Annotated in this window: 53 protein-coding genes (1 of these 53 running past the window's edge); 32 read left to right on the top strand and 21 right to left on the bottom strand. The window is 61.2% G+C overall.

All coding sequences use genetic code 11. The features are described 5' to 3' along the window. Positions 1-160, top strand: partial view of a LysR substrate-binding domain-containing protein gene (locus Q1M07_RS15070; protein WP_300454757.1) — the 3' portion only. Its footprint begins 752 nt before the window's first position; 160 of the gene's 912 nt are visible here — the last part of the coding sequence; its start codon lies off the left edge, out of view; its stop codon occupies positions 158-160. A gap of 83 nt (positions 161-243) precedes the next feature. Here Q1M07_RS15070 and Q1M07_RS15065 read toward each other — a convergent pair whose 3' ends face one another. The 4 genes from Q1M07_RS15065 to Q1M07_RS15050 form a co-directional block, all read right to left on the bottom strand. Beyond that, positions 244-2811, bottom strand: coding sequence for a DNA topoisomerase III (locus Q1M07_RS15065; RefSeq protein WP_300454755.1), 2568 nt, complete (start codon positions 2809-2811; stop codon positions 244-246). A 219-nt stretch (positions 2812-3030) separates the two neighbouring features. Next, positions 3031-3483 carry a DUF494 domain-containing protein gene (locus Q1M07_RS15060; RefSeq protein ID WP_300454753.1) on the bottom strand — a complete coding sequence of 151 codons (453 nt, stop codon included), beginning with the start codon at positions 3481-3483 and terminating at the stop codon, positions 3031-3033. 12 nt (positions 3484-3495) lie between these two features. Beyond that, positions 3496-4593, bottom strand: a complete 1098-nt coding sequence (dprA, locus tag Q1M07_RS15055) for a DNA-processing protein DprA (protein ID WP_300454751.1) — start codon at positions 4591-4593, stop codon at positions 3496-3498. Positions 4594-4596: 3 nt separating this feature from the next. Then, positions 4597-5613 carry a LysM peptidoglycan-binding domain-containing protein gene (locus tag Q1M07_RS15050; RefSeq protein WP_300454749.1) on the bottom strand — a complete coding sequence of 339 codons (1017 nt, stop codon included), beginning with the start codon at positions 5611-5613 and terminating at the stop codon, positions 4597-4599. Between the two features lie 177 nt (positions 5614-5790). Here Q1M07_RS15050 and def point away from each other — a divergent pair, with 177 nt between their 5' ends. Together def and fmt are read left to right on the top strand one after the other, a co-directional pair. Then, positions 5791-6294 carry a peptide deformylase gene (gene def, locus Q1M07_RS15045; RefSeq protein ID WP_300454747.1) on the top strand — a complete coding sequence of 168 codons (504 nt, stop codon included), beginning with the start codon at positions 5791-5793 and terminating at the stop codon, positions 6292-6294. Then, positions 6291-7220, top strand: a complete 930-nt coding sequence (gene fmt, locus Q1M07_RS15040) for a methionyl-tRNA formyltransferase (RefSeq protein WP_300454746.1) — start codon at positions 6291-6293, stop codon at positions 7218-7220. The genes def and fmt overlap by 4 nt, the downstream gene beginning before the upstream one ends. Positions 7221-7298: 78 nt before the next feature. Here the strand turns inward: fmt and Q1M07_RS15035 are convergent, their stop codons facing one another. Both Q1M07_RS15035 and Q1M07_RS15030 read right to left on the bottom strand, forming a co-directional pair. Next, a complete protein-coding gene (locus Q1M07_RS15035) occupies positions 7299-8219 on the bottom strand; it encodes a S1/P1 nuclease (protein ID WP_300454744.1) in 921 nt (306 codons plus the stop codon). A gap of 34 nt (positions 8220-8253) precedes the next feature. Further along, positions 8254-9153, bottom strand: a complete 900-nt coding sequence (locus Q1M07_RS15030) for a cation diffusion facilitator family transporter (protein ID WP_300454813.1) — start codon at positions 9151-9153, stop codon at positions 8254-8256. Between the two features lie 376 nt (positions 9154-9529). Here Q1M07_RS15030 and ribBA point away from each other — a divergent pair, with 376 nt between their 5' ends. The 15 genes from ribBA (at position 9530) to Q1M07_RS14955 (ending at position 21924) form a co-directional block, all read left to right on the top strand. Beyond that, entirely contained in the window at positions 9530-10663 is a 1134-nt protein-coding gene (gene ribBA / locus Q1M07_RS15025) for a bifunctional 3,4-dihydroxy-2-butanone-4-phosphate synthase/GTP cyclohydrolase II (protein WP_300454742.1), read from the top strand. Then, positions 10663-11178 (top strand): 6,7-dimethyl-8-ribityllumazine synthase, encoded by a 516-nt coding sequence (gene ribH / locus Q1M07_RS15020; protein WP_300454740.1) that lies wholly within the window; start codon positions 10663-10665, stop codon positions 11176-11178. The genes ribBA and ribH overlap by 1 nt, the downstream gene beginning before the upstream one ends. Continuing rightward, positions 11178-11672, top strand: a complete 495-nt coding sequence (gene nusB / locus Q1M07_RS15015) for a transcription antitermination factor NusB (protein ID WP_300454738.1) — start codon at positions 11178-11180, stop codon at positions 11670-11672. Before ribH ends, nusB begins: the two co-directional genes overlap by 1 nt. A 36-nt stretch (positions 11673-11708) precedes the next feature. Beyond that, a complete protein-coding gene (thiL, locus tag Q1M07_RS15010) occupies positions 11709-12665 on the top strand; it encodes a thiamine-phosphate kinase (protein WP_300454736.1) in 957 nt (318 codons plus the stop codon). Between the two features lie 10 nt (positions 12666-12675). Then, positions 12676-13143, top strand: a complete 468-nt coding sequence (locus Q1M07_RS15005) for a phosphatidylglycerophosphatase A (RefSeq protein ID WP_300454811.1) — start codon at positions 12676-12678, stop codon at positions 13141-13143. Continuing rightward, positions 13140-13649 (top strand): CinA family protein, encoded by a 510-nt coding sequence (locus tag Q1M07_RS15000; RefSeq protein ID WP_300454735.1) that lies wholly within the window; start codon positions 13140-13142, stop codon positions 13647-13649. The genes Q1M07_RS15005 and Q1M07_RS15000 overlap by 4 nt, the downstream gene beginning before the upstream one ends. 171 nt (positions 13650-13820) lie before the next feature. After that, complete coding sequence (locus Q1M07_RS14995; protein ID WP_300454733.1) at positions 13821-15740, top strand: hypothetical protein; 1920 nt, start codon at positions 13821-13823, stop codon at positions 15738-15740. Between the two features lie 152 nt (positions 15741-15892). Next, a complete protein-coding gene (gene recA / locus Q1M07_RS14990; RefSeq protein ID WP_300454731.1) occupies positions 15893-16909 on the top strand; it encodes a recombinase RecA in 1017 nt (338 codons plus the stop codon). Positions 16910-16919: 10 nt separating this feature from the next. Further along, positions 16920-17369 (top strand): recombination regulator RecX, encoded by a 450-nt coding sequence (gene recX, locus Q1M07_RS14985; protein ID WP_300454729.1) that lies wholly within the window; start codon positions 16920-16922, stop codon positions 17367-17369. A gap of 3 nt (positions 17370-17372) precedes the next feature. Then, positions 17373-18107 (top strand): LPS export ABC transporter ATP-binding protein, encoded by a 735-nt coding sequence (gene lptB, locus Q1M07_RS14980; RefSeq protein ID WP_300454728.1) that lies wholly within the window; start codon positions 17373-17375, stop codon positions 18105-18107. An 81-nt stretch (positions 18108-18188) separates the two neighbouring features. Continuing rightward, positions 18189-19616: an RNA polymerase factor sigma-54 gene (locus Q1M07_RS14975; RefSeq protein WP_300454727.1), complete on the top strand. Its 1428-nt coding sequence runs from the start codon at positions 18189-18191 to the stop codon at positions 19614-19616. Positions 19617-19632: 16 nt separating this feature from the next. Continuing rightward, positions 19633-19959 carry a ribosome-associated translation inhibitor RaiA gene (raiA, locus tag Q1M07_RS14970; RefSeq protein ID WP_300454725.1) on the top strand — a complete coding sequence of 109 codons (327 nt, stop codon included), beginning with the start codon at positions 19633-19635 and terminating at the stop codon, positions 19957-19959. Positions 19960-20049: 90 nt separating this feature from the next. Then, positions 20050-20496: a PTS IIA-like nitrogen regulatory protein PtsN gene (gene ptsN, locus Q1M07_RS14965; RefSeq protein WP_300454723.1), complete on the top strand. Its 447-nt coding sequence runs from the start codon at positions 20050-20052 to the stop codon at positions 20494-20496. Positions 20497-20501: 5 nt separating this feature from the next. Then, positions 20502-21446: an HPr(Ser) kinase/phosphatase gene (gene hprK, locus Q1M07_RS14960; protein WP_300454721.1), complete on the top strand. Its 945-nt coding sequence runs from the start codon at positions 20502-20504 to the stop codon at positions 21444-21446. Between the two features lie 160 nt (positions 21447-21606). Continuing rightward, entirely contained in the window at positions 21607-21924 is a 318-nt protein-coding gene (locus tag Q1M07_RS14955; protein WP_300454719.1) for a PsiF family protein, read from the top strand. A 132-nt stretch (positions 21925-22056) separates the two neighbouring features. Here Q1M07_RS14955 and Q1M07_RS14950 read toward each other — a convergent pair whose 3' ends face one another. Further along, positions 22057-22401 (bottom strand): hypothetical protein, encoded by a 345-nt coding sequence (locus Q1M07_RS14950; protein ID WP_300454717.1) that lies wholly within the window; start codon positions 22399-22401, stop codon positions 22057-22059. Between the two features lie 88 nt (positions 22402-22489). Here Q1M07_RS14950 and Q1M07_RS14945 point away from each other — a divergent pair, with 88 nt between their 5' ends. Together Q1M07_RS14945 and Q1M07_RS14940 are read left to right on the top strand one after the other, a co-directional pair. Further along, on the top strand, positions 22490-23659 hold the full coding sequence (locus Q1M07_RS14945; RefSeq protein ID WP_300454715.1) for a UbiH/UbiF family hydroxylase: 1170 nt from the start codon (positions 22490-22492) through the stop codon (positions 23657-23659). Positions 23660-23805: 146 nt separating this feature from the next. Then, positions 23806-24522: a DsbC family protein gene (locus tag Q1M07_RS14940; protein ID WP_300454713.1), complete on the top strand. Its 717-nt coding sequence runs from the start codon at positions 23806-23808 to the stop codon at positions 24520-24522. A gap of 34 nt (positions 24523-24556) precedes the next feature. Here Q1M07_RS14940 and Q1M07_RS14935 read toward each other — a convergent pair whose 3' ends face one another. Then, the gene (locus Q1M07_RS14935; RefSeq protein WP_300454711.1) at positions 24557-26446 is read right to left on the bottom strand and encodes a sulfatase-like hydrolase/transferase; all 1890 of its coding nucleotides are present in this window, start codon (positions 26444-26446) and stop codon (positions 24557-24559) included. A gap of 345 nt (positions 26447-26791) precedes the next feature. Further along, a complete protein-coding gene (locus Q1M07_RS14930; protein WP_300454709.1) occupies positions 26792-27802 on the bottom strand; it encodes a sulfate ABC transporter substrate-binding protein in 1011 nt (336 codons plus the stop codon). Positions 27803-28051: 249 nt separating this feature from the next. On the opposite strand from Q1M07_RS14930, the gene Q1M07_RS14925 reads away from it, so the two are divergent. Then, the gene (locus Q1M07_RS14925; protein ID WP_300454708.1) at positions 28052-30061 is read left to right on the top strand and encodes an alpha-amylase family glycosyl hydrolase; all 2010 of its coding nucleotides are present in this window, start codon (positions 28052-28054) and stop codon (positions 30059-30061) included. A 131-nt stretch (positions 30062-30192) separates the two neighbouring features. Here the strand turns inward: Q1M07_RS14925 and Q1M07_RS14920 are convergent, their stop codons facing one another. Together Q1M07_RS14920 and Q1M07_RS14915 are read right to left on the bottom strand one after the other, a co-directional pair. Then, the gene (locus tag Q1M07_RS14920) at positions 30193-33750 is read right to left on the bottom strand and encodes an indolepyruvate ferredoxin oxidoreductase family protein (RefSeq protein WP_300454706.1); all 3558 of its coding nucleotides are present in this window, start codon (positions 33748-33750) and stop codon (positions 30193-30195) included. 337 nt (positions 33751-34087) lie between these two features. After that, complete coding sequence (locus Q1M07_RS14915; RefSeq protein WP_300454704.1) at positions 34088-34546, bottom strand: hypothetical protein; 459 nt, start codon at positions 34544-34546, stop codon at positions 34088-34090. A 523-nt stretch (positions 34547-35069) separates the two neighbouring features. Here Q1M07_RS14915 and Q1M07_RS14910 point away from each other — a divergent pair. Then, positions 35070-37022: an acyl CoA:acetate/3-ketoacid CoA transferase gene (locus Q1M07_RS14910; RefSeq protein WP_300454703.1), complete on the top strand. Its 1953-nt coding sequence runs from the start codon at positions 35070-35072 to the stop codon at positions 37020-37022. Positions 37023-37058: 36 nt separating this feature from the next. On the opposite strand, the gene Q1M07_RS14905 is transcribed toward Q1M07_RS14910, so the two are convergent. Continuing rightward, complete coding sequence (locus tag Q1M07_RS14905; RefSeq protein ID WP_300454701.1) at positions 37059-38270, bottom strand: PLP-dependent transferase; 1212 nt, start codon at positions 38268-38270, stop codon at positions 37059-37061. 255 nt (positions 38271-38525) lie between these two features. Here Q1M07_RS14905 and Q1M07_RS14900 point away from each other — a divergent pair, with 255 nt between their 5' ends. The 5 genes from Q1M07_RS14900 to Q1M07_RS14880 all read left to right on the top strand — a co-directional run bounded on the left by Q1M07_RS14900 (position 38526) and on the right by Q1M07_RS14880 (position 43541). Then, the gene (locus tag Q1M07_RS14900) at positions 38526-39620 is read left to right on the top strand and encodes an isocitrate/isopropylmalate dehydrogenase family protein (RefSeq protein ID WP_300454700.1); all 1095 of its coding nucleotides are present in this window, start codon (positions 38526-38528) and stop codon (positions 39618-39620) included. 69 nt (positions 39621-39689) lie between these two features. Beyond that, positions 39690-40400 carry an alpha/beta hydrolase-fold protein gene (locus Q1M07_RS14895; RefSeq protein ID WP_300454698.1) on the top strand — a complete coding sequence of 237 codons (711 nt, stop codon included), beginning with the start codon at positions 39690-39692 and terminating at the stop codon, positions 40398-40400. Between the two features lie 93 nt (positions 40401-40493). Next, on the top strand, positions 40494-41258 hold the full coding sequence (locus Q1M07_RS14890) for a ParA family protein (RefSeq protein WP_300454696.1): 765 nt from the start codon (positions 40494-40496) through the stop codon (positions 41256-41258). Between the two features lie 120 nt (positions 41259-41378). After that, entirely contained in the window at positions 41379-42821 is a 1443-nt protein-coding gene (locus Q1M07_RS14885; RefSeq protein WP_300454694.1) for a caspase domain-containing protein, read from the top strand. A 129-nt stretch (positions 42822-42950) separates the two neighbouring features. Next, positions 42951-43541, top strand: coding sequence for a 1-acyl-sn-glycerol-3-phosphate acyltransferase (locus tag Q1M07_RS14880; RefSeq protein WP_300454692.1), 591 nt, complete (start codon positions 42951-42953; stop codon positions 43539-43541). Positions 43542-43606: 65 nt separating this feature from the next. On the opposite strand, the gene Q1M07_RS14875 is transcribed toward Q1M07_RS14880, so the two are convergent. Then, complete coding sequence (locus tag Q1M07_RS14875) at positions 43607-44335, bottom strand: peptidoglycan-binding protein (protein ID WP_300454690.1); 729 nt, start codon at positions 44333-44335, stop codon at positions 43607-43609. A 119-nt stretch (positions 44336-44454) separates the two neighbouring features. Next, complete coding sequence (locus Q1M07_RS14870; RefSeq protein WP_300454688.1) at positions 44455-46170, bottom strand: sensor histidine kinase; 1716 nt, start codon at positions 46168-46170, stop codon at positions 44455-44457. 179 nt (positions 46171-46349) lie between these two features. On the opposite strand from Q1M07_RS14870, the gene Q1M07_RS14865 reads away from it, so the two are divergent. Continuing rightward, positions 46350-47051, top strand: coding sequence for a prepilin-type N-terminal cleavage/methylation domain-containing protein (locus Q1M07_RS14865; RefSeq protein WP_300454686.1), 702 nt, complete (start codon positions 46350-46352; stop codon positions 47049-47051). Positions 47052-47140: 89 nt separating this feature from the next. Here the strand turns inward: Q1M07_RS14865 and mnmE are convergent, their stop codons facing one another. The 5 genes from mnmE to rpmH are packed head-to-tail and all read right to left on the bottom strand — an operon-like array spanning position 47141 to position 50941. Then, on the bottom strand, positions 47141-48520 hold the full coding sequence (mnmE, locus tag Q1M07_RS14860) for a tRNA uridine-5-carboxymethylaminomethyl(34) synthesis GTPase MnmE (protein ID WP_300454684.1): 1380 nt from the start codon (positions 48518-48520) through the stop codon (positions 47141-47143). Beyond that, complete coding sequence (gene yidC, locus Q1M07_RS14855; RefSeq protein ID WP_300454682.1) at positions 48486-50171, bottom strand: membrane protein insertase YidC; 1686 nt, start codon at positions 50169-50171, stop codon at positions 48486-48488. The genes mnmE and yidC overlap by 35 nt, the downstream gene beginning before the upstream one ends. Positions 50172-50197: 26 nt before the next feature. Then, on the bottom strand, positions 50198-50407 hold the full coding sequence (gene yidD, locus Q1M07_RS14850; protein WP_300454680.1) for a membrane protein insertion efficiency factor YidD: 210 nt from the start codon (positions 50405-50407) through the stop codon (positions 50198-50200). 4 nt (positions 50408-50411) lie between these two features. Beyond that, entirely contained in the window at positions 50412-50810 is a 399-nt protein-coding gene (rnpA, locus tag Q1M07_RS14845; RefSeq protein WP_300454679.1) for a ribonuclease P protein component, read from the bottom strand. Further along, positions 50807-50941, bottom strand: a complete 135-nt coding sequence (rpmH, locus tag Q1M07_RS14840) for a 50S ribosomal protein L34 (RefSeq protein WP_081444259.1) — start codon at positions 50939-50941, stop codon at positions 50807-50809. Before rpmH ends, rnpA begins: the two co-directional genes overlap by 4 nt. A gap of 301 nt (positions 50942-51242) precedes the next feature. On the opposite strand from rpmH, the gene dnaA reads away from it, so the two are divergent. The 4 genes from dnaA to Q1M07_RS14820 all read left to right on the top strand — a co-directional run bounded on the left by dnaA (position 51243) and on the right by Q1M07_RS14820 (position 56983). Further along, the gene (gene dnaA / locus Q1M07_RS14835; RefSeq protein WP_300454678.1) at positions 51243-52655 is read left to right on the top strand and encodes a chromosomal replication initiator protein DnaA; all 1413 of its coding nucleotides are present in this window, start codon (positions 51243-51245) and stop codon (positions 52653-52655) included. Between the two features lie 207 nt (positions 52656-52862). Further along, positions 52863-54002 (top strand): DNA polymerase III subunit beta, encoded by a 1140-nt coding sequence (gene dnaN, locus Q1M07_RS14830; RefSeq protein WP_300454677.1) that lies wholly within the window; start codon positions 52863-52865, stop codon positions 54000-54002. Positions 54003-54133: 131 nt separating this feature from the next. Further along, complete coding sequence (gene gyrB, locus Q1M07_RS14825) at positions 54134-56602, top strand: DNA topoisomerase (ATP-hydrolyzing) subunit B (RefSeq protein WP_300454676.1); 2469 nt, start codon at positions 54134-54136, stop codon at positions 56600-56602. A gap of 114 nt (positions 56603-56716) precedes the next feature. Then, the gene (locus Q1M07_RS14820) at positions 56717-56983 is read left to right on the top strand and encodes a hypothetical protein (protein ID WP_300454675.1); all 267 of its coding nucleotides are present in this window, start codon (positions 56717-56719) and stop codon (positions 56981-56983) included. Positions 56984-56986: 3 nt separating this feature from the next. Here the strand turns inward: Q1M07_RS14820 and Q1M07_RS14815 are convergent, their stop codons facing one another. Further along, positions 56987-57244, bottom strand: coding sequence for a Mov34/MPN/PAD-1 family protein (locus Q1M07_RS14815; protein WP_300454674.1), 258 nt, complete (start codon positions 57242-57244; stop codon positions 56987-56989). An 84-nt stretch (positions 57245-57328) separates the two neighbouring features. Next, positions 57329-57413 (bottom strand): transposase domain-containing protein (locus Q1M07_RS18770; RefSeq protein WP_366983987.1); only part of this gene is annotated, 85 nt, incomplete at its 5' end.

Below are 57413 nucleotides of genomic sequence, written 5' to 3'. Positions count from 1 at the left end.
AGCGGACGATCCGCTGCTTCAGTATCGCGAGTTCAGCGCGCCCGCCCCAGAGCGCAAGGTGGTCATCGCTTGGCGGGCGACTTTCCCGCGTCCGCAAGCTATCGATGTCCTGAGAGCGGCGATTCTCGACTCCCCGCCGGCCGGAGTCCACACGAACTGAGAATATGGGGGATCGGACTAGCGACGGCGAAGAAGGAAAAGCGTTTCACGTGAAACGGCAGACGATACCCCCCACCGCGGCCACTAGCCGGTAGCAGCTTTCTTGCGGCCGGCTGAGCGTGCGCCACTCGCTGTCGGCCCGGAACTCCGCTTCGCTTGCGCTCTTGGTTCGCGTTTTTCGAATTCGAAGCCGACCTTACCGTCCGAGGAGCGTACGAGATAAGCCGAAAATTTTCGCCGAGTGCGCGCAGATACGAAGTCCCGGAGCAAGTCGGTACGCCCACTACTGAGAAGCTTCTGCATCTGCTCCGCTTCGACCGCCTGCTGCAGAATGACTTTTCCTGAGCGAAAGTCGCAGCTCTTGGCGGCACCGATCGACTTTTCGCAAACGTAAGACATGCCGTGTTCGAAGACCGAAGCGCCACATTTCGGGCAGACGCCCAAAGCTTTGCTTTGCGAGAAATCGACTTCCTCGCCGGATCCTTCGGCGCCACTGCTACTCTGGCCAAAGTCGAATTCCGGAGCGTTCTCCGCGTTGAGTTGAACGATCGCATTGAACGGACGCCCCATCTTGTTGCGAAAACCGCTGAGTGGGCCGATCCGTCGAGACATCAGTAGTTGCTCGATTTCAGCGGCCTCGAACTGGCGGCCGGCAACGATTTTCCAAAGCGAAAAGTCGCAGGACTGGCACTGGAATTTTTTGTAGCTTTCCTTGATCAGACCGCCGCATCTGGGGCAAGGTGTCGACAACTCCCCGAAGTCGCCGGGGACCGTGTCGCTGTCGTAACTCTTGGCTCGATCGACGATACGCTGCGTCATCGCCGCGATCTCATTCATAAACTCGCTGCGTGCCAGTTCCCCACGCTCCATTCGCGCAAGCTTCCACTCCCATTCGCCGGTCAGCTCCGGCGCCGTCAGCTCGGGAATGCCGAGCCCATTCAACAAAGTCATGAGAGAGAAGGCTTTCGCCGTCGGTATGAGTTCCCGGCCCTCGCGGTGCAAGTACTGTTCGGCGAGCAGATTCTCGATGATTTGCGCTCGGGTGGCAGGTGTGCCAAGTCCACGGCCGGCCATCGCGGTGCGCAACTCCTCGTCGTCCATGGATTTGCCAGCTCCCTCCATGGCCGTCAGCAGGCTGGCCTCCGAGTAGCGGGCTGGCGGGCGCGTCTGGTGAGCACTGAGAACCATATCTCGGGCATGCACTCGCTCCTCCGCCTGAACGGCGACCAGATTGCCTTCTTCACCTTCCTGCGCCTCACGGCCGTACACCGCCAACCAGCCTGGACTGACCAGCACCTTGCCCTCTGTCTTGAACGGCTCTCCGGCGACCCGTGTGATACGCGTGGTGACGAGAAACTCCGCAGCCGGAAAAAAGACAGCGAGAAAACGCTTTACGACCATGTCGTATAGCTTCATCTCGGGTTCCGACAGATGCCTTGGCGCCTGCAGCGTAGGGATGATTGCGAAGTGATCCGAAACCTTGGCGTCGTTGAAGATGCGCTTGTTAGGGACGACCCATTTCATCGCCAGTATTCTTTCGGCGAAACCCGCGTAGCGAGCCAGCGTGCTTTCGTCGTGCCCCTTGCCCGCACCATCGCCGGTCAGCATCGATAGTGTGTCGACAACCGTTTGTCGATAATCCTCGGGGAGAGCGCGTGAGTCGGTACGCGGATAGGTGAGGATCTTGTGCTTCTCGTAGAGCGCCTGGGCAAGGCCCAAGGTGGCCTTGGCCGAGAAACCGAAACGGCTGTTCGCCTCGCGCTGCAAGCTCGTGAGATCAAAAAGCAACGGTGACAGTTGCGTCGATGCCTTGGACTCCTCCTGAACGTCCCCTTCGTGTCCGAGGCACTTTCGCTGCAGTGCCGCCGCTCGCTCCGCGTCCCACAGGCGTTCAGCTCGCGCGTGCTCGTCCTCCTCCTTACCTTTGAAATTCTCGTCGAACCATCGGCCACGGTATTCTCCAGCGGCGCAGGCGAATAGCCCTTCGAGTTCCCAGTAGGAGCGCGGCAAAAACTTGCGTATCCTGTCCTCACGCTCGACCATCAGCGCCAGTGTCGGCGTCTGAACGCGACCCACCGTGGTCAGGTGAAAACCGCCGGTTTTCGAGTTGAAGGCGGTCATTGCGCGCGTGCCATTGATGCCGACCAACCAGTCGGACTCCGACCGGCAGACCGCCGCATCGCCCAAACCACGCATTTCCGCCCCGGTTCGCAGATGCGAGAAACCGTCTCGGATTGCCTGGGGTGTCATCGATTGAAGCCACAAACGCTCGACGGGCTTACCGCTCCCCGCATGCTGATTGATGTAGTTGAAAATCAATTCACCCTCACGCCCGGCGTCACAAGCGTTGACCAGGCCAACGACGTCCTTGCGTTTGATCAGGCGAACCAGGAGCTTGAGCCGCGCTTCGGTCTTAGCAATCGGCTGCAGCGCGAAGTGCGGCGGAATGACCGGAAGATGCGCGAACGACCACTTTCCTCGCTTAACCTCGTACTCTTCGGGACAAGCCAACTCCAGCAAATGACCGATGGCCGAGGAGAGAACATAGGAGTCACTCTCAAAATAGTCGTCGTTCCGCACGAAGCCGCCGAGCGCGCGCGCAATGTCGGCGGCGACAGAAGGTTTCTCGGTGATGATCAGTTTCTTGCTCATGGGAGTCTTCAGCGGCCCGGAGGATTGGCAAAAAGGGAGCATCTGGGACAGACCCGACGGCGATACCCCGCGAACCATGATAAGAGCACAGCGCCGTGCTTGGCAAGCCGGCCGGCGTCGGAGGGATGCCGTGGGCCGCCCGGCGCAGGCTGTCGATGCAAGGTCGTTGCCCAGCGGCATGACTGCCACGAGCGAGTGAACGTCGAGTCGCCGGGAAATCTAGTGCAACAAGTGAGTGCCGCCGTCGTCAAGTAACTCTTCGACGATCAACGGTTCCATATCCTGCTCGCGGCTCCAAAGCACCATCAGTACGATGATCTTGAACTTGGCGAGCGGCACCGGGTCATCGTTGAGGATCATCGCACGATCGATGGCCGTCTCCCGCATGGCCGGGCTAAGCAATCTGTTTGCCTCGAGAACAGCAACGAAGCCCAGGCAGTCGATGCCTACTAGCTTGTTCTGTTCCGGCCTTGTATAGATTCGCATCCTACCATGGCTGTCGGCCAGCTCGACGACCGGCCGATCGCTCAGGCCGTCTAGCCATTGGAGGGCCTCACCAATGGCGGCGGCGCTGAATCCCACCGCGCTTAGCCTCCGCCTTGGCGCGCGCGTCTTCGGCCGGGCCTTGAAGTCGTGATAGTTCGCAAACAGGTAAACAAGGATGTCGATCATCAGCAAAAGCAATCAGGCTTGCGAAGTCCGTTGATAATAGCCGCCCGGCAAACTGGCGACCCGACCATCCAGCTCCAGATGGAGCAGCATCACCGAAACCACGTCGGCCGTCAAGCGGCTGCGTGCAGCAATCTCATCGAGGTTGCAACGCTCGAAACCCATGGCCTGCAGCAGCATCCCAGCTTCCCCATCGACCGCCGTCGTCGTGCTGGCTGACTTGCCTAGCGCAGGCGGCTGTGTCCAGCCAAGTTCGTCGAGCACATCGGCAACGGTTTCGACCAGCTTGGCCCCCTGTTTGATCAGCCTGTGACAGCCCCGTGACTGCGGCGAGTGGATCGATCCGGGAATAGCAAAGACTTCGCGCCCTTGGTCGGCGGCGAGTCGCGCGGTGATCAGGGAGCCGCTCTCGGTCGTTGCCTCGACCACCAAAACGCCACGTGATAAGCCCGATATCAGCCGGTTGCGACGTGGAAAGTTAGCGGCGACCGGAGGAGTGCCCAGCGGATACTCGGAAACAATGCTTCCCCGCCGGGCGACTTCGGTCGCCAACTTGAGATTGGCTGCCGGGTAGATTCGGTCAATTCCAGTACCCATGAAAGCGATCGTGTTACCCGACACGCTCAGGGCGCCACGATGGGCCGCGGCATCGATCCCGAGCGCCAGGCCACTGGTGATGATCAAACCGGCATCGGCCAATGCGGCAGCGAAGCGTTCGGCGTTCGCGACACCCTGTGGCGTCGGGTTGCGGCTCCCGACCATCGCCACCGACACCTGCTTGATCTGAGAAAGGCAACCGCGAACGTAGAGTAGCGTCGGCGGATCCGGAATTTGCAATAGCGATTCCGGATACTCGGGATCGGCCAGACAAACGACATGTTGGTCGTCCTTGTCCGCCCAGTTCAGCGCTCGCTCGACGGCAGCGCGATTGTCGGTTTCGAGCAGGAGCTTGGCCAGCCGATCACCGACGACATCGCTCAGCGCGCTGCGGCCAGCACCGAAGATGGCTTCGGGCAAACCGAACGCGGCAAGAAGCTTGCGTTGTGTCTCACCGCCGACACCCGGAATCAGCGTCAGTCGTAGCCAGCCGGCCAGCGACTCGCGCGAATTCATTGCTTACGGGGTGCGGACGAAGTCGTTGACTTCGATGGTCCCCTCCGACTGCACGATCAGGCCGTAAGAGATGCGCTCGAAAATGCGGAAGACGAATAGCAAACCGATACGCTGTTCGGGAATCTGGACCGACTCCTTGCGATCGTCTTCCGCGCGACCAATCGCCAGTCGATTACGTTCGATCGCCAAGACGTGTCCGACCTCCAGCCCGTTGGTCGCCCCCCGGTTGATCGCCACGATCGACCCGCGTCCGGCCACGTCAACGCCGCCGTAAACCGAAATGACACGGCCGTCCACCGAGGAATCCGGTCGATGCGGGACGTAGGCGATGAGCGGCGGCTTAATGGCCGGCAGCAGGCGGTCGCCACGGCCGATTTCCTCCTTCATGCTGACCACTTCGAAGACCGCCGGATTGCCCGCCTGAAGCTGCCGGGCGGTGCCCAGGTAATAGGCTTCGTAACCGAGGAGTTCGTTGTTCTCCGGATCATTCAATGCCCTGCCGTTGCGGTAAATCTGCCAAGTTGCCTGGGAGGGGTCCGCATTGATGACATAAGCGCGGTCGCCGTTGCCGATGAACACGCGATCCTGTTGAGTGGCGGCGATGCGCGCCGCGCTGTCGAGCGCATTGGCTTCGACGATCAGCGGGTCGGACAGGAAAGGACGAATGACGTTCGGTGGAATCGCCGGGATCGATTGATCGACCGATTCCGAATAGACCTGAGGCTTCAGCTTCGATTGCTGAAGACGCAGACGCGGATTACCTTCCGAGTCACGCTCAAGAACGATGATGTCACCCGGAAAAATACGGTGCGGGTTTCGGATCTGATCGCGATTCATCCGCCAAATCTCTGGCCAGCGCCAAGGCTCCTTGAGAAACTTGGCCGACAGATCCCAGAGAGTGTCGCCGGGGAGCACGATGTGACGGTCCGGCGCGTTGGCAGCGAGTTGAATCTCCTGGCCGGAAGCGCAGCGAAACGCGCTGGCGATGGCCAGAAGCAACGCGAACATAATGCGGGTCATCGTGTTATCCTCGTAGGAGCGGTCGTGCCGGGATGAACTCCCGGCACCGAGTTCTGTCTGCCGTGTAGGGTAGCGCCATTGCCGACGTGATTGCAGCAGGCGGACGACAAGAGGCGCCAGTATTTCAAGACACTACGCTGGATTCTGCACGTAGTTATTTCTTCGATCAAGCTTTTTATGTCTCTACTACCCATCCTCCGATTTCCCGACCCACGCCTCAAGAAGATCGCCGCGCGCGTCGGCAGCATTGACGACGGCATTCGCCGGCTGGCGCGCGACATGGCCGAGACAATGTACGAGGCGCCAGGCATTGGCCTCGCGGCGACACAGGTGGACGTGCATTTGCGCCTCATCGTGGTCGACGCCTCGGAGACACGCGATCAGTTGCTGACCCTGATCAATCCGGAGGTCGTCGAGCAAGACGGTCAGCAGGTGCACGAGGAAGGCTGCCTCTCCGTACCGGGAGTGTATGACAAGGTCGAACGCGCAGCGCGCGTCGTCGTACGCTATTTGGATCTGGACGGCGGCGAGCGGACGGTCGAGGCCGAGGGTTTGCTTGCCGTCTGCCTGCAACACGAGATAGATCACCTGCAGGGGAAAGTCTTCGTCGAGCACCTATCCCAATTGAAGCAGTTACGGATCAGGAACAAGCTTGCCAAGCAGGCCAGGATCACAGCATGAGGCTGATCTTCGCCGGCACACCGGAGTTCGCCGAAGTCGCTCTGCGGCAGATCTTGGTTGCCGGGCATCGGGTGGCGCTGGTCCTGACACAACCCGATCGGCCATCCGGGCGAGGTCTCACCGTCCGTCCCTCACCGGTCAAACGGCTGGCACAGGAGTCGGCGATCGAAGTCCTGCAAGCGCCTACGCTTAGGGAGCCCTTAGTGCAGGAACGAATCGCCAGCGCCGCCGCCGACGCAATGGTCGTCGCCGCGTATGGCCTGATCTTACCGCAGGCGGTTCTCGACCTGCCGCGTTTCGGCTGCCTCAACATTCACGCTTCGCTATTGCCACGCTGGCGGGGCGCCGCACCGATCCAAAGGGCGATACTTGCGGGAGACAGCGAAACCGGGGTATCGATCATGCGGATGGACGCCGGACTCGACACCGGCCCCGTTCTAAGATCGGCCAGACTGACGATCGCGGACGACGATACCGCATCGTCCCTACATGACAGGCTGGCCGCCCTGGGGGCGCGTTTGATCGTCGAGACTCTTGCCGACTGGCCCCAGACCCCGGTAGCACAGTCGCCGGACGGAGTGACCTACGCCGCGAAGATCGACAAGTCCGAGGCCGCTCTCGACTGGCGTTTGTCGGCGGCACGACTGGCGCGTCAGATACGCGCCTTCAATCCGTTTCCCGGTGCAAGCTGCGACCTCGCCGGTATGCCGGTCAAAGTGTGGCGTGCCGAAGTCGTGGCCGACAACGACCTGGCCGGTCGGATTCTCAGGGTGGATCGCGACGGAATCGTCGTCGCTTGCGGTGACGGCGCCTTGCGTCTTGTCGAACTTCAGAAAGCTGGCGGAAAAAGGCTTTCCAGTGCCCAGTTCGTCGCCGGAACGCGCCTCAGAGCAGGTGCTTTCTGCGCCTTGCCGGCCGACGGGTAGCATGCCCGTCCTGCCGAGCGGCACGACTCTTCTTCGCCGCCAATGCAGCGCCGAAAAGGTTCCACGTGGAACAATGCTTCAACGTCGCAGTACGGCGCCCGGCTCGCCGGAGTGTCGCAACAGCCGCCGCAGCAGATCGGCCAAGCGATAACCTGCCTCGACCACGCGACGGCGCGCGATCGCTCGCGCGGTCGCATGAAAGTCCTCGCCGATCGTAGGCACAGCACTCGCGTCCTCCGGCGGATAGGCGTGCTGGCGGGCGATTCGCCAGCTTTCGTCGATCCACTGCTCGGGCTCCCCACTATCAGGCGCTACGCCGTACTGCCCGATCAGCGCCCTAGCCTCGGTTTCCAGTCGGCTGCCACGCAACCAGGGCGGTGCCGGGAGGTCGTCCCAGTAGCGGTGCAGACTCATCGCTTGGCGATTTGTTGCCGCCAATGGGTTGATGATCATCAGGTGGCTGCCACCAGCGTCGCTCTGCCCGTCGGCTCGATAGCGACTGGCCGCATGCAGCGGTTGGTGCGCGTCGCCGACCAGATGGATCAGCCATGGCAAAGCATAGGCTCGCTCACTAAGCGGCGCCCTCGGGTCACCGACCGTCCGGCCGAGGCTAACAAGTTGTCGGTCGAGCCTCCCGGACGGTTGCGGGAGCTTCATCTCCGGGGTCAACGGCCGGTCCAGGTAATGCCAGTTCGCCCGACGCTCCATGTCCGGAAAACCAGCTTGCGTGACGGTCGGCGGTTCGGCGCCCGCCGTGTAGAAGCGCGAGTCAACCCGGATGTCGTCCGGCCAGGTCGACGCTTCGAGAAAAGCTGTCAGGCCGGGATCGCCACCCTTGGCGCGGACTTGCCAGCGTTCGTAGTCGGGGTGACGGCGTAGAAGTTCGACCACCGCCGAGCGTGTTTCCCCATCCATACTATCCCAGGCGATCTGCGCGGTGATCCGATGGCCGCCAGCGTTCCAGGCCATGGCCGGACAGACGCTAAGGGCGAGCAGCATCTGAAGAGCCTTTCCGCGCCATCTCCCGAACAGCTTATCGGTCAAGGCGAATGTCGTCCTGCGACACCGGGTCTTCCAAAGGTTCGAGATGAGTGAACACCGACGCGTGCGGCAACGCTTGGCGAACATCGCGCTCGATGTCCTCCGCCAGCTGGTGGCCGCGCGCAATGGTCCAGTCCCCGGGAACCAAGACATGAAGCGAAACAAAGCGGCGAGCGCCAGACTCACGAGTCCTCACCGCATGGAACCCGATGCCCAGCAAGCGGTAGCGTTCGAGGACGACGAGCAGTTCCGCATGCTGTTCCGGCGGCAGACTGCCGTCCATCAGTCCCCTCGCCGACCGTTGCAGCAGACGCCAACCCGTCCATACGATGTTACCGGCGACCAGCAAGGCCAAGGCCGGATCGAGCCACAACCAGCCCGTAAACCCAACCGCGAGCAGCCCGACGACGACGCCGACCGACGTCCAGACGTCCGTCAGCAAGTGGTGCGCGTCGGCTTCCAGCGTGATCGACCGAAAGCGCCGTCCGGCGCGCAGCAAGATTCCTCCGACGGCCAGATTGATCAGCGAAGCCACGATGGAAACCACCAGGCCCAGGCCAAGTTGTTCGAGTTCCCTAGGGTAGAGCAAGCGCTCTACCGAAGCGACGGCGATAGCCACGGCGGCGAAGAAAATCAGCAGTCCTTCGAAACCGCTGGAGAAATACTCGGCCTTGCCGTGGCCGAAAGTGTGCCCTTCATCCTCCGGCTGTTCAGCAATCGACAGCATCGCCAAGGCCATGACGGCGCCAGCCAGATTCACCAGGGACTCGACCGCGTCCGACAACAGGCCAACCGAACCGGTCATCCGCCACGCTGCCGCTTTCAGTGCAATGGTCGCGAATGCGGCGCCGATCGACAGCCAAGCATAAGGTTTGAGCGAGAACGAAGCCATGCTTACATTATCGCCACTTTGCCTCAAGTCGCGCCAATGGTTGTCACGCATTGCCGGCCTCCTACGTCAGCCCGCGCTCAACCCAGTCTCCGGCTCGCCGCTTCCCATAACTGTCGGCCGCCACGCGACGGAGTAGCGGAAGCACGTCAAACAAGGTTCCGGATGGCGGTTGAGCCCGGAAACTGCGAGAATCGCAGCTTCGGACGAATCCGGGCCACTCCACCGCGAATCAAACGGCACTGCCGGCGAGCTTCAGTGCCGGTAACAGGTTCTGGTGTAACGGCGAGTTACGAGCCCACTTGGCGCCACACGGCTGCTCGACGGTCGAAGATAAACCGCATGGCGCGTCATCATCATGCAGAGGATGGACAAAAGAATGGCACCGCAAAGCACATCTGCCGACATCTCGCCGATCGAAGAGGTCATTGTCGAAATGCGTGCCGGGCGCATGGTCGTTCTGGTCGACGAGGAGGATCGCGAGAACGAGGGCGATCTGATTCTGGCTGCCGAGCACGTGACGGCCGAGGCGATCAACTTCATGGCCCGCTTTGGCCGCGGCCTGATCTGCCTGACGCTGACCGAGGCGCGCTGTCGGCAGTTGGGTCTGACGCAAATGGCACGTGACAACAAGAGCCCCTACAGTACCGCGTTCACCGTTTCCATCGAGGCCGCCGAGGGCGTGACTACCGGCATCTCGGCTCAGGACCGCGCGCTGACCATCAGAGCCGCGGTAGCAAGAAACGCGAGACCCGAGGACATCGTCCAGCCAGGGCACGTGTTCCCGATCATGGCGCGACCCGGTGGCGTGCTGGTGCGGGCCGGTCACACCGAAGCCGGTTGCGACCTGGCTCTGCTGGCCGGACTGGAACCCGCCTCGGTGATCTGCGAGATTCTCAAGGAAGATGGCAGCATGGCGCGCCTCGCGGATCTGGTCGGCTTCGCGCGCGAGCATGCGCTCAAGATCGGCACGATCACCGATTTGATCCACTATCGCAGTCGGCACGAGACCCTGATCGAGCGCACGCTGTCGAAGAGCGTGCAGAGCGTCCATGGACAGTTCACGCTCCACGCCTATACCGACTGCACTTCTAACGAAGTTCATCTGGTCCTTACCAAAGGCGAGATTCGTCCCGACAAGGAAACACTGGTGCGCGTACATGAACCGCTTTCTGTGGTCGATTTTCTCGATCCGGGGGGCGGTAGGCATACCTTTTCTCTCGACCTGGCGCAGGCCGCACTGGCACGCGTTGAGGCCGGCGTCATCGTTCTCCTGCACCGTCCGGAAAGCGGCCAGGATATTCTTGCAACCTTGCGCGAACCCGTCTCGGCAAAGCGCCCTGCGGCGCGCTGGGATCCCCGCACCTACGGCATCGGTGCGCAGATATTGCGCGACCTGGGTGTCGGCAAGATGAAACTCCTCTCCAGTCCGCGCCGAATGCCGAGCATGACCGGTTTCGACCTCGAAGTAACCGGCCACATCGCCACACCTGCCGACCTTGAAAGACTCTGATGGCCATTCCCAAACCTCCAAAAAACTCCCCGTCAGCGACGCGCTCGGAGAATATCCGCGAGTACGAACGGTCGCTCGCCGGCGAGCGGCTGAGAATCGGCATCGTCATGAGCCGCTTCAATCAGGATATCGTCGAGGGCCTCCTCAGCGCCTGCACGACGGAACTCGGGCGCCTGAAAGTTGCCGAGCACGACGTCACGCTGGCCAGCGTCCCGGGCGCCCTGGAGATACCGTTGACGCTGCAGGCGATGGCGGCTAGCAAGCGATTCGACGCCTTGATCGCGCTCGGCGCCGTGATCCGCGGCGAGACGTACCATTTCGAAATCGTTGCCAATGACTCCTGCCGGGCGCTGATGGAAGTGCAGTTGAGCAGCGGCGTGCCCATCGCCAACGGCATCCTGACTTGCGAAGACGATGACCAGGCACTCGTCCGGATGCATTCGAAAGGCGCTGATTGCGCCCAAGTCGCTGTCGAGATGGCCAATCTGCTGCGCTTCATTAGGGAGGGAGCGTGATGGCCGGTCCGTTTTCGACAAGTTCGGGAGGCAAGCCAGCCGCCAGCCGCACACCCCGCCGGCGAGCTCGCGAGTTCGCTTTGCAAGGGCTCTACCAGTGGCACTTGAGTGCCAACGACGAGGCGTCCATCGAAGCGCACCTAAGCGACACGGAGGACTTCGAGAAAGCCGACCGCGAGTTCTTTGCGCACCTCCTGCACGGTGTTCTGGCGCAGCACAAAGTTCTCGAAGGACAGTTGCAGGGCTGTCTCGACCGACCCTTCGGCGAACTTTCGCCGGTCGAAGCTTGCGTATTGTTGGCCGGCGCGTTCGAACTCGCCAATTACCCTCAAACACCCTACCGCGTGATCATCAACGAATCGATCGAACTGGCCAAGGGCTTCGGTGGGACCGACGGCCACAAATACGTCAACGGGGTGCTCGACAAGCTGGCGGCGCGCCTGCGTCCGGCCGAATTCGAGGCCAAGCGAACCGTACGTCACCGCGCGCGCTGAGTAGCGCGGCGAAGATTTCCATGCGGGGAGGCATTGGTGCCTGGCGAGTTTGAGCTGATCAGACGCTACTTCACCCGGCCAACTCACCAGGCAGTGCTCGGCCCGGGAGACGACTGCGCCTTGCTGCAACCGACACCAGGAATGCAGCTGGCAATCACCACCGACATGCTGGTCGAGGGTACGCACTTCCTGCCCGGCAGCGACCCCGCCCAGCTCGGCTGGAAATCGCTGGCCGTCAATCTCTCCGACCTGGCGGCGATGGGAGCGCAGCCACGCTGGATCCTGCTGGCCGGCAGCCTGCCGGAAGCACAAGAGGCATGGATTGCCGCTTTTGCGCGAGGGCTTTTCGACTGCGCCACACGCTACCAGGTCGATCTCGTCGGTGGCGACACGACCCGCGGGCCTCTCAATCTTTGCCTAACAGCGATCGGAGAGGTGCCGCCTGGAGCCGCCTTGCGTCGCGACCGCGCCGTTTCCGGCGACGATCTCTGGATCTCCGGCCTGCCTGGTCTGGCGGCGCTGGCTCTGGCCGAGCGGCAGGGGCGAACGCGGCTGCCCAAAGCGATCGCCGAACGCTGTGCAGAAGCTCTGCATCGACCGCTACCGCGCGTCGAACTGGGACTCGAACTCCGTCGGCAGGGCCTGGCAAACGCCGCCATCGACGTCTCGGACGGACTGCTTGCCGACCTCGGTCACATCGTGGAGAGATCGGCGCTCGCCGCCGAGGTGTTTGTCGCGCAGTTGCCGCCGCTACCCGGGGGAGCCGACCCCGTGCTTGCCCGCCGCTGCCAGCTCGCGGGCGGTGACGACTATGAACTGCTTTTTTCTGCCCCGCCGGACCGGCGGGAGAAGATCATCGAACTCGCCGCGCAACTCAAGCTGCCGCTTTGGCGATGCGGTCGCCTGGTCGGTTCCGAAACCCGACTGACGCTGTTCGACGAGAACGGAGAGCCTCTAACGATCAACGAGAAAGGTTTCGATCACTTTGCCTAAGCCCCCTTCCATCCACTTTCTGCTGGCGCACCCGGCACACCTGCTCGCGTGTGGCTTTGGCAGCGGGCTATCGCCGTGGGCGCCTGGAACCGTCGGAACACTTTTTGCGTGGGCATCGTTTCCGCTTCTGCGGCACTGGATGAGCGAATTCGAGTTGCTCGGCTTTCTTTTCGTCTGCTTCTTCGGTGGCATCATCGTGGTCCATAGGACGGGCGTCGACCTCGGTGTCACCGATCACGGCAGCATCGTCTGGGATGAGATCGTTCCCTTCTGGCTGGTACTACTGTTCTGCCCGATGCACTGGATGTGGCAGAGCACCGCACTCGTCCTGTTTCGCCTTTTCGACATCACCAAGCCGCAACCGGCGCGCTATTTCGACCAGCAGGTGAAGAACGGCTTTGGCGTCATGTGTGACGATCTCGTCGCCGCGGCCTATACGCTTCTGGCGCTGGCTATCCTGCGCTTCGTCCTGGAATGAGCGACTGTGATCAGCGCTCGCTCGAAGTTCTTGCCGCTGACGTTGGCAAACTCTTGCTCGCCAGCGGCCAGTGCTTGGCGACTGCGGAATCGTGCACTGGCGGCTGGGTGGCGCATTGCCTGACGGCAATCCCCGGCAGCTCGGGCTGGTTCGAGCGAGGTTTCGTGACCTACTCGAACGAAGCCAAGATCGAACTGCTCGACGTTGACGCCGACTTGCTGGCCGCCCACGGCGCGGTCAGCGAATCGACTGCCGTCGCCATGGCGTTAGGCGCGCTGCGCCACAGTCATGCCGACTGGGCGCTGGCTATCACCGGCGTCGCCGGTCCGGCGGGCGGGTCGCCGGGGCGGCCCGTCGGTACGGTCTGCTTTGCCTGGGCTGGACCCGACGAGCGAATGAGCGCTGAGACGCGTCGCTTCCCAGGCAACCGCGAAGCCGTGCGAGCGCAGTCCGTTCGCCACGCATTGCTGGGCCTCCTGAGGCGCGGCAACTACCGCCTCGGTTAGGCACCAGTCCAGGCCGACATGAGAAGAGCATTGCCGTCGAATCTCGTCGCCGGTGATTGGGCCAAACGTCTTCGCCTTGGAATACAATGAACGACCACAACGCGTCTTGCCTGCCTGCCGATGTGCTCAAGAATCGTTAAGCCCGCGCCCTTTCGGCTGGCGGTCCTGCTCTTGCCGATCGCACTTTTTTCCCCGGCCGACACCGAAGCGCTGACCCTCGGCCGGATGACCGTGCTCTCGCCGCTCGGCAAGCGCTTCGAAGCCGAAGTGCCACTGCTCGGCGGCGATGCCGACAAAGGGCAAATCGCCGAATGTTTTCGCCTCGGCGAGGGCAGCGAACCCGACATACCGGCGCTCACCAGCGGTCGCGTGCGCGTGCTGGAGCGTGGCGGCCGCTTGTTGCTACAAGTCGTTTCCGGGCAGACCATCAATGAACCGCTACTGCAGGTCAACCTGCGAATGGGTTGCGGAGTGGAGGTGGCCCGCAACTATGTGTTGCTGATCGATCCTACCAGAACCCGGTCCACACCGCCGGCCGTACAGTTGCCGGTCGTCCGCCCAATTTCCGAGCCGCGTTCGGCGCCGCCCGAACTTGGGTCCAAGAAGCCTTCCTCGCGCCAGTGGCGGGTCGGCAGGAGCCAGTCGGCACGCGACATCGCGCGCGCCGCCTTTCCCCAAAAACCGCGCGCGCAAGCTCGCTTTATCAGGGAATTGCAGGCGATCAATCCGGAAACCGATCTCGGCGCGCGCGGCACGAAACGATTGGCGCCGGGTACTGTTCTAAACCTTCCGGCCGGCCGCCTGGGTCCGCGGACCGTGGTCAGCGCAGCTGCGGAACGGAATTCTCAGGCGCCGACGCAAAGCGAAAAACGGCCACCTCCCCGCAAAGCGACTCCCGAAGGCGGCCGAACGGACCGCCTGATCATCTCTAGCGGAACCAGCGAAACTTCGCCGGGTGAGGACGCGAGCGCCCGGGCAGACGACGGCGAGTTGCTCCTGCGACCGGCGAACAGGCTCTCGACGCCGCGGATTGGCAAGGCAACGGACGAGCAACGCGCGCGACTACGTCTCGAATACGAGCTTCTGTCTGCCTTGCGCGAGCAGGCGGAGCAGCAATTGGCGCTGGCGGAAAAAGTCCGCCGCCTGGAAGCGGCGATCAGCGAACTGGAAAAGAAGGCGGCGGAGCAAGCGCGGCCGGCAGCTTCGGCACCAGCCACTGCCGCACCAGCCGTCTCACCAGCCTCCAAACCCTCGGCCTCGTCGCCAGGCGAGGCGCGCCCGGTGACGCCGGCAAGCGAGACGAACGACTGGTGGTTCGGCATCGCCGCACTGCTCGGCCTGACTGCCGGGTTGGCCTGGTGGTTGCGGCGCCGCGCCAGCCAACGGGCGACCGACGCCGCGGGAACCGGCCCGGCTTCGCCGCTGCTCGCCGCGGGCTCGCGTCCGGCGAAATCTGACGCCGGTTGGCAACTACACAAACTCAATCGTGGCGACGCTTCGCTGCTCGCCGCTGAAAGCGTCGCCGCCCCACCCAGTCAAGCCCCCGCCAGCGCCAGCCCGGCCAGACCCCCCGCCAGCGGCGACGATGACGACGTCACCGCGGTGCTTGAACTGGCGGAGATCATGGTGTCATTTGGCCGCGTTACAGGGGCCGCGCAGGCACTCAAGGAGTTTGTCGATCACAAGCCGTTCGCCGCCGTGACTCCGTGGCTGAAACTGCTCGAGGCCTACCGGCAGAGCGGGCAGCGTGAAGCCTTCGACCTCGCCGGAATGAAGCTCAAGCTTCATTTCAACGTGGCGCCAGCAGACTGGGAGAGCGCCAGCGAAGCTGCCGGGCCGGTCTTATCGCTCGGCGCTGGCCATGCCGCGCCGGTCGACGAGATCCTGGCGCGCTTGCCTGCGATTAGGCAGCTACCGCATATCGCGCGGGAAATATCGCGCACTTGGGATTCGACCGAATGCCTCGACTACCTGAATAAACTTCTGCGTGACAACCGTGGCGGAGAACGCCGTGGCTTCACTCTGAGCGCGGTACGTGAATTGCTCTTTCTGATCGATCTCCAGGAGAATCGCCTGGCAGGCCGCTCCTGAAAAGTGGGAAGAGCGGACGGTCGATAGCGCTCGCCCGGCGCTGGCTATTTTCCGATGGCTGTATATAATTGCAGTTTATACCCTGCGGATCGCTTCACGACGAGCACCACCGAACATGGGATAATTCCCTCACCCAAGAACAAGGATTGGCAATGGACGACAACAAGGCGAAGGCTCTGGCTGTAGCGTTGGCCCAGATCGAAAAGCAGTTTGGCAAGGGATCGATCATGAAGATGGGCGAAGGCAGCGTAGTGACCGACATCCCCGTGGTGTCAACCGGCTCGCTTGGCCTCGACATCGCGCTCGGCATCGGAGGCCTCCCGCGCGGCCGAGTGGTCGAAATTTATGGTCCGGAATCTTCGGGCAAGACCACCCTCACGCTGCAGGTCATCGCCGAGATGCAGAAACTCGGCGGAACGGCCGCCTTTATTGACGCCGAACACGCTCTCGACCCGGCCTATGCGCAGAAGCTCGGCGTGGATCTTGACGAACTCCTGATCTCGCAGCCCGACACCGGCGAGCAGGCGTTGGAAATCGCGGACATGCTGGTTCGCTCGGCCAGCGTCGATGTGGTAGTGATCGATTCGGTAGCCGCCCTCGTCCCAAAGGCCGAGATCGAAGGCGAGATGGGCGATTCCCTACCTGGCCTGCAAGCCCGCCTCATGAGCCAAGCGTTGCGCAAACTGACGGCCAATATCAACCGTACTAATACACTGGTGATTTTCATCAACCAGATCCGGATGAAAATCGGCGTCATGTTCGGCAGCCCGGAAACCACCACCGGCGGCAACGCTCTCAAGTTCTATGCCTCGGTGCGCCTTGACATCCGAAGGATCGGCAGCATCAAGAAGGGCGACGAGGTGATCGGCAACGAAACGCGCGTCAAAGTCGTCAAGAACAAAGTCGCGCCACCGTTTCGCGAAGCGATTTTCGACATCCTCTACGGTGAAGGAACGTCGCGGGAGGGGGAAATCGTCGAACTCGGCGTACAACACAAGCTGATCGACAAGTCGGGTTCTTGGTACGCCTACAACGGTGAAAAGATCGGCCAGGGCAAAGACAACGCGCGCGAGTATCTGAGGAGCAAACCGCAAATCGCCCAGGAGATCGAAGCCAAGATCCGGATGGCGGTCAACGTACCGTCTTCTTCGGCGGTGACCGCCGCCTAGGATCCGCGCGGTGCGCGACAACTTGCGCGAACGGGCTTTGCGTATCCTCGCGCGCCGCGAACATTCACGCCAGGAACTGTCGCAAAAATTGGCGCCGCATGCCGAGTCGGCCCAGCAACTCGAAGCTCTGCTCGACGATCTGACAGCGGGCTCCTGGCTTTCGGACGAACGTTACGCGGCGGCCCGGGTCAGCTCGCGTGGCGCACGCCTGGGCGACGCACGTCTGACGCAGGAACTGCGGGCCAAGGGGGTTGACGGCGATGTCGTCAACGCGGCTCTGGCCGCCGGAGAAGACGAACTGCCCAGGGCACGCCGGGCGTGGCAACGCAAGTTTGCCAACCGACCGGCTGACGCCGACGACTTGACCGAGTTGGCGCGACAGACGCGCTTTCTAGCGGGTAGAGGATTCTCCGGCGAAACCATTCGGCGCGTTCTGCGCAGCAACCAGAAAGACGATTGAATAATGGCAGACACCCAGAGCACCCTGTTCGCACATCAGCTCAAGAAGCGCTACAAGTCGCGTACGGTCGTCCATGACGTGTCCTTCGAGGTAGTCAGCGGTGAGGTGGTCGGTCTGCTCGGCCCCAACGGCGCCGGCAAGACCACCTGCTTCTACATGGTCGTCGGACTGGTGGCCTGCGATGGCGGCAAAGTTCTCCTCAACGACACGCCCTTGACCCATCTTCCGATTCACCAACGCGCCCGGCTGGGGGTTTCGTATCTGCCGCAGGAAGCGTCGGTCTTTCGCAAACTGACGGTGAGCGAGAATATCAAGGCCGTACTCGAGTTGCAGGATTCGTTAGGCGACGACGTCGATGGACAAACCGAAAACCTTCTCGAAGAACTGCACATCAGTCACCTGCGCAATAGCCCGGCGACTTCGCTTTCCGGTGGCGAGCGTCGACGCGTCGAGATCGCGCGCGCGCTGGCGACATCTCCACGCTTTCTTCTGCTCGATGAACCGTTCGCTGGTGTCGATCCGATCGCCGTGCTGGACATCCAGAAAATCATTCGCTTTCTCAAGGAACGTGGCATCGGCGTCCTGATCACCGACCACAATGTTCGAGAAACGCTGGGCATCTGCGACCACGCCTACATCATCAATGAAGGCGGTGTTCTTGCCTCTGGTCGGCCAGACGAAATCATTTATAATGAAAACGTCCGGAAGGTTTATCTGGGCGAGAATTTCCGTCTCTGAAGCCAACGGCCCAGCAGTTACCGCTCGAGAACCACGCGGGCAGCTTCCCGTGGCGATGCTGTGGCCTACCCGGTTCGGTCAATGAAACCATCCCTCCAGCTCAAGCTCACCCAGCATCTTGCGTTGACGCCGCAACTGCAGCAGTCGATCCGACTGCTGCAGTTGTCGACGCTCGAACTTGAGCACGAGTTGGAAACCTTTCTCTCGGAAAATCCCCTGCTCGAACGCGACGAGGACTACTCGCCACCGGAAGCGCAGATGCGTGAACCTGGCCTGTCCGACTCGACCGACTCCGGCCAGGCCGACGAAGGCGTCGACCCGACACTGGGCGCCGAAGACAGCTGGCTGGGTGAGGAGGGGAATTACGCTGCCGCGCCGGGTTCTTCGGGATCGTTCGATGACGATGATGACGGTGATTACCAGGACATTCAAGCGGCCACCGTCACACTGCGCGAGCATCTGTTGGCACAACTTGGGCTTATGACCCTCTCCGGTCGTGATAGCGTTCTGGTGCGCTGCCTGATCGAGGCCCTCGACGACGACGGCTATCTTACCCAGTCGCTCGAAGAAGTCGCCGACAGCCTACCGGCGGAGTTCGATATCGAGCCGGAAGAACTCCAGATCGCGCTCAATCACCTGCAGCATCTGGAGCCAACCGGGGTCGGTGCCCGCAGTCCGGTGGAGTGCCTGGAACTCCAATTGGAGGCTTTGCCGGCTGACCCCATCAGCACCCTGGCGCTGGAAATCGTTCGCCATCATCTCGAACTTCTCGCCCACCACGACTTCTCCCGACTCAAGAAACAGACCGGGTGCAGCGATGACGACCTGCGCGCGGCGCACTTGCTGATCTGCAGCTTGAATCCGCGGCCGGGGGCCCAGTACGCGTCGTCCGAAACGCGCTATGTGACGCCCGACGTCGTCGTGCGCAAAGTTCGCGGCCAGTGGGCGGTCAGCGTCAACTCTGACGCATTCCCGCGTATCCGGATCAACAGTCTGTACGCCCAGATCTTGTCCCGCCAGCGAGGATCAGGACTGGCGAGCCAACTGCAGGAAGCTCGCTGGCTGATACGGAACGTGCAACAACGGTTTGACACGATCCAGCGGGTGGCGCAGGCTATCGTCGAACGTCAGCGCCAGTTCCTCGACCACGGCGAGGTGGCGATGCGGCCACTGGTGCTGCGGGAAATCGCTGAAACGTTGGGCCTGCACGAGTCAACCATATCGCGGGTAACGACGCAGAAATACATGGCGACACCACGCGGGATTTATGAACTCAAGTATTTCTTTGGCAGCCACGTCAGCACGGAAGCTGGTGGGGCATGTTCAGCAACGGCCATTCGTGCCTTGATCAAGCAGATGATCAGTGCCGAAGAGCCGAAGCGGCCGCTTTCGGATAGCCAGATATCCGAGGTTCTTGGCCAGCAGGGCATTGTCGTCGCACGGCGAACAATTGCAAAATACCGTGAAGCGCTCAACATCCCGCCGGTCAACTTACGCAAGTCCCTTTAGAAGAAGGAGCCACACCATGAACCTGCAAGTCTGTGGACACCACCTCGAGATCACGCCGGCGCTACACGACTATGTCACCGGCAAGCTCGAGCGGATCACTCGCCATTTTGACAACGTCATTGACGTGAATGTGATCCTGTCGGTAGACAAGCTCAAGCAGAAGGCCGAAGTGACGGTGCACCTGGCAGGTAAGGACGTCTACGTGGAATCGGTCGACGAGGATCTCTACGCCGCTGTGGATGGCCTGGTAGACAAGCTCGAACGCCAGGTCCAGAAGTACAAGCAGAAGATCCAGGATCACCACCGCGGCAACAAGATCACTGACCATATTGTTGCGGAGTAAAGGAACTGCGCGCCAGCGCACGCCGGCACGGTCTTCGCTTGCGTGCGCTGTTTCATTCAATCCACGTCCGCCTTTTCGGGTTATTGTCGCATGAGCCAGATCACCCAACTACTGCCCCTCGAGAACATCATTCTTGACTTGGATGCGAGCAGCAAAAAGCGCGTCTTCGAGCATGTGGGGCTACTCTTTGAAAACTACCTTGGAATTGCCCGCAGCACGGTCTTCGACAGCCTCTTCGCGCGCGAGAAGCTCGGATCGACCGGACTGGGCCAAGGAGTGGCTATTCCACATGGCCGGATCAAGGGTTTGAAGGATGCCACAGGCGCTTTCCTGCGACTGGCCTCACCGGTGCCTTTCGATTCGCCGGACGGCAAGCCGGTGACGCTGCTCTTCGTCCTGCTGGTCCCCGAAGTGGCAACCGAGCAGCATCTGCAAATTCTCTCGGAGCTGGCGCAGCACTTTTCCGACCGTAGCTGTCGCGAAGCCTTGGCCAAAGCGGCTGACGCACGCTCCGTCCGACAACTGTTCGCCGACTGAAAACCATGAGTGTTCGGCGTCAATTCAGCGTCGTACAGCTCTACGAGGACCACCGGGAGAAGCTGAAGCTCTCATGGCTGGTTTCGGTTGGTGTCGACCGACAGATCGAACTCAAGGGCCAGGGAAACTACGGCGCCGACGTCGTCGGCCACCTCAACCTGATTCACCCCGAACGGCTGCAAGTAATCGGCCGGGCGGAGCATGCCTGGGCCGATCGTGTGTCGATGGACCGCTTGCGCAACCAAGTCAGGGAACTGATGGCCGCTCGGCCGCCGGCACTGATTCTGGCCGACGGCCTCGACGCGCTGCCGGCAATTCGTGAAGCCTGCGAGTCGACGCAGACGCCGTTGTTCGCCAGTCCGAAGCCCTGCTCGGCGGTGATCGAACTGCTGCGCATCTATCTCTCGCGCCGGCTGGCCAGTTCCACATCGGTCCACGGAGTGTTGATGGACGTTTTCGGAATGGGCGTCCTTATCACCGGCGACTCAGGCGTCGGCAAGAGCGAACTGGCGCTCGAACTCATCACCCGTGGCCACGGCCTGGTCGCCGACGATGTAGTTGAACTCGCGTGCATCGCCCCGACGACTATCGAAGGGCAGTGTCCCAGCATGTTGCGCGACTACCTCGAGGTGCGGGGGCTGGGTCTGCTCAACATTCGCACCATTTTCGGTGAAACCGCTTCACGCCGGAAGATGAAGCTCAAGCTCATCGTCCACCTGCAAAGACCCTTCAGTAGCACCGACGGCCCTCGCCTTCCGCTCGACGCCCAAGCCCAGGAAATCCTTGGTGTTCCCGTGCGCAAAGTGGTGATACCGGTCGCTGCCGGACGCAACATCGCGGTCTTGCTTGAAGCGGCCGTGCGGAACAGCATCCTGCAGTTACGCGGCATCGACAGCATGGGCGATTTCATCAATCGCCAACAACAGGCATTGCTTGACGAAGAACTTTGACGATGGCCGGAACGCACACCTTTGCCAGTTTATCAACTTTCGCGATGCCGCCCGCCGATGGCGGGGAAGCGTGACCAGTTTTTTCACTCCTCAGCCCGCAGCCGGGTGAAGGGCGTACTTGGTCGCTAGCGCGACTTTCACATCTACGGACAGCCTCTCTATGAAATCGATGATCGTGCTTTTTGCCCTCGCGTTGACGACCACCGGAGCCCTCGCCGCCACGGAAAAGAAGGAACCTTCGGAGGCCCAGAAGGCCCAGCAGGAGACAATGAAGTCGTGTAACGCCGAGGCCGCAGAGAAGTCTCTGAAAGGTGATGAGCGCAAGCAGTTCATGAGTGGCTGCCTCGGCGCCAAGCCGGCGAAAGCGACGCAGCAGGAAAAAATGAAAGCCTGTAATGGTGAGGCCGCGACAAAGCAACTCAAGGGCGACGAACGCAAGAAGTTCATGAGCGAATGCCTCAAGGCCAGCCCGGCCTAGCCGCCGCGCCGCTTGCTGCGTACGGTAGCCGCCCGGCGCCAGACATGGCCGACGACCGTTTTCTGGCGCGGGGCCGGGTGGGCTTCGTGGCCACCTGTCGCGCCAAGCTCGCCGGCCGTCGGCCTGTCGTGCCTAGCCGCGCCGCGGCAGGCAGGCGACGTAACCCCGGCGCCAAGGTTTGAGCCGCTTCTTTAAACGTTGCGCCGCCCCTTCTGGAGTCGTACTGAGATCGCCGAAAAACGCATGGCACGCCGCCCAGCGACCCTCCAACGTACGCAAGACGGCCACCGTGCGACCGCCGTCCAGCGTCGCGGTCAGACAACTCGCCTCGCCTGTCCACCACGACGCGGCGACGAGGTCCAGCGCTTCCGCACGTGGCACGCACAAGGCAACGAGCGCATCGATTGGCGAATCGTGCTCGCCGCAAACGATGGCGGGAAAGTAAGCGTGACTGGTGGGCCGGGCAACGGCATTCATCGGGCTAGCCTTCTAACACCCTCGAGCAGTTTAGTAAAACCGCGTTCGCAGCCCACCACGCGAGCACGGCACATACAAAGCGAATAGCATGCCAGGCAACGGTTTCGACATCCTGATCCTCGGCGGCGGTTTGGCCGGTCTCTCCTTCGCCTGCGCGTTGCGTGACACGCGCTTGCGGATAGCTCTGGTCGAGCAGCGGATTCCATGCCGTCCGGCGGGCTGGGATGCGAGAGTTTACGCCGTATCGCCGGCCAACGCCCGTTTCCTGAACGAAATCGGCGCCTGGAAGCACATGGCAAGCGAGCGTATCGAGCCGATCCGGGCGATGCACATCCGCGGCGACGGCGGCGCGAAACTCGACTTCTCGGCGTATCAATCCGGCGTTTCCGAACTCGGCTGGATTGTCGAATCGTCGGAAATGGCCTGCGAACTTTGGGAGAACGTCAAACGCCAGGGTAACCTCACCCCGTTTTCTCCGGCGACGCCAGCTGCCGTGCGGATCGACACGGACTGCGCCGTGCTGACTCTGGCCGACGGAAAGGTGTTGACGGGCCGTCTGCTGGTCGGCGCGGACGGTCGCGACTCCTGGATCCGGAAGTCACTCGGCATGTCCGCTGTCGACCGCCCATACGGCGAAATGGGACTGGTCGCCAACTTCGAGTGTCAGCTCCCGCACCGCGGTATTGCTCGCCAATGGTTTCGCGCCGACGGCGTCCTGGCTTGGTTGCCGATGGCCGGCGACCGCATCTCGATCGTCTGGTCCACCGCCGACGAGAACGCCCGAGCCTTACTGGCAATGCCCGACCACGAGCTGTGCCTTCGCGTCGCCACGGCTGGCGAGGGCGAACTCGGAGCACTGCGGCTGCTTACCCCCGCCGCCACTTTTCCCTTGTCCTTGTTACGTGTTCCGCAGGTCGTCGCGCCCCGCCTAGCGCTCGTCGGTGACGCAGCGCATGGCATACATCCGCTGTCTGGGCACGGGATCAACCTTGGTTATCAGGACGCCAGGGTTCTTTCCAGCCTGTTGGCGGCGACCCCCGATTGGCAGGACATCGGCGACCCGCGCTTGCTGGCGCGCTACCAGCGCGAAAGGCGCGAGGAAACTTTGCTATTGCAGTGGGTTACACACGCGTTGCATCACCTGTTTCTTAACGACCTGCCGGGACTAAAGCCGCTGCGCAATTTTGGAATGAACCTGACGAACGCTTTGCCGGTCATAAAGAACCTGCTTGTGCGCTACGCCATCAACCCACACTGAACCTTGTCCAGCCAACGGTAACGCTTGTTAGACGCTATCAGTGCAGACCGCCTCGCCCTTCACTCTTCCCGACCTTCCTGCCCCGGCGCGCGAGAGGGTGCTCGCCAGTCGCAGGTGCCGCTTTGGAATTCACCCGGAGATACCTGATGTTCATGAAACTCATACCGCTCACGCTGGCTACCGTTCTCAGCCTACCCACTCTGGCAGACGAAGCGTCCGTCAAGAAAACCGTCGAAACCAAGTTGGGCAATCCGGTCACCAGTGTCGTCAAGACCCCCTATCTCGGTCTCTACGAAGTCTATGTCGACGGCCAAGTCGTCTACACCGACGAGAAGGTGTCGGCGCTGCTTTTCGGGCCGCTGGTCGACGGCAAGACGATGAAGAATGTGACGAATGAAAGAATGCAGAAGCTCACCGCGATCAAGTTTTCGGAATTGCCTTTCAATCTCGCCGTCAAGCAGGTACGCGGCGACGGAAAGCGTGTCTTTGCGAGCTTCGAGGACCCGAACTGCGGTTATTGCAAGAAGATGGCCAGGGAAATGGCCAAGCTTGACAACGTGACCATTTACACCTTCCTCTATCCCATCCTCTCGCCGGACTCCCTGGAAAAATCCAATCAGATCTGGTGTTCCGCCGACCGCGCCAAGGCCTGGACCGACTGGATGGTCGATGGCAAGGCGCCCGTCGGCAAGGGGGACTGCGACACCTCGGCGATCAGGACAACACTCGAAACCGGGCGGAAGTTGGCCATCAACGGCACGCCGACGCTCTTCTTCGCCGATGGCGAGAGAATTCCAGGAGCCGTTCCCCTGGCCAGGATCGAGCAGCGGCTCGGCCAGGCTGGCAGTCAGGGTAGCCGATAGCTTACAAGCCGCCTCAACTGAACCGCTCCCAGCGCTAGCTCTTTGGACGACTGAAGCGGACCAGGTTATTCATCATCTCGACCATCGCCGGACGAATCTCTTCCTTGGCTCGATCGGCTTCGCTCACTGGTCGATCATCGTCATCGAGCACCTCCTGGCGGACGACGCCGGTCGCATTGATCGGAAAGGCGATCTTGAACTTGTCGCCGATGTAGGCGATTCGATGCCAGTCGGCGGCGACGGCGTACTCGCGGTGAAAACTCTGACTAAGCAAATCCTGGCCCTGCGAATAGTCGCCTGCCGGATTACGTACGCCGAGCAGCGGCATCAGTGTCGCCGGAATGTCAAGATGACTGGTGATGCCGCCGACAACGCGCGCCGCCTGACCCGGAACCCATAGCACTGCCGGCGTGCTCGTCTGATAGCGATTGAATTCCGCCGCATGTCCCCAGCGGCTGCTGCGCTCCATGAACTCCTCGCCGTGGTCGCCGAGAACAATGACGATCGTGCTGTCGAGCAGACCTTTGGCGCGCAAATGCGCGATGACGCGGCCGATCTGCCGATCGACATGGTGGGCGGCGTTCAGATAGCGATTTTTGATCAGCGTCATCTGTCCGGCGAAATCGGCCGACAGGTAGTTGAAGTCCTCGAGATACGGGCGGGCGATCACGCTGTCGGCGGGAAAAGTATAGTTGGCGTGGGTTCCCTCGAAGAACATGTAGGTCATGAACGGCCTCGCCGGATCACGACCATCGATGAAACCGAGAATGCGGTCGACATTCTGCCGATCGCGCTCCCACGGATCGGGGCCCGTAGACAGCGGATGGAGGTCGGCCGGATCCATCCTCACGAAGACCGTCTTGTCGAACTGCGGATAGGTGAATGCCGCACTGGTGTGCAGGCTGAATTGGTAGTTCTGCTGCTGCAGCACATCCATCAGCAACGGCGACCGGCCAGCCTTGATCATCGGAAACCAATAGTTGCCGTAAAGGCCATAAAACATCGAAAAAATACCCATCTGAGTAGCATTACCACCGCTGTAGTGCCGTTCGAGACGTATTGCCTGGCCGGAAAACTCCCACAACTTCGGCATGATGGCGGGGTCCAGCAGGTCGAAGCGCAAAGATTCCGCCACCAACCAGACAATGTTGAGCGGGCGCGCCGGGGCTTCGACGCGCAAGGCCTCGAGCGGGTAGCTCAGTCCACTCTGCTTGATGTGGACGCCCTCCGTGGCCTCGTTCGCGGTGTTGATTCCCAGGCGCGCCAGCAAGCGGCGAAAAGTCGTCGGAAGGTAGAACGGGTAGCGCTCGCTGGCGAACAAAATCGGTTGGTAGCTGACCGCGGCACTGTATCCGTAGGCCAGACGCTCACCTATCGTGAAGGCCAGTACAGCGAGCAATAGCCAACGTGCGCGCGGCAAGAAACGTCGCTGACCGGGTGCCGGCGCGCGATAGTTCGCCCAGAAATAGGTTGCCGCCTGCAACACGAGCAGCGCGGCTACGATGAGCGTCGCGGTCAACTCGGTACTCCGACTGGCGCCCAGCGACGCGATTCCACCGGGCGACAGCACGAGATCGACGACGAAGCCGTTGATATGGAAGCCGTACATGCCGTAGATCGTGCGGTCGGCAAACAGGAGCACCTGAATCGCTCCGCTCGAGCCGATCAGCAGGCAGGCTAACGCCACCGGTCCGACGCGGGTGACCGATCGCCGTTGCAGAAACCAGTAGCAAAGATAGCTCGGGATCAGAGCTGGCAGCAGGTATATGAAGGTATAGCTGACCGTCGTCGCCAGCGTCCACAGCGCGACAGCCGGCGTGCTGTAAGCTTTGGCCGTCGTGAAGGCGCTGACATGCAGCGCCACCCACAGTCCGGTGAGCAGGAAAAAACGGTCGATAGTGTCGCGCGGCGGTAGTTTGGTCATCGGCAGCCAAGCCTCAGCAATTTAGCCTATCTTAGCACGCCGAATCTTAGGGCCGCCTTAAGCCTTCGGCGGGTTACCGGTAACTTACTCCCGCGCGTGCTACGCCCGAGTAACGAGGCGGCAGCAAGAGTCTCGTCTTCCCCTAGACGATTGCGGCGGCGTCAGATCCCGGCTCACCCGGGCTTCCGGTCTGGCTACCATCGAGCGGGTTTGGATCGTCTACAGCTGGTTGATCGTCCGGCTCAGGCCCCGGACCCTGTAACGGACCCTGCGCGCTGTCGCCGATAGAGCGGAATTGTGAGTCCTTTACCGCGAGTGCCGGCGACCGTAATAACGCACCTATTCTCAGCGTTTGCCGGCGACGTAAATCTGATCGAAGATACCGCCATCAGAAAAGTGAATCTTCTGGGCGTTGCGCCAGCCACCGAAGGTGTCGTCGATGGTCAGCAGCTTCACCATGCCGAACTGCTTGGCGTACTTGGCAGCGACTTTGGCATCACGTGGTCGGTAGTAGTGCCGGGCAGCAATCTCCTGTCCTTCCGGGGAATAGAGGTATTCCAGATAGGACAGTGCCACCTTGCGTGTCGCGCGCTTGTCGACCACCTTGTCGACGACGGACACCGCTGGCTCGGCGAGCATCGACAGCGACGGAGTAACGATCTCGAACTTGTCGCGCCCCAGTTCCTTGACTGCCAGATGGGCTTCGTTCTCCCAGGTAATCAGGACGTCACCTATCCCGCGCTCGACAAAGGTGGTGGTTGATCCGCGCGCGCCAGCGTCGAGGACTTTCACATTGCGATACAGTTGCCCGACAAACTCACGCGCTTTGGCTTCGTTGCCCGCCGGTTGCTTCAGCGCGTACGCCCAGGCAGCCAGGTAGTTCCAGCGGGCACCGCCGGAAGTCTTGGGATTGGGAGTAACGATCGCGACGTCGCCCTTCACCAGGTCGCCCCAGTCCCGGATGCCTTTGGGATTGCCTTTCCTGACCAGGAAGACGATGGTCGACGTGTAGGGTGCCGAGTTGTTCGGTAGCCTCTTCTGCCAGTCGAGCGGAACGATTCCACGATCAGCCAGTGCATCGATATCGTAGGCCAACGCCAGCGTCACCACGTCGGCGTCGAGGCCGTCGATCACGGAACGCGCCTGCTTTCCGGAACCGCCGTGCGAAGCGTTTACCCGGATGGCGTCACCAGTCTTCATTCGCCAATGCTTGGCGAATGCGGAGTTGAATTCCTGATACAACTCGCGCGTCGGGTCGTAGGAAACGTTGAGAATGGTACTGTCGGCAGCCACCGCGCTGCCGAAAAAAACGACGCCACCGGCCAGCAGGCCGGCAAGAAAACACTTGTACTTCATGACAACTCCGTCTGGTCGATTTGTCCAACGAAGTTTAGAAACAAAATGCACGGCAACGAAGGATTTTGTTCTTATTTAGTTATAACTGAGGGTTCTCTATGCCCAATCCGTCGCGGCTTCGGCCCAATAAAACATTTCAATTGGATTCGCAACTTCCGGCAGGCGATTTGCCCGGAAAATGGTGGTCAGTTGCTTCCCGTTGCCACGACCCGCGCTCCCATTGCCGCGAATGAGAAAGGAATCCTGAATATGCCGGCATCACAACAACACATTGACCCCAGCACACCTCTCGGCGCGAACCTGATTGCCGGGGGCGCAACCTTCCGCACCTGGGCCCCCAACGCGCTCGAGGTATATGTGGTTCTCAACGACCCGGGCAACGATCCTGGCGCCGACGAACCGACAGTCTGGACGAAGAACCCCGACGATCTTCTGGTGAAGGATGCATTAGGGTACTGGGCAGGATACTTCTCCGGCGTCAAGGACGGCGATCTATACCGCTTCTACGTCGTCGGCAGCGGGTCGGCGGGGTTGAAACGAGATCCCTACGCACGCGAACTGGAAATGCGCGGCGATCCGTGGTACCCGTGCAACGGCATCATTCGCGATCCGGCAGACTACCCGTGGCACGACGCAGAATACCGCACCCCGCCGGCCGCCGAGCTGGTGGTCTATCAGTTCCACATTGGCGTCTACTACGCCAGGGATTCGGCCGGCAAGGATCTGCGGCCGGGCCGCGTGCGCAAGGCGCTCGACCTCGTCGATCGCATCGAATATTGGGCCGACCTCGGGGTGAACGCGATCATGCCGCTGCCTTTTCAGGAGTACCAGGGAGAAAACAGCCTGGGCTACAACGGTACTGACCTGTTTTCCCCCGAAATGGACTATTGCGTCGGCGGCAGCGCAGCCGATCGCAAGCCTTACCTCGACCGGATCAACCACCTGTTCGCCGCCAAGGGAATGGCGCCACTGACCGACGCACAGCTTGCCGGACAAAGCAACCAATTCAAGGTGCTGATCGATCTCTGCCATGTCTATGGTATCGCCGTGATCGCCGACGTGGTCTACAACCACGCGGGCGGCGGATTCAATTCCCAGAGCATGTGGTTCTACGATCGGCAGCCTTATACGACCGACAACGACAGCCTGTACTTCACCGACCAGGATCACGCCGGCGGCCGTGTCTTTGCGTTTCACAAGGCCGGCGTGCGGCAATTCCTGATCGACAATGCGAAGATGTGGTGCGAGGAGTACCACGTCGATGGGTTGCGCTACGACCAGGTAACCGTGATCGACGAGCACGGCGGCTGGTTCTTCGCGCAGGATCTGACGAGCACGGTCCGTTACGTGAAGCCGCGAGCGGTTCAGATTGCCGAGTATTGGGGCGCCGAGCGCTGGAAAGGCGTCGCCGCTCCACCCTACGGGATGGGCTTCGACCTCGGCTATAGCGATGCGCTGCGCGACAAGCTGCGCTCAGCGATCGCCGAGACGACCGGCGGTCGCGCGGCGCGCGTAAACCTCGACCAAGTTCGCGACGCCCTATACCTGACTTACAAGGATCCTGGACGTTGGTCGGTTTTCCAGTGCATCGAGAACCATGACCTCGTCGACTACAATCACACCGGCCAGGATCGGCAGCCGCGAATCGCCGCGCTGGCCGACCCCGGCAATTCGCGCTCCTGGTATGCACGCAGCCGGGCGAAGGTCGCCACCGGACTATTGCTGACCGCACCTGGCGTGCCCATGCTGTTCATGGGGCAGGAATTTCTCGAGGACAAGTACTGGACGGACTACCCGAAACGCCCGGAGCTGCTGATCTGGTGGGACGGTCTCGAGGGACGCGACAAGGCCATGTCCGACCACCACCGTTTCACCCGCGAACTGATCTGGCTGCGTCGCAAGCATCCGGCGCTGCGTGCCGACGGACTCCATGTCTTTCACGTCCACAATGACCAACGCGTCATCGCCTTCCAGCGCTGGGTACCGGGAATCGGCCGCGACGTCGTCGTGGTCGCCAGCTTGAACGAAAACACCTTCTACCATCGCAGCTACCGCATCGGCTTTCCCGGCGGCGGACATTGGCACGAAGTTTTCAACAGCGACGTCTACGACAACTATTTCAATCCCAACGTGCAAGGGAATTACGGTGGAGTCATGGCGGACGGACCCGCCTGGGATGGGCTGCCGGCGTCGGCCGCGATCACCCTGCCGGCGAACAGCCTGATCGTCTTCGCTCGCGACCTCGGAGACTTCGCCTGATTCCCCGCGGCCAACACCCGGCGACGTCGAGCCGAGCACCCAGCGATCGGTGATCGACCCGTCTCTGGGACGCGTCATCCCGCACGGGGTAGCCGCGCCGCGGTCGAATAGTTCCGCTCGCCCGAGCGGAACTATTCGACCCGCAGCGGAATCACCCGGCGCGCTGCGGCCGCACACTGCTCACTCGCCCGAGGCTCGAAACCTTGCCATTCTTCGAGCAACGCCCGCCAACTCGCCCGTGCCGCCGCCACACCGGCGCGTTTCACGTGGCCGTAGCCTCGGATGGCACCCGCGACCTGGGCAATACGTAACGCCAGCGGCAGGCGTTCGACGCTCAGGGTCGGCAGCAACTGCTCGACGATCTGCCGGTACTCGCCGACCAGGGCTCGTTCCATGCGCCGCTCCTCACTGCGGCCAAAAACGTCGAACACACCGCCGCGCAGGCCACGCAGCCGCGCCAGAAGACGAAAGACCGGCAAGATCCACGGGCCGTAGCGCCTCTTGCGCGGCTTGCCGTCGCTGCCGGTGGACCCCAACCCCGGCGGCGCAAGGTGAAATTCGACGCGCTCCCAATACTCGAACTGCGTACGCAGCTGCTCCTGAAACTCGGGGCCCGCGTGCAGACGAGCGACTTCGTATTCGTCCTTGATGGCCATCAGGCGAGCCAACTGGAAAGCGACGGCACGCGTCAGATCCAGGCGTCGGCCGACCTCACCGCCCAGCGCCTCCTCCGCGGCGCGCAGCTGCGCGACCAGAGATACATAGGCGTCGGCATAGGCGCCATTCTGGTACTCGGTGAGAAATATCCGACGCCTTTCGACCAACGCGTCCAGACTGTCGTCGGGCGCTGCGGCGGCGGGTCGCAAGCGCAGGCGCGGCAAAGCCTCGGGCGCCGCCAAGGCAAGCCGTCCGACGGCAAACGCGGCTTTGTTTGCTTCTACCCCGACTTCGTTCAGTTCGATGGCGCGCATCAGCGCCGCGTGGCTCACCGGTACCAGCCCGGCTTGCCAAGCGGCGCCCAGCATAACGATGTTGCTCGGCATGGTGTCGCCCAACAAGTCGTCGGCCAATCCCTGAGCGTCAATGCTGCGCACGCGGCCGGCACCCGCGGCGTAGCGCATCTTTTCGATCAGCGCGGCGCCGTGCAGCGTTGCATCCGGGTTGCGCACGAAAGCCGCCGTCGCGATCTGATGATGGTTGGCGATGACCTCGGTACGTTCACGCTTCACCGTACCCAGCGCTTCCGGTGAAGCACCGACCACCATGTCGCAGGCGAGCAGAAGGTCGGCCTGCTGGGTATCGATGCGCACCTGATTGAGCAAATCGGCACTCGGCGCCAGGCGTACGAAAGACAACACCGCGCCCCCCTTCTGCGCAAAGCCCATGAAGTCGAGTACCGAAGCCTGCTTGCCTTCGAGGTGCGCAGCCATCGTCACCAAGGCGCCGACGGTGACGACGCCAGTGCCGCCAACGCCGGTGACCATCATATCGAAGGGACCGGTCCACTCCCACGGCTGCGGTTCGGCCAGTCGGCTTACTTCGTGGGCCAGGGCACCCGACTCCATCGACGACCCCTGCCGCTTCTTCAGCACCGCACCTTCGAGCGTGACGAAGCTGGGGCAGAAACCATCGACGCAGGTATAGTCCTTATTGCACGAAGTCTGCTCGACGGCGCGCTTGCGGCCCCAGTCGGTATCCAGCGGGACGATCGAGAGGCAGTTGCTCTGCACGCCGCAATCGCCGCAGCCCTCGCAAACCTGTGGGTTGATGAAAACCCGTTGCTTCGCCTCCGTCAGTTCGCCTTTCTTGCGCCGCCGTCGTTTCTCGGCCGCACAGGTCTGGTCGTAGATCAGCAGCGTCACTCCCTCGGCGTCGCGCAGGTGGCGCTGTACGGCGTCCATTTCGTGGCGGTCGTGGAAAGTGGTGCCGGCCGGAAATTCGCCGTGCCGCGCATCGTATTTGGCGATATCGTCGCTGACGATGGCCACCCGCGTCGCCCCTTCGGCTTCAACTTGGCGCGCGATCTCGGCGACGCTCAGCTTGCCGTCTACCGGCTGGCCGCCCGTCATCGCTACCGCATCGTTGTAAAGCACCTTGTACGTCATGCGCGTGCCGGCCGCCACGGCCTGGCGGATGGCCAACAGACCGCTGTGAAAATAGGTGCCGTCGCCTAGGTTCTGGAAGACATGCCTCTCGTGGCTGAAACGCGACGCGGCCACCCAGTCCACGCCCTCGGCACCCATCTGAATGAGGCCTTCGGTCTGGCGCTCCATCCAGCTCGCCATGAAGTGACAACCTATGCCGGCCAGTGCCCTGCTTCCCTCGGGAACGCGGGTCGAGCTGTTATGCGGGCAACCACTGCAAAAATAAGGCAGGCGCCTGACCCCGTCAGCCGCGTTCGAGAGCAACTGCGGCATCGTGAAGTCGACGACGCGGTCGCGCCGGTCGAGCGCCGGATTCAGCCGCGCCAGCCATTCAGCAACCACCGGCATGACGCGTGAAGGCCGCAATTCGCCGAGTGCCGAAAGCAGCGGCGTGCCATCCGGCGTCGTCTTGCCCGCAATGCGCGGCCGCTGACCGTCGGGCAGCGCATAAAGCAGCTCCTTCATCTGACGCTCGACGATGGCGCCTTTTTCCTCGATGACCAGCAGCTCGTCGAGCCCCAAGGCAAAATCGACGATCCGTGTCGGCTCCAGCGGCCACACCAGACCGACCTTGTACAACCGCACTCCGGCGGCGGCCAATGCGTTGGGATCAAGGTCCAGTCGGCGCAAGACTTCCATAAAATCAAAATGAGCCTTGCCAACGGTGACGATCCCGAGCGTCGCGCGCGGGCTGACGACGACGTGCTTGTCGACCACGTTGACGCGTGCGAAGGCACGTACCGCGTCGAGCTTGAGCGCGGCGCGCTCCTCCAGGGCGAGCGAGGGAAGGTCCACCGCACGCACATGCAGATCCTGGGCGGGAGTGAAGGAGACCGGCAAACCAAAATCCAGCGGCACCGCGTCGAGGTCCACCGTCATCCCCGACTCCACGACCTCGCTGATCGCCTTGAAACCCACCCAGGCACCCGAAAAGCGCGACAACGCCCAGCCGTAGAGGCCGAACTCCAGATACTCGGCGACGTTGGCCGGATGCAGCACCGGCATGCCGAAGTGCATCAGCGCGCCGTCACTCTGGTGCGGCATCGACGACGACACGCAGCCATGGTCGTCGCCGCAAACGACGAGCACGCCGCCCTGTGCGCTGGACCCGTAAACATGGCCGTGCTTGAGCGCGTCTCCCGCACGGTCTACACCCGGGCCCTTGCCATACCACATGGCATACACGCCATCGACGCGGCGCTTGGCGTCGAGCGCTACACGCTGTGTGCCCAGGCAGGCGGTAGCCGCAAGATCCTCGTTGATCGCCGGTAGAAACTGGACTTGCGCGGCGTCCAGCAACTTGGCGGCTCTCCACATCTGTTGATCAACCATGCCGAGCGGACTGCCACGATAGCCGCTGACGAAACCCGCCGTGTTCAGTCCGGCGGCGTCGTCGAGCGCGCGCTGCATCAGCATCAGGCGGAGCAGTGCCTGCGTACCGGTAAGCCAGACGGTGCCCTGTGTGGCACACAGGTTGTCGGCCAGCGCGTAGGGTCGCAAGGCAGGTGGCGGCGTGGCCGCGGCGGAGACGGATGGGAAATCCAACGGCACCCCCGATAGGCTATGAGACGAATGGAAAGACCGGAAACTCAGCGGCCTGATCAAGAGTGTATGAGTCCGCATAAGGCGGCGTCAATCGGACACTCGGTGCGCTGGCATGACCGGCTCCCCAGATTTCTCGCGCGCCGATCGCAATGGACTGGCGACTCCGCCGAGCGGCTTTCCGGCGCCTGCTGACACGACCGGAGCGCGCGAAACACGGTGCGGCTCCCCTGGATGGCAGGACGTTTTCGAGCTCGCCGCCGACGTCACCGAGCCGCGCACACCGACTCCATTGTCCGAACACCGCCGCCATTGCCCAGGGCGGCATCACTTGGCGGCCCTAGAGGCCGAGGCGTCCCCCCGTATTGAAAGCCTTGTCGAGCACCTCGGAACCCAGCGCCTGCAACTGACCGATAGCGCCCGACGAATAGCTGGCCGGTCGGGTGCCACCAAATTCCTGCCAAACTGTTGCCACGGTGGACGGCGTGAGAGCCTTTCCGCTGCCCTCCGCCAACTGCCGCGTTGCCTGAAATCCATCCGTCCATTGGTTGCCCGAAGCATAGCGATAGCCGATGTAAGCGACCTCGTGTGCCGCTTCGCCCGCTTCGCAAGCCGACCATGAACCGTCCACTGGGCACGCCAGGGCGCTGCCATCCGGCAGCGGCATCAGCTTGGCCGACAACTCATCGCCATCGTCGATACGTAAGGAAAAGCGAAGCATGCGCCGCCCGTTCTCCCGCAACGCCGGCAGAACCCTGTTTTCAATCAGCCAAGAGTCGATGTGCTGTGTTCCTGCCATGATCAGTCTCAATAATTCGCCATCACTGGCGCTGGCCGTCCTCGCCTGCGACAGCAATGAAACGGCCCTCTGTGATTAGTCGACCGAAAGTTCATCCATGAAATCCTCCATCAGCGAGGGCAGCGCTAGGGAACAAGACAAGGGCTCCGCATCGGGCAATTGTAGGGCCAAATTCCGCCACCACGCAGCCTGACGATTGCCGCTGAGCACAAGGACACGTCTGAACACAAAGCATTTGGAGTATCCTGCCAAGTCGATTTGAAGAGGTCACGCGGCGGATCGACGAGCCGTTTCCTATTCGTCGGTACGATTGCGGTCGGCGTGCGAGAACGATTGCAGGACTCTCGGGGGCTTCTGGTACGTCAGCCGAACAGGGTTGTCGCTGCCGGAACACTCGGTTCGTCAAACGGGAGAAGCCGCTCGATTCGAGAACCGCCGTGACTCCATCCAGGTAGCGCCGCAACGACGGTTGCGGCCATCGCGCGATGGCCAAGAGTCAAGCACATGTTCGGGAGAAAGTACGATGCGCAGCAAGATAGTTACCGCCGATGAAGCGATCGCCCTGATTCGGGATGGCGATACGCTCGCCAGTACCGGCTTCGTCCAGACCGGTTTCGCCGAGGCCCTGCTGTCGGCACTGGAGCGGCGATTTCTCGCCACCGGCAGCCCGAAGAACCTGGCTTTGTTCGCGGCTGCCGGCCAGGGCGACGGCCAGAGCCTGGGGCTGAATCACCTAGGTCACGAAGGATTGTTGCGCCGGGTCGTGGCGGGTCACTGGGGGCGCATGCCGAAGGTGGCGAAACTCGCACTCGAAAATCGAATCCAGGCCTACAACCTGCCACAGGGAATCATTTGCCAGTTGTTCCGCGATCTGGCCGGCGGCAAGCCGGGCTCCTTCTCCAAGGTCGGACTGCACACCTTCGTCGATCCACGCTACGGCGGTGGCCGAGTCAACACCGTTACGACCAAGGACATCGTCAATCTGGTCAAGGTAGGCGGCGAGGAATGGCTATTCTACAAAGTCGGCAAGGTCAACGTCGCCTTCGTGCGTGGCACCACCGCCGACACGTTCGGCAACATCACCATGGAGCGCGAAGCTCTGACGCTGAACAATCTTGCCATGGCCATGGCGGCCAAAAACAGTAACGGTATCGTGATCGCTCAGGTTGAAAGGATCGCCGAGCGCAACGGGCTACCGCCGCGCCAAGTCAAGATTCCGGGAATTCTGGTCGATTGCGTAGTGGTCGCCGAACCGGCACAACACATGCAAACCCTGGCCACTCCTTACAGCGCCGCCTACGCCGGCGAGTTCCGGGTTCCCGCCGCGAGCCTCGTGTCTACCCCGCTGACCGAGCGCAAGATCATCGCCCGCCGTGCCGCCTTCGAGTTGCCTCCCAACGGCATCATCAATCTCGGGGTCGGCATGCCCGAAGGAGTGGCGGCGATCGCCAACGAGGAGCGCATCTCGCACCTGCTGACCCTGACCGTCGAATCCGGCCTCATCGGTGGCATCCCTTCGAGCGGCGGCAACTTCGGTACCGGAGTGAACATGGACGCGGTGATCGACGAGAACCAGCAGTTCGACTTCTACGACGGTGGCGGACTCGATATGGCGTGCCTTGGCATGGCCGAATGCGACGCTGCCGGAAATGTGGGTGTCAGCCGTTTTGGCGGCCGCCTGACCGGCGCCGGCGGTTTCATCAACATCAGCCAGAACGCTCGCCTGGTAGTGTTCGTCGGAACGTTTACCGGCAAGGGGCTCAAGGTCGAGGTCGATGACGGCAAACTCAAGATCATCCGGGAAGGGCAACAACGCAAGTTCCTCAAGCAGGTCGAGCAAATCACCTTCAACGGCCAGTACGCTTACGATCGCGGCAAACCGGTCTATTACGTCACTGAGCGCTGCGTGTTCCGCCGCGTACGGCGCGGGCTGGCTTTGATCGAAGTGGCACCGGGCATCGACGTGGAGCGGGACATTCTGCCCCACATGGATTTCGAGCCGATCATCGGCGAGTACGGCGAGATGGATGCCCGCATCTTCAATGCCGGACCAATGGGACTGGAAGCCGAGCTGCTCAATCTCTCCTTGCCCGAACGAGTCATCTACGATCCCGAGCGCAACATCCTGTTCCTCAACTTCGAAGGAATGCATGTTCGGGTGGTCGAGGACGTCAAGGCGATCTGGGAGGTTTGCGAGTTGCGCTGCCGAGCAGCCGGCAAGCGGGTTGGCGTGATCATCAATTACGACCGCTTTCGGATCAACCAAGACATGTACGACGCTTATGCGGAAATGGACCGCTACTTTCTGGCCAATTACTTCAGCCAGATCACCCGCTACGCCACGAGCGCGTTTCTGCGCGCCAAGCTCGGCGAAGCATTCGCCGCGCGCAGCATCGCACCCCACGTCTTCGAGCGGCGCGAGGAAGCCCAAGCCTTCCTGGTCGGGCGCAACGGCGATTCCGGTCGCCGAACTTGAGCCACCGCCGTACCGCCGGGCCGCTCTACTCTCATTTCACCGCCCGGTTGGCCTGACGTCGGCCTCGGCAAGACAGATTTCGATACGGGCCATGGTCTGTACGACATCCTCGTCGAGGCCGATGGAAAAGCGGATCAAACCATCGCTCAAGCCGGCGGCCGCTCGTTCGGCCAGCGGGATTTCGGACGAGGTGCTGTGGCCGGGTGTGGTGAACAAGGTTTTGAAGTAACCCAGACTCACCGCCAGGTAGCCGACCTTGTCGCGCTGCAGCAAAGTCATCAGGCGATTGGCCGTCGCATGATCTCCGACATCGAGCGCCATCATTCCGCCCCAGCCGTAGCCAGGGTTCATCAGCCGTCCGAGTAGGCTGTGGTGAGGATGACTCGTCAGGCCAGGGTAGTGCACCGGATAGCCGAGAGCTTCCAGCCGGGTGGCCAGGTACAGCGCGTTCGCACCGTGCTGACGCAGGCGTATGTGCAGGCTGTGCAGATTCTTCAGGATGCTGGCCGCACGCGTGCTGTCGAGCACCGGGCCGAGCAGCATGCTTGGACCGGAATTGATGTCGTTCAACCGGGCGATGAAGTCGCGCGACGAAATGACACAGCCGGCGACACAATCGCTGGTGCCATTGATGAACTTGGTCAGGCTATGCACGACGACATCGGCGCCGTGGCGCAGCGGCGACAGGATCATCGGGGTGAAGGTGTTGTCGACCACCAGCCGCGCACCGCTGTCGTGGGCGATGGCGGCAAGTGCCGGCAAATCGCTGACTTCGAGCAGCGGGTTGCTGAGCGACTCGCAGTAGAGGACGCGCGTCCGCGGCGTCATCGCGGCACGCACCGCGTCGTGCTTGCAGATATCGACAAAGCGGGTCGTAATACCGAAGCGCGGCAGCAGATTCTTGAGCAAGGCGTAGGTGCCGCCATAGATGCTGCGGCCGCAGACGATTTCATCGCCCGCGCTGCACAGGGTCAGCAAGGTGGTGCTGATGGCCCCCATTCCGGAAGCCATGACCTGCGCCGATTCTCCGTCCTCCATGCGCTCGAGCGCGCTGGCCAGATACTTGTTGGTCGGATTGAAGTGGCGCGAGTAGAGAAAACAGCCCTCGATTTCATGTTCGAAAAGCTCCGCCATGCGTTCCGGGCTCAGGAACGTGTAGGTGGAGGAATCCGTGATCGATGGATTGACGTCGCCGAACTCCCCGAAAACAAGGAAGTCCTGGACGCGGGAGGCGGGATTGAAGGTCATGAACTGTCCTCCGAGGGTGATGGGAGAAGCGACCGTAGCACGGCCACGGTCGCGATGGCAAAGCCCGTGTGACTAATGTCTGCCGCCACCGGAGTATCGGCGGCGGCGCGAAAGGAGCACAATGCAGCACTAGGGCTTGACCACGTCGCGGGTTTTATTTATGTATGCATGCTTGCTCGTGGCGGGGCGACGACGCGGCGCGCCGCAATGACCGGAATCGTCGGCGATTGCGGGCAGTAACAGGGGATAGACCACATGAAGAGAGATCTGCGCTTCCAAATCGCCGTCCTTCCGGGAGACGGCATCGGCCCGGAAATCGTGACCTCTTGCCTGCAGGTTCTTGATGCCCTCCACGAGCGTATGGGTGGCATCGGCTTCGCTTTTCGGCACCTCGAAGGTGGCGCGGCGCATTATCAAAGAACCGGTACCGCGCTCTCCGACGAGAGCATGGCCGAGTGCAAGAAGGCGGATGCAGTGCTGTTTGGCGCGACCGGACTGCCGCACGTCCGTTATCCCGATGGCACCGAGATCTCGACGCAGTTTGATCTGCGGATCGAAATGGATCTGTACGCCGGGTTGCGACCGGTCCGCAGCTATCCAAGCCTGCCGCGCGTATTGACGGACAAACGCGCGGCACAGATCGATCTGGTGCTTGTCCGCGAGCAGACCGAAGGCCTGTTGTACTCGCGCGGCCGCGGAACGGTCGAGGACGACCGTGTGGCCTGGGAGACGATGATGATCTCGCGTGACGGTAGCCGCCGCGTTTCCGAATTCGCTTTCCGGGTTGCCGAAAGGCGCGCCAAGAGCCGCCGGCGACCCGGCAAGGTCACTTGTGTCGATAAGGCCAACGTACTCTCGTCGATGGCCTTTTTCCGCAAGATCTTCAACGAGGTGGCGGCCTGCCACCCGAGCGTCGAAGCCGACTTCGCCTACGTCGATGCGACGGCGATGAAACTCGTCAAGGCGCCCTGGGATTTTGACGTTCTGGTGACGGAGAATGCCTTTGGCGGCATCCTGTCCGACCTCGCCGCTGGCGTCATCGGTAGTCTCGGGCTGGTGCCGACGGCCGACATCGGCGACCGGCACGCGGTATTCCAGCCGGCGCACGGTAGCGCGCCGCACATCGCCGGACAGGGCAAAGCCAACCCGGTGGCGCAAATCCTTTCGGCTTCCCTGATGCTCGACTGGCTTGCCGACCAGCACGGCGAGCCCCGTTTGGCGCATGGCGCACGGATCATCGAGCATGCGGTCGACAAGGCCATGACCGTCGTGCGGCCGGTCGAGTTTGGCGGCAACGACGGTACGGCGGCCATCACCAAGGCGATCATCGCGCAAATCCGCAAGTCCTGATCCGCCTGCCGCCGCCGCATGGGCTGCTAGAATGACGGCCCTCGACCCGCACAAGCAAGGATCTTTGCCATGACTGCCAAGCCAACCCCCGGTCCCACCGACGAGCCCTTGTTGCCGGTTGTCGAACGTCAAACCGGTGATTCGCCGAAGTGCGCGATTATCTGGCTGCACGGTCTGGGGGCCGACGGACACGACTTCGAGCCTATCGTAGACGAGTTCGATTTCGACCAGCTGCCGGCCGTCCGCTTCGTTTTCCCCCATGCGCCCATGCGTGCCGTGACGATCAATGCCGGTTACGTCATGCGCGCCTGGTACGACATCGTATCGCTTGACTTTGCGCCCGGACGCGAGGAGGAGGAAGGCGTGCGTCAGTCCGCTCGGCAGGTCGAAGCCTTGATCGCCCGTGAAAACGCACGCGGAATTCCCGACGGGCGCATCGTCTTGGCCGGCTTCTCGCAGGGCGGAGTAGTTGCCCTGCACACGGGCTTGCGTCATCCGCAGCGCCTGGCCGGTATTCTGGCGCTTTCGTGCTACCTGCCGCTGGTCGACACGCTGACCAGCGAAGCGCAGGCGGCCAACCGGGATGTGCCGATCTTCATGGCCCACGGACAGGCCGACGCGGTCATTCCTTACGACCTCGGAAAACGTGCGGCCAAGCGGCTGAAGGCCGACGGTTACCGCGTGCAGTGGCAGGGCTACGCCGCCGAGCATTCCGTGTGCAGCGAGGAACTGAACGACATCGAAAGCTGGCTGCATCAGGTACTGGCCGACGTTTGCTGAACCGCCTGCCGCACCGCCGGCACCCTTTTCTCGACGACCGCCGCGGAGTTGATTACACTTCCATCAAATCCTTATTCCTGATGGGGGAAAGTCATGCGCCGAGTCGTCTTCAATCAGAAGGGTGGCGTGGGCAAGTCCACGATTGCCTGCAATCTGGCGGCGATCGCCGCCGCGCGGGGTCGCCGGACCTTGCTTGTCGACCTCGATGCGCAAGCCAACGCGTCGCGCTACCTGCTCGGCAAGGCGCTGGACGAGCAGCGCCGGACTCTCGCGCATTTCTTCGACGATATCCTCGGTTACCGGCTGTTTCCCGAGGGACTCGCGAGCTACGTGACGCGCACCCGCTTTCCCAATCTCGACCTGCTGCCGTCCGACTCACGGCTCGAGGAGCTGCAGTACAAGCTCGAATCGCGCTACAAGATGTACAAGTTGCGTGAATCGCTGGAGAAGCTGCCGGTTTACGGCGAGATCTTCATCGACACGCCGCCGGCGCTGAATTTTTACACTCGTTCCGCACTGATCGCCGCCGACACGTGTCTGATTCCCTTCGATTGCGACGATTTTTCACGCCGCGCGCTGTACACGCTCTTGGACAATGTGCGCGAGATCCAGAACGACCACAATCGCAACCTGCGCGTCGAAGGGATCGTGGTGAACCACTATCAGGCGGCAGCCAAGCTCCCGCTGCGCCTGGTCGATGAACTACGGGGCGAGGGATTGCCCATCCTCGACGCCTTCCTTTCGGCGTCGATCAAGATCCGCGAGTCGCACCATCAGGCACTGCCCATGATTCACCTCGATCCGCGGCACAAGCTGACCGCCGAGTTCGCCGCGCTCTACGACCACCTGGCACAGTGAGCGGCAAGCCGTGCCACTGAGCGCCGCCTTCGATACGCCCCCGCTTCGCCTATCGGAGCAGTCGACGTAGGCCAAGCCGGTGTATGATTCCCTTTCGTCATTAATGCTCAGGAGATGGCCATGCTCGCTGTACGCCAGTGTCTGCGACTGTTGGCAACCGTCCTGTTGCTCCTCGGCGCGGCGACTCCAGTCGTCGCAGCGAACAAGGGTCAGGTGGCGCTGGTGGTCGGCATTGGTGCCTATCAGAATGCCCCGGCGCTACCCAATCCGCCGAAAGACGCGCGAGCGATCGCAGAATCGCTGAAGAAGATCGGCTTCGAAGTAGAACTCGCCATCGACCCCGACAAAACTCGCCTGGAGCAGGCCGTCAAACGCTTCGGCGACCAATTGCAGGGAGCCAAAGTCGGCCTGTTCTTCTACGCCGGGCATGGTCTACAGGTCAACGGACGGAACTTCCTCATACCGGCGGACGCCAAGATCGACAACGAACGTTCGTTACCCTTCTCCGCCGTCGACGCCGACCTGGTGCTGACCCAGATGGAGACCTCGACACCGGTCAGCCTGATATTTCTCGACGCTTGTCGCGACAACCCTTTTTCACGCTCGCTGGCGCGCAGTATGGGAACGCGCTCGGCCGCCGTCGGACGTGGCCTGGCGCAGATTGCCGCCGGCGAAGGGTCGCTTATCGTCTTCGCGACGCAACCCGGCAATGTGGCCGAAGACGGGAAGGCCGACCACAGTCCATTCACCGAAGCGTTGCTCAAGAATCTGGCCGCGCCGGGGCTGGAGGTGCGGCAGATGCTGACCCGGGTGCGCCAGCAAGTAAAAGAGCAGACGAACGGCAAACAGGTTCCCTGGGATCACTCGTCGCTGACCCAGGACTACTACTTCATCGGGCCGACTACGGTGATCGTTCAGCCGCCGCCAGCGTCGAGCGCCGAGCCAAAAACGGTCGGTGTCGATCCCATGGCGGTGCAACTGTCGCTCTGGGAATCGGTCCGCACGAGCCAGGATCCCGCTGACTTCGAGGACTACCTTAAGCAATACCCGGACGGCAAGTTTGCCGCCATCGCCCGGCGTCGTCTGGCGGCGCTGAAAGCGGCCTCCTTGAAGGAACGCCAGCCCGCCCGACCGGAAACCGAGGTGGCACCGGCCAGCCCGACACCAGCGGTTGAACGGCAGCCGACCAAACCGTCGCCCGCGCCGCAGCCGCCGATCGTCAAACCCAGTCCGGAAACCGTGGCGGCCTTCGACGTCATGATGCTGGGCACGGCCACCAACCTTACCGTCGGCACCACCGCCCAGGTTCAGTTTCAATTGCGCCGCTCCGGCGACAGCGTGACGGCCGCCATTCGCGTCCTGCCACCGCTGTTCGCGACAGGCGTGTTACAGGGGCAGTACCAAGGTGGTCAGTGTCTGATGCAGGGCTGGATGAACGAAGGCTTCTTGTTGAAAATGGTCGGCGCTTGTTCGGCCAGCAGTTTTTCCGGCCAGTATCAGGCCGAGAGTCCAGGCCTGGTCCAACAAGGTGTCTTTCGGCTGCAGGCCCGGCGTACAAACTGAGAATGACCGCCGTTGCTGCCGGGTGGAGCGTCCGTAAGCGCGCTCGACCGGCCTACCTTCCACCCAGCCGACAAGCCGAGCCGCTTGGCAACGCCTGCCTCGCCGTCCCACCCACCCACTGGCCAGCCAATGCATCGCACTATCTTCGATACGCCCATCGTCAATACGCTGCTACGTCTTCTCTCCATCGGTATCCTGAAACTCGGCGGCTGGCGTGTCGAAGGTAATCTGCCGGCAGGGGGTGGCAAGAGCGTGTTGATCGCCGCTCCGCACACCAGCAACTGGGACCTGCCCTACACGCTGATGGTGGCATTTTCACTGCGCCTCAACATCTACTGGATCGGCAAGGCACAGATTTTCCGGCCACCGTTTCGTGGCTTGATGATGTGGCTTGGCGGCATTCCCGTACAGCGCGAGAAGAGCAACGATTTCGTTGCGGCGTCGGTGAAAGCCATCAAAGCCGCCGACGGTCCGCTGCAGTTGGTCGTCCCGCCAGAGGGAACGCGTGCCAGGGCGCGCTACTGGAAGACCGGTTTCTACTACATAGCGCTGGGTGCCGAAGTGCCCATCGTGCTCGCCTACATGGACTACGCGACGAAGCGCAGCGGCCTGGGGCCGGTCTTCCAGCCAACCGGCGACATCGTGGCCGACATGAGCACCATCAGATCCTTCTATGCACCGTTCACCGGCAGAAACCCCGCTCAGTTCGACCCGCAGTGAGCGATAAAAGGGTACCGCTGCCATGGGCACGAACCGTGTCGACGCCTGAATCGTCTGGCTGACACTCAAATTCGGACGAAGTCCATCTTGTTGTAGCCGCGCGTGCGAGCACAGACTTCGAAGCCTTCACGGCTGCCATCGTCGTTGGTGTTGCCTTCGATCGTCTTGAAAATCTGCTCACCGGTACTGACGACGATGCCGACATGGACCCAGTCGGATGGCGTGTTGCGCATCAGGAAAAAACTGCCCGGAGCGGCTTTATCGCGACCGACAAATCGGCCTTTGGCTTTGGCCGAGTTAGCTAGCGCATCGCAGGAAAAGGACGCCGTGATCGGCAGGCTCTGGCCAAGCGCCGCGCACGCCTGTTGCAGACAGAAGCAGGCAAAGCCAGCGCACCAGGCCCACTGTTGCCCTTCGTTTCCCTTCATGTACAAGCGCACCCACGGCCCCCGGTTCTGACCGCCGACCTCGAGCGGATGCTGCGCGAGATGCTGACGGGCATAGGCAACCACCATTTCACCCAAGGACCGCCCATTCACCGGGATGATCGCCAGGGCGGCCCTCATTGGCGCCACGAGCCGACCGAAAGTGGCTTCATCGACCACTCCGGTCAACGGAACGCCAGCCCGCGCTTGGAACTCCTTGAGCGCGGCCTCGGTAGCTGGCCCGAAGTCACCGTCGACGGCAACCTGTTCGCCATGCAGGCAAAGCCACTCCTGAACGAGCTTTACCTGACCGTCTTGGTTGCCCTTTCGCAAGGGCTTCTGCAACTCCTGATCGCTCATCGTCGTCATCTCTCCTATTCTCGTCACTTATCCAGCGAGTTCGCCGGTCGGGTAGCGAGTCTACAGAGTGAAGGCCAGGCACGGCATTCGACCTCCTTATGCGGAGCCGCTCCCTACGGCCGGACTGATCAGGCGGCTGTTGCCGGTTCGCGTCGGACTAACTCGAAGCACACCCGACCCGGCACGTTGCTCGCCAGACGCAACTCATAACCCGCACTCGCCGCCTGTTGCGCGGCGTGGTAGAGTCCGATGCCGAGACCGCTTTCAGACGCCACGGGCGTTTGCAACAGTTCGCCGAGGATGTCGTCGCGGATCGCGCTGCCGTTGTCACAGACGCTCAGCAACGAAGCATCGGTCGCCAGCACCACGTGCACCTTCACGCCGTTTTCCGACTGCCCTTTGAGCAGCGCGTTTTGTATCAGATTGTCGGTCACACCGTCGAACAACGCGGTTGGCAATAGCGCGTCCGGATCGGGGTCGACATCCGCAAAGCTGACCGCCGAATCCACGTAGCGCTGCTGCTGTATGCGCCACCACATCGCTGCCGGCAACACGCCGCCAGCTTCGCTTTGCGGCTTCTGCAGCTTGTCCAGGGTGTGCTGCAGGCGCTGCGTGATCTGCGGCAACTGGCGGCGCAGCAGCGGTTCCAGCCGGCCGTCGTCTTTGCCGCTCATCGTTTGCGCGAGATAACACAGATTGTTCAGCGATTGCAGCAGGTTCTTGACGTCATGCGTCAGACGGGCGCCGGTTTCATGGATCGCACGCAGGTAGCTGACTTGTTGCAGTTCGCGGGCGCGCAATTTGGCAATGTAGTGTTCGTTGGCCAATTGCGCCAGTAGATGGAAATGCCAGATCAGCGCCGGACTGAGCTTGTGACGGGTGTGCAGCGTGAGCCGCAAAGGTTGTCCGGGGAAAGTGTGGCAAAAGCGCGACTCCTGACCGAAGGATCCGGTGCGGGCGCCACCTGACGACCAAGAGCCTCCATCCACCCAAGGCAAGTCGAGCATTTCGGCGAGCGCCTGCGACAAGAAGCGCTCCGGATCGCTCTCGTCCGCCGCCAGGGTCGTCAGCCGATGCAGCCATTTTTCGAAGGGCAGGCCGATCGTCAGGAGATAACGCGAGAAGAAGACGTCAATGCCGGTAAAACCGGGACGCGTATTCCATGTCCAACCGATCAGCAACAGCAGGGCGGCCATCGCGATCAGCGTATCGATCACCGCCTCGAGATAGCTGGACTGGCGGAGGAGCATGAACGCCAGGCTGCCGAGTACGAGAACCGCGACTAGTAGAAAGATCAGCAGGCTGTAGAACAGATCGACCATCGCGCTGCCTGGCCGGTCGCTTTCCCGGGACAGCGGCAGCAGCATCATGATCACCAAAAAGAGCGGCATTCCCCAGGCGAACTCACGATCCAACGCGGGGCCGACCAGCGCCGGACCGCCGACCACTTTGGGAACCAGCCAGAAAAGGAGCGCCGCCAACAGATACGCAAAAGCGATCAAATAAAAAATTCGAGTCGGCCGGTGGTCGGTGAACATCACCCGGCCGCCAACCAACGCCGCCAGCAAAATGACCCAGGTGATCAGCAGCCACCAGCCGTACCATGCGGCACCACAGCCAATCACCACGGTGATCACCGCAAGCCCGCTGAAGTCGATCTGCCGCTCGGCGTAGACGAAAGGTTGCCAGAGGATGAACAAACCGACATCGACCAGCCAGCATAGCAGACCGAAGCGTGTCGACGGGTCGGCCACCAAGGCCAGATGCAACAGCCCGAGCAGGGCGATCAACAGCCAGCGCTGGCGTTGGCGCAAGGACATTCCCAGGCGCCGGAGAACGCTCATCCGATGTTTCCGTGGCGGGAAAACCAGCGGTCCGCCATGCCCGGCAGGTGTCCGAGTCTCGACACCTGTGTCCGCAACTCGACAGCCCGCTCGCTGACTGTGACGAAATTGGCGCAATTCCGCTGGCACGAAAAGTGCTTTACGTTTGGCATGATGTTCGACACGGAGTCAAGAAAGAAATGAACAAGCAACAGTCGGGCTTTACTCTGGTGGAGATTGCCATTGTACTCGTCATCATCGGCCTGCTGCTTGGCGGCGTCCTGAAAGGCCAGGAACTGATCAACAGCGCCAAGGTGAAGAACATGGTAAGTGATTTCCGTACGGTTCCGACCCTGATCTATGGCTATCAGGACCGTTTCCGGGTCTTCCCCGGTGATCAGACACAGGCGCAACTGACGGCGGCGTTTGGCACCACCGCTCTCGGCGCACCGCTCGCGACAGCCTGTAAGGCGGCTACGGCCGGCTGCGTTCCGGGTAACGGGCGCATGGACGGCAACTGGAACGACTTGGCAGACAGCGAAACCTATGTTTTCTGGCAACACGTCCGTCTCGCCAACCTGGCGACCGGGACGGTCAATCTTGGTACCGCCGAGTACGAGCCACGCAACGCCGACGGCGGCCGAATCGGCATCGAAGGGGTTGTCCTGAACGCTGGCGGAGCGGCGAATCCGTGGATTGCCGGCATGCGCGGCTCGTTCTACGTGTGCTCCGACAACATCGTGGGCCGCCTCGTCAGGCAGATCGACACCAGCATGGACGATGGCAACACTGCCGCCGGCTCCGTCCAGGCGGTGTTGGCCGGCTCTGGCCGTGGTACCCTGCCGACGGCTACGGCGGCCATCGTCGACAACCAGCAGTACATCGTCTGCGCGGCTTTTTGAGCGGCTACCGCGGTCAGTGACCGCGCGACGCCCCTCAACGTCACTTAGTTGACCAAACGCGATCACTCCGGACCACGCCGGAAGTATCGCTATTTTCCGATACAAAAACGCCCGAAAATCTCTCCCAGAAGATCGTCGGCGCTGTAGTCGCCGGTGATCGCACCGAGCGCCGACTGGGCGAGCCTCAGTTCCTCGGCGAACAGTTCGAGGCACGGCAATTGCCCAGAGGCCGCCTCGACATGCTGGCGGGTTTCAGCCAGGGCGAGCAGATGACGTTGGCGGGCGATAAAGACATCTTCGGCCGGCTGCCAACCGGCGACCTGCAGCAACTCCTGGCGCAATAGATCCATGCCGTCACCGGACTTGGCCGACAAGGCAATCGCTACGCCGTCAACTTCGTCGCGCCTTTCGGACGGGTACGGCGTCAGATCGATCTTGTTGTACACCGTCAGGCGGACCAGGCGGTCGGGAAGGCGCGCCAGAATGGCACGTTCGGCGTCGCCGACACCGGTCCGTGCGTCGACCAGCAGTACGACGACATCGGCGCGGTCGATCTCGCGCCAGGTGCGTTCGATACCCAGTTTTTCGATCTGATCTTCGGTGTCACGCAAGCCCGCAGTGTCGATCACGTGCAGCGGAACGCCCTGCACCTGCAGCGTGCTGCGGACCAGATCACGTGTCGTTCCCGGCGACGCCGTGACGATCGCCAGTTCGTCACCGGCCAGGCGGTTGAGGAGGCTCGACTTACCGACATTCGGCTGCCCCGCCAGAACCACGTGCAGACCTCCCTGCAACAGACGGCCTTGCCGGGCGCGCTCGAAAACCTGGCGCAGATGCTTTTGAAGGCGATCGAGGCGGCCGAAGGCGTCAGCCTCCTGCAGGAAGTCCACCTCCTCATCCGGGAAGTCGAGGGTAGCTTCGACCAGCGCGCGCAGTTCGATCAACTCGGCGAGCAGGTCTCGTACCTCTCCCGAAAACTCGCCTTGCAGCGAACGCACGGCACTGCGCGCCGCGGCGCTTGTCGCGGCGTCGATCAAATCGATCACCGCTTCAGCCTGCGTCAGGTCCAGCTTGCCGTTGAGGTAGGCGCGACGAGTGAACTCGCCGGGCTCGGCGAGCCGCGCACCCAGCTCGAGGCAGCGCTGGAGAAGCATCTGAAGAACGATCGGACCGCCATGAGCCTGCAGTTCGAGCACGTCGTCGCCGGTAAAGGAGTGCGGCGCCGGAAAATGGAGAAGCAGGCCGCGATCGATGGCGCTCCCTTCGGCCGACCGGAAGTCGCAGAGCGTCGCGCGGCGCGGCGCGGGCCGTTTGCCGCTCAACGATTCCGCCAGGTCAAGCAAGTCCGTGCCGGCAATACGAATGACGCCCACGCCACCCCGACCGGGCGCGGTCGCTATGGCCGCTATCGTATCGGCCGCGCCGTGGCTCGTCTCAGGCCTTGCTGTCGTTGGCGGCTTTGGCGCCACCCTCGATCATCCGCGTGATCTGCCATTGCTGAGCAATCGACAGGATGTTGTTCACCACCCAGTAAAGCACCAGACCGGCCGGGAAGAAGAAGAACATGGCACCGAATATGAACGGCATCATCATCATCACCTTGGCCTGAATCGGATCGGGAGGCGTCGGATTGAGCTTGGTCTGAATCAGCATGGTGACCACCATGATCACCGGCAGGACATAGTAGGGATCCTGCGCCGAGAGGTCGGTGATCCAAAGAATCCACGGCGCATCACGGATCTCGACGGCACCGAGCAGCGCCCAGTAGAGTGCGATGAAGACCGGGATCTGGACGGCAATCGGCAGGCAACCACCCAGCGGATTGATCTTCTCGCGCTTGTAGAGCGCCATCATCTCCTGGTTCAGTTTCTGGCGGTCGTCGCCGTAGCGCTCCTTGAGAGCCATCAAGCGTGGTGTGACGGTTCGCATCTTGGCCATCGACTTATAGCTGGCCGCCGATAGCGGGAAAAACAGCAGCTTGATGCCGATGGTCAGGAGGACGATTGCCCAGCCCCAATTGCCGACGACCCGGTGAATCGCTTCCAGGCACCAGAAGATCGGTGCGGCAACGATCGTCAGCCAACCATAATCGACGACGAGCGGTAGTCCCTGCGCGCCGACCCCACCCTCGGATTCGGGTTTGGCCAGTTGCTCGAGCGCTACCTGGATCTGCGGCCCGGCAAAAATGGGGACCGAAAAGGCGATCTTCGAACCGGGTGCGGCGACCGGCGCCGGAATGATGACGCCGGCAGCGACGGCTGGACCTGATCCACCTTCGAGCCTGCGCATATAGAACTCGCGCGGCAAACCGGGCGCCGGGAGCCAAGCGGCAACGAAATAGTGCTGCACCATCGCCACCCACCCATTGTCAGCCTTGACCGCGAACTTGGCCTTGCCCTTCTCGATATCGGCGAAGTCGACCTTCTGATACTTCTCCTGATCCGTATAAACGGCAGGGCCGGTATAAGTCGACACCATCGAGCTTTCGCCATCGGGAGCTTTGGTGTCACGCTGCAACTGAAAATACGCGTGCGCGGCAACTTCCTTGTCGCTACCGTTTTCGATTTCGTGCGACACTTTGACCAAGTAACTGCCACGGGTAAACGTGAAGACCTTGGCGACTTTGACACCGCCACTAGCCGGAGCCTCGAGGCGCAGCTCGACAGTTCGCGCATCGGGGGCCAGCTCTCGGTTGCCCGCAACGGCAGAGAAGACGGTCTTGTGATTCGGCAGACCGTCGCCAATCAGACCGCTTTGCGCAACATACTGGTGCTTGGCCTCGAAAAGGGAGAAATCCCTGTTCTTGTCCGTACTGTCCTTGTACTGGTGCAGATCAAGGCGAACGATGTCACCACCTTGCCGGGAAATGTGGGCGATGAAGAGATCGGTCTTGACGGTAACGGTTGCGGCTTTATCCATAGCGTCGCCAACCGCAGTCTCTGGAACAACCGGAATCGGCGCGTGCAGGCTCGCCGATGGTTGCGGTGCCGGTGCCTGAACGGTGCTTGCCGGCGCGGCGGACGCTAAGGCCTTTGGCTGATTGAATTTCTGCCAGGCATCCCAAAGCATGACCAATGAGAAGGAAAAAACCAGTAACAGCAGTAGGCGACGATTATCCATTCAGGCCTATACAATTCCAGTAATGGTCAGGGCAGTGGATCGAAACCACCGGGATGCCACGGGTGGCAACGAAGCAAGCGATACAGGGCAAGGCGAGTTCCCTTGCCGGCACCGTATTTCCCAAGCGCTTCAGACGCATACTCGGAACAGCTGGGAAAAAAGCGGCAATGGCGCCCGAGCAAGGGGCTGATCGCATAGCGATAGAACCCTATCAGCGCCAGCAAGAAGTTTTTCATTACATCATCGTCCCGTAGTCTTCATCCGGCTCAGCAAACCAACGATCTCCTGCGCCAGAGTTCGCCGGTCCAGGGGCATTGGCCTGACCGCCAGACGCACTACCAGATCGCAGGCCCGAAGACTCGCCCGCAGCAGCCGGAAATGTTCTCTGACCAATCGGCGAACCAGGTTTCGATCAACGGAACGACGCAGGAAACGTTTGGCAACCACCAAGCCCAGACGAGCCCCTGTTCCTTCCGCGGCGCCGCGCGGCCGGTAATGTAGCAGGAAATGACGGCTCTTCAGCGTCCGCCGGAAACTAAAAACGGATGAATATTCATCCGTTTTCAGAAGGCGGTAGTGCTTTGGAAAGGCAGCAGCGGCCGGTTCCCGATCCCCAACGGTATCGGAACTAAAGTTCAAACTGCCAGACGGTGACGACCTTTGGCACGACGAGCGCGAATGACCGCGCGACCGCCACGGGTGGACATGCGAACAAGGAAGCCGTGGGTACGTTTGCGACGGACGACCGACGGCTGATAGGTACGTTTCATGGTTAAGCCCTTGAATTCAACGCGAAGTGAACATGGGATTAGACAGCTTTAGTTGGCTTCCTGTCAAGGCCATATTTTTGATGCTGCTGTGGATAACTTTTGATCGACGGGTTAGAATTCAACCTAGAGCAGTGCTGACGAGCGCCCCGACAGGTTCTCAGGGGCGGCGAGGCGACATATTCGGTCGTGCGTCAGTGTTTTTTCTGCTTTCGATAAGGCATACTATCTTATTGTAAATAATAATAATTTTTTTACGGCCCGCTGCGGGCGCTGACCTCAGGATCCCACCCCATGACCCTCGATGAGTAGTTTCTGGTCCTCGTGTCTGAGCCGGTTCGAACAGGAACTTCCACCTCAGCAGTTCAATACCTGGATACGTCCCCTTCGCCTCGAGGGCGAGGAGGATCTGGCGCGCGGCTTGCGCCTGCTCGCACCCAATGGATTCATCCTGAAATGGGTCAAGGAGCGCTATCTAGCGCGCATCGAAGAACTTGGCTGCGAGTACTTCTCGGCGCCGATCGACATCAGCCTGATCCTCGGTGAGCGCCACACGTCGGCAAAGGGCTCGGTGGCTTCGGGCCAGACGCGTCTGTCACCTAACGACAAACCACCGGCCGCCGGAATACCGACGGCAAAAGCCTCCGGCGCGGCAAAACCGTCTGTGCCTGAGCGTGACCGGTCGAGTTACGAGAAGACTCGGTTGATCCCTTCCTTCACCTTCGAAAATCTTATCGTGGGCAAGGCCAACGATCTTGCCCGCGCCGCTTCCCGGCAGGTCGCGGGCAGCCCTGGCGAGGCAACCTATAACCCTTTGTTCATCTACGGCGGTGCCGGCCTGGGAAAAACACATCTGATCCATGCGATCGGCAACCACATTCTCGAGACCTGCCCTGACAAGGTCGTTCGTTATGTCCATGCCGAGGACTACTATTCCGATGTCGTCCGCGCCTATCAACAGAAGTCTTTCGACGTGTTCAAGCGTTACTATCGTTCGCTCGATGTGCTGCTCCTCGACGACGTCCATTTCTTCAACGGAAAGAACCGAACACAAGAAGAATTCTTCTACGTTTTCAACGCACTGACTGAAACAAGAAAGCAACTCGTAATCAGTTCAGACACCTATCCGAAGAACATTTCGGGACTCGAGGATCGATTGGTCACCCGTTTCGACTGGGGCCTGACGGTCCAGATCGAACCGCCGGAAACCGAAATGCGCGTGGCGATCCTGAAAAAGAAGGCGGAACTCGAAGGCGTTCTGCTCGACGATGAAGTGGCCTTCTACATTGCCAAGCATCTGCGCTCCAACGTCCGCGAACTGGAGGGTGCTCTGAAGAAGGTACTTGCCTACTCGGCGTTTCACGGCCGGGAGATCGCTCTCGATCTGGCCAAGGAGGCGCTCAAGGACGTCATCGGTTCGGTAAACCGGCAGATTACCGTCGACAGCATCCAGAAGACGGTGGCGGACTACTTCAAGATCAAGGTCGCCGATCTCTTTTCCAAAAAGCGGACACGCGTCATCGTACGGCCACGCCAGATCGCCATGTGGCTGGCAAAGAATCTGACCTCGCAGAGCTACCCGTCGATCGGCGAGGCTTTCGGTGGCCGGGACCACACTACCGTACTGCATGCTGTACGGACCATCGACGAGCTGCGCGGCAAGGACAACGAACTGAACCACGATGTACACGTTCTCCTGCAAGTGCTTAAGGGCTGAAGACCTTGTAAAAGTACGTGGGAAAACACCGGACAGTCAGTGGAAAAAGACCGCTCGCTCAGCCATGTGGATAAGTTGTCAGTTTTTATCCACAGATCCATACCCCTCTTTTGCACTCTCCTGACGATCATAACGCGCTGAAAATAAACAAGATAAATAAATTTCAACAGACTTGTTCCGACAATTGTCTTTATAGGATCTATATCTATGCTTCTTATCAAAACACGGCGCGACACTTTGCTGGGACCTCTACAGGCAGTTTCGGGAATAGTCGAAAAGCGCCACACGTTGCCGATTCTGTCCAATGTCCTACTCGAGAAACGAGGCGACCTGCTGACGTTTCTCGCCACCGACATCGAGATCCAGATCACCACTTCGAGCAGTTCTGCCGATGGCGATGGCGATGGCGATGGCGCGGTAACGGTCGGGGCACGCAAACTCCTGGAGATCTTGCGCTCGCTGCCGGACAGTGCAGAAGTCAGCCTGTTTCTCGATGACCGGCGGTTGTTGGTGAAAGCAGGGAAGAGTCGCTTCAGCCTACAGACGTTGCCGGCCGAGGATTTTCCCAGCATGGCACTGTCCGAAGGTGAGGTCAGGAAGTTTTCTGTCACTCAGAAAGCATTCCGGCACCTGCTCGCGCAAACACAGTACTCGATGGCGGTCCAGGACGTTCGCTTCTACCTCAACGGCCTGCTATTGCTGGTCGATGGCAACGACCTGCGTGCGGTGGCGACCGACGGCCATCGACTCGCCTACTCCAGCATGCCTTTGGCAGACGAGGCGTTGTCCGGTTTGCCGGCGGACGGTGCGGCACGCCAGGAACTGATCCTGCCACGCAAGGCCGTCATGGAGCTGAGTCGCTTGCTGGTCGATAACGAAGAACCTTTGTCTATCGAAATGCTTTCCAACCAGATTCGCTTTCGGTTTGGCCAGATCAGCCTGGTATCCAAACTGATCGACGGCCGGTTTCCGGATTACGAGCGGGTCGTACCGGTGAGCTTGAGGAATATCGTTACGGTCAATCGCAGTCTCCTGCTGCAGTCGATGATCCGTGCTGCGATCTTGACCAACGAGAAGTTTCGCGGTGTTCGGCTGATGCTTTCGGAAGGCAGCTTGAAAATCATGGCGGCCAACGCCGAGCAGGAAGAAGCGCAAGAGGAGATCGAGGTCGACTACCACGGCGAAGCGCTCGATGTCGGTTTCAACGTTGCCTATCTGCTTGACGTGCTGAACAACACTTCGGCCGAAACGATCGACTGGGGATTCAACGACGCCAATTCCAGCGCCTTGCTGACCGTTCCCGGCAACGAGCGCTTCAAGTATGTGGTAATGCCGATGCGCATTTGAGGAGATCGCTGCTTGCGCCGTCAGTGAAGAGTGGGACGCAGGACGTACGGCACGACCGAGCCCTCGCCCTCGGCGGCGGCACCGCCAAGATAGCGTCACGGATTCAACGGGAAAGAGACAGTAATTCGACAATGATTGAAGACAACGAGCAACCAGCCTACGACGAATTCAGCATCCAGCAGCTCGAGGGTCTGGAGGCCGTGCGCAAGCGGCCTGGAATGTATATTGGCGATACGTCCGACGGTACCGGTTTGCACCACATGGTTTTCGAAGTGGTCGACAATGCCATCGACGAAGCCCTCGCCGGCCACTGCGACGATATTGTCGTGACGATCCATGCCGACAATTCCATATCCGTGGCCGACAACGGTCGCGGCATTCCGACGGGCATCAAGTTCGACGACAAACATGAGCCCCGACGTTCGGCAGCTGAAATAGTGATGTGCGTGCTGCACGCGGGCGGCAAGTTCAACCAGAATTCCTACAAAGTGTCCGGAGGCTTGCACGGCGTCGGGGTTTCCTGTGTCAACGCGCTATCCAGGTGGCTACGTTTGATCATACGGCGAGACGGCAAGAAATTCCTGCTCGAGTTCAACCGCGGAGCCGTCGTCGACCGTTTGATCGAAGTTCAGAAGGGCGTCGAGGTATCGCCGCTGCGCGTCGTGGCGGCAACCGAAAAACGCGGCACCGAGCTTCACTTCATGGCCGACGAGGAAATTTTCGGTCAGGTCGAGTTTCACTACGAAATTATCGCCAAACGCCTGCGCGAGCTGTCCTTTCTCAACAATGGCGTGAAGATTCGCCTCAACGATCAGCGTATCGGCAAGGAAGAGGACTTCGCCTTCCTAGGGGGTGTCAAGGGTTTCGTCGAGTACATCAACCGTACGAAGTCGGTCCTGCATACGAACATCTTTCACGCCAGCGGCGATTCGCTCAGCACCAACGGGCTGATCAGCGTCGAGGTGGCGATGCAGTGGAACGACAGTTACGCCGAGCAGGTACTTTGTTTTACGAACAACATCCCGCAGGCCGATGGCGGAACCCATATGACGGGCCTGCGTGCCGCGATGACGCGGGTGATCAACCGCTATATCGAAGAGAATGAAATCGCCAAGAAGGCAAAGGTCGATATTACCGGTGACGATATGCGCGAGGGCCTTGCCTGTGTGCTCTCGGTCAAAATGCCCGATCCAAAATTTGCGTCGCAGACCAAGATGAAACTGGTTTCGTCCGAAGCACGGCCGGCAGTTGAAGAGGTCGTAGCGACGAAACTCAGCGAGTACTTGCAGGAGCGTCCGGTTGATGCCAAGGTGATCACCGGCAAGATCATCGAAGCGGCGCGCGCACGCGATGCCGCGCGCAAGGCGCGGGAGATGACGCGTCGCAAGGGACTGCTCGACGGTGTGGGCTTACCTGGCAAGCTCGCCGATTGCCAGGAGAAAGATCCCGCGCTGTGCGAACTCTATCTGGTCGAGGGCGACTCGGCCGGCGGTTCGGCCAAGCAAGGCCGTGATCGGAAGTTTCAGGCCATCCTGCCACTCAAGGGAAAAATCCTCAATGTCGAGAAGGCACGCTTCGATAAACTGATCTCGTCGCAGGAAATCGCAACCCTGATCACCGCACTTGGCACCGGTATCGGCAAAGATGAATACAAACCGGAGAAATTGCGTTACCACCGATTGATCATCATGACCGACGCAGACGTAGACGGCGCGCACATCCGTACCCTGCTTCTGACCTTTTTCTATCGCCAGATGCCTGAACTCGTCGAGAGTGGCCACATCTACATCGCGCAGCCACCGCTGTACAAGGTCAAGCATGGCAAGACCGAGCGCTACATCAAGGATGATCAGGCACTCAAGCAGTTTCTGTTGTCGCTGGCCCTGGAGGGTGCGGTGCTGACGCCACGCGCCGGGGCGCCGGAGATCTCGGGCAGCACGCTCGAACAACTGGCAAGAGAGTATCTGCTCGCCGAAAGCGTGATCAATCGCCTGTCGCACCTGATCAACCCGGAAGTGCTGCACGCATTGATCGATGCCAATCTCAAGATCGATTTGACCGACGAAACATCTTCCGTCGCCAGTGCGGATGCCTTGATGATAGCGCTGGGCGACAAGCTCGGTATCCGTATCGTGGCACGCTACGATACGGCTCATGAACGCTGGCAACTGCGGCTGGAGAAGATTCTTCATGGCAACCTGAAGGTCGGTATCATCGATGAAGACCTGCTGGTAAGCGGCGACTACGCTCAGTTGCGCAAAACGGCGGAGATGTTGGCTGGTCTGTTTGGCCCGGGTGGCGTGGTGACGCGCGGCGATCGCAAGCAATTGGTCGGTAGCTTTGCTGCGACGATGCAGTGGTTGCTCAGCGAAGTCGAGCGCAGCGTAAGCAAACAGCGCTACAAGGGTCTGGGCGAAATGAACCCGGAACAGCTCTGGGAAACGACGATGGATCCCAAAGTGCGACGCCTGTTGAAAGTCCAGATCGAAGATGCAATCGGCGCCGACGCGATTTTCACGACGCTGATGGGTGAACTCGTCGAGCCGCGACGTAACTTCATCGAAACGAATGCGCTGGCAGCGCGCAACATCGACGTTTGATGGCGTTGGTGTTGGTTGCCAGAGAAAGTGAAATTCTTGCCAAGATAGTGAAATATTGGTGACAGAGATAATGAAAAAAGCTCCCTCGGGAGTTTTTTTCATGGACGTATAGAAGTGGAAAAGTCTGAACTTCGACCGGGCCATACGCCCAATGCGCTGATTTGGTCAGCAATACGTTTCGTACCTGTCGTTCAGTTCTTGAGCACAGCACCAGATAGAAGTCCACTCACTCGAAGTTTTGCCATTGCCAAGCAGTGTGCCAAGGCCAGCGATGCAGAAGGCCCCAAGGATCAAAGCCGAATGGCTGCACTTGGTGAAGAGGTGCATGGCACATCCTGCAAACTCGACGGCCAAGTACCGGGACGCTATTGGTTCGATTGACCCCTATTCCACGGGGATAAACACCGAACCGCAGCCTGAACTCGGCACCAATTCGATATACAGAGCTTTTCGACCGACGATGACTGCAAGCATAGCCCTCCTGTCCCGACGCTTCTCTGATAAGCGGTTCCACTCCGATCTATCGAGGTCAGAAGGTTGGGGATAGTCTTCCGGATGAGTGTGCCATTCGCCCAAATAGCGGATGGTTCCCTGGCTTGCCGTCCATCGAGCCAGTGCAATGGCTTCGTGGCCGAATGGCATTCTCTCGAACAGGTAGCGAAACCGTATGTCCCATGCCGTAGGAACGTAAGCGTCCGACACAGCCACCCCTCGGGGGCGACGCGCTCAGGCTGTCGTCTTCAGTGGCAGCAGTTCGTCGATGCGGCTGTTCGGCCAATTTGGGAGCTTTTCGAGGGTCTCGGTGAGCCAG

The sequence above is a fragment of the Accumulibacter sp. genome, assembly GCF_029255285.1.
Taxonomy (GTDB): Bacteria; Pseudomonadota; Gammaproteobacteria; order Burkholderiales; family Rhodocyclaceae; genus Accumulibacter.
The sequence above is the reverse complement of the archived record's forward strand: the minus strand, read 5'-3'. Positions and strand labels throughout refer to the sequence as shown.

Bases quoted from the DNA above. Each gene is read 5' to 3' on its own strand.
- Q1M07_RS14955 (WP_300454719.1), top strand. From the start codon at position 21,607: ATGAAATCGATGATCGTGCTTTTTGCCCTCGCGTTGACGACCACCGGA.
- Q1M07_RS14940 (WP_300454713.1), top strand. From the start codon at position 23,806: ATGTTCATGAAACTCATACCGCTCACGCTGGCTACCGTTCTCAGCCTA.
- ptsN (WP_300454723.1), top strand. From the start codon at position 20,050: ATGAGCCAGATCACCCAACTACTGCCCCTCGAGAACATCATTCTTGAC.
- Q1M07_RS15065 (WP_300454755.1), bottom strand. From the start codon at position 2,811: ATGAGCAAGAAACTGATCATCACCGAGAAACCTTCTGTCGCCGCCGAC.
- Q1M07_RS14915 (WP_300454704.1), bottom strand. From the start codon at position 34,546: ATGGCAGGAACACAGCACATCGACTCTTGGCTGATTGAAAACAGGGTT.
- Q1M07_RS14875 (WP_300454690.1), bottom strand. From the start codon at position 44,335: ATGACGACGATGAGCGATCAGGAGTTGCAGAAGCCCTTGCGAAAGGGC.
- Q1M07_RS14880 (WP_300454692.1), top strand. From the start codon at position 42,951: ATGCATCGCACTATCTTCGATACGCCCATCGTCAATACGCTGCTACGT.
- rpmH (WP_081444259.1), bottom strand. From the start codon at position 50,941: ATGAAACGTACCTATCAGCCGTCGGTCGTCCGTCGCAAACGTACCCAC.
- raiA (WP_300454725.1), top strand. From the start codon at position 19,633: ATGAACCTGCAAGTCTGTGGACACCACCTCGAGATCACGCCGGCGCTA.
- Q1M07_RS14900 (WP_300454700.1), top strand. From the start codon at position 38,526: ATGAAGAGAGATCTGCGCTTCCAAATCGCCGTCCTTCCGGGAGACGGC.
- fmt (WP_300454746.1), top strand. From the start codon at position 6,291: ATGAGGCTGATCTTCGCCGGCACACCGGAGTTCGCCGAAGTCGCTCTG.
- Q1M07_RS14930 (WP_300454709.1), bottom strand. From the start codon at position 27,802: ATGAAGTACAAGTGTTTTCTTGCCGGCCTGCTGGCCGGTGGCGTCGTT.
- Q1M07_RS14895 (WP_300454698.1), top strand. From the start codon at position 39,690: ATGACTGCCAAGCCAACCCCCGGTCCCACCGACGAGCCCTTGTTGCCG.
- ribBA (WP_300454742.1), top strand. From the start codon at position 9,530: ATGGCACCGCAAAGCACATCTGCCGACATCTCGCCGATCGAAGAGGTC.
- Q1M07_RS14885 (WP_300454694.1), top strand. From the start codon at position 41,379: ATGCTCGCTGTACGCCAGTGTCTGCGACTGTTGGCAACCGTCCTGTTG.
- dprA (WP_300454751.1), bottom strand. From the start codon at position 4,593: ATGAATTCGCGCGAGTCGCTGGCCGGCTGGCTACGACTGACGCTGATT.
- Q1M07_RS14950 (WP_300454717.1), bottom strand. From the start codon at position 22,401: ATGAATGCCGTTGCCCGGCCCACCAGTCACGCTTACTTTCCCGCCATC.
- yidC (WP_300454682.1), bottom strand. From the start codon at position 50,171: ATGGATAATCGTCGCCTACTGCTGTTACTGGTTTTTTCCTTCTCATTG.
- Q1M07_RS14910 (WP_300454703.1), top strand. From the start codon at position 35,070: ATGCGCAGCAAGATAGTTACCGCCGATGAAGCGATCGCCCTGATTCGG.
- Q1M07_RS14870 (WP_300454688.1), bottom strand. From the start codon at position 46,170: ATGAGCGTTCTCCGGCGCCTGGGAATGTCCTTGCGCCAACGCCAGCGC.
- Q1M07_RS14975 (WP_300454727.1), top strand. From the start codon at position 18,189: ATGAAACCATCCCTCCAGCTCAAGCTCACCCAGCATCTTGCGTTGACG.
- Q1M07_RS14815 (WP_300454674.1), bottom strand. From the start codon at position 57,244: ATGCCATTCGGCCACGAAGCCATTGCACTGGCTCGATGGACGGCAAGC.
- Q1M07_RS14865 (WP_300454686.1), top strand. From the start codon at position 46,350: ATGAACAAGCAACAGTCGGGCTTTACTCTGGTGGAGATTGCCATTGTA.
- Q1M07_RS14935 (WP_300454711.1), bottom strand. From the start codon at position 26,446: ATGACCAAACTACCGCCGCGCGACACTATCGACCGTTTTTTCCTGCTC.
- hprK (WP_300454721.1), top strand. From the start codon at position 20,502: ATGAGTGTTCGGCGTCAATTCAGCGTCGTACAGCTCTACGAGGACCAC.
- dnaN (WP_300454677.1), top strand. From the start codon at position 52,863: ATGCTTCTTATCAAAACACGGCGCGACACTTTGCTGGGACCTCTACAG.
- ribH (WP_300454740.1), top strand. From the start codon at position 10,663: ATGGCCATTCCCAAACCTCCAAAAAACTCCCCGTCAGCGACGCGCTCG.
- Q1M07_RS15000 (WP_300454735.1), top strand. From the start codon at position 13,140: ATGAGCGACTGTGATCAGCGCTCGCTCGAAGTTCTTGCCGCTGACGTT.
- Q1M07_RS14890 (WP_300454696.1), top strand. From the start codon at position 40,494: ATGCGCCGAGTCGTCTTCAATCAGAAGGGTGGCGTGGGCAAGTCCACG.
- Q1M07_RS15050 (WP_300454749.1), bottom strand. From the start codon at position 5,613: ATGACCCGCATTATGTTCGCGTTGCTTCTGGCCATCGCCAGCGCGTTT.
- Q1M07_RS14945 (WP_300454715.1), top strand. From the start codon at position 22,490: ATGCCAGGCAACGGTTTCGACATCCTGATCCTCGGCGGCGGTTTGGCC.
- Q1M07_RS15060 (WP_300454753.1), bottom strand. From the start codon at position 3,483: ATGATCGACATCCTTGTTTACCTGTTTGCGAACTATCACGACTTCAAG.
- nusB (WP_300454738.1), top strand. From the start codon at position 11,178: ATGGCCGGTCCGTTTTCGACAAGTTCGGGAGGCAAGCCAGCCGCCAGC.
- recA (WP_300454731.1), top strand. From the start codon at position 15,893: ATGGACGACAACAAGGCGAAGGCTCTGGCTGTAGCGTTGGCCCAGATC.
- Q1M07_RS15035 (WP_300454744.1), bottom strand. From the start codon at position 8,219: ATGCTGCTCGCCCTTAGCGTCTGTCCGGCCATGGCCTGGAACGCTGGC.
- dnaA (WP_300454678.1), top strand. From the start codon at position 51,243: ATGAGTAGTTTCTGGTCCTCGTGTCTGAGCCGGTTCGAACAGGAACTT.
- lptB (WP_300454728.1), top strand. From the start codon at position 17,373: ATGGCAGACACCCAGAGCACCCTGTTCGCACATCAGCTCAAGAAGCGC.
- gyrB (WP_300454676.1), top strand. From the start codon at position 54,134: ATGATTGAAGACAACGAGCAACCAGCCTACGACGAATTCAGCATCCAG.
- Q1M07_RS14905 (WP_300454701.1), bottom strand. From the start codon at position 38,270: ATGACCTTCAATCCCGCCTCCCGCGTCCAGGACTTCCTTGTTTTCGGG.
- Q1M07_RS14925 (WP_300454708.1), top strand. From the start codon at position 28,052: ATGCCGGCATCACAACAACACATTGACCCCAGCACACCTCTCGGCGCG.
- def (WP_300454747.1), top strand. From the start codon at position 5,791: ATGTCTCTACTACCCATCCTCCGATTTCCCGACCCACGCCTCAAGAAG.
- Q1M07_RS15030 (WP_300454813.1), bottom strand. From the start codon at position 9,153: ATGGCTTCGTTCTCGCTCAAACCTTATGCTTGGCTGTCGATCGGCGCC.
- yidD (WP_300454680.1), bottom strand. From the start codon at position 50,407: ATGAAAAACTTCTTGCTGGCGCTGATAGGGTTCTATCGCTATGCGATC.